Raw genomic sequence first — 49,649 nt, forward strand, 5'->3', positions numbered from 1 at the left:
CCCCATGTGAGAGTAGGTCATCGTCAAGATTAAATTCCGAAACCCCATTTGCGAAAGCAGATGGGGTTTTGTTTTGGCGGTCGAAAAGTGCGAAGAAACAATCTCGCCTCCCCAGGCGCCAAATAACATGCCGTTGGGGAAATCGATGCAAAGTGTTTCCGCATTTTTGGTATGGTGCAGCACATTTTCACAAGGACTGATCTTTCACCCGCAGGACGCGGCGTCGACCTTCTTCAACGAGATGCTGTAGAAATGCCTGAACCGATACCCATCAAAGATCACGAAAACGAGAACCGCTTGGTCAACAAGCGCCTGCTTGCCTGCGCGCTGTTGGTGATTGGCATCACGTGCGCCCTGGTGGGCCGCATGTACTTCCTGCAAGTCGTGCAGTTCGACTACCACTCCACGATTTCTGAAAACAACCGCGTTCACGTCCTGCCGATCACTCCAACCCGTGGCTTGATCTATGACCGCAACGGCGTGGTACTGGCCGACAACCGGCCCAGCTATAACCTGACGATCACCCGCGAACGCACCGCTGATCTCAAGGGCGAGTTGGACGCGATCGTGAACCTGCTGCACCTGCCTGCCGAAGACCGTGCCGTGTTCGATAAGGCGCTCAAGCAAGCCCGGCACCCGTTCGTTCCCGTGACATTGTTCTACGAGTTGACCGAAGAGCAAATCGCCGTGCTGGCCGTAAACGAGTTCCGCCTGCCTGGCGTGGATGTCGAGCCACAGTTCGTGCGTCACTACCCGTTGGGTGCACACTTCGCCCATTCCATTGGCTACGTCGGTCGGATCAACGAAAAGGAGTCCAAGGCCCTCGATTCGGTTGAGTACCGCGGCACCCAGTCCATTGGCAAGACCGGCATCGAGCGCTTCTACGAATCCGAATTGCATGGTCACGTAGGTTACGAAGAGGTCGAGACCAACGCTCAAGGCCGCGTACTGCGCGTGCTCAAGCATACCGATCCGGTCCCCGGCAAAAACATCGTCCTCAGCCTCGACGTCCACCTCCAGGAAGCTGCCGAGGAAGCCCTGGGCGACCGTCGCGGTTCGGTGGTGGCCCTCGACCCGCAGACCGGCGAGGTGTTGGCCATGGTCAGCAAGCCCAGCTTTGACCCGAACATGTTCGTCACCGGCATCAGCTTCAAGGAATACGCGGCGCTGCACGACTCCATCGACCGTCCGCTGTTCAACCGCGTACTGCGCGGCCTCTACGCGCCAGGCTCGACCATCAAGCCCGAAGTCGCCATCGCCGGTCTCGACAGCGGTGTAGTTACCGCCCAGACCCGCGTGTTTGACCCCGGCTACTACCAACTGCCCGACTTCGACCACAAATACCGCAACTGGAACCACAGCGGCGATGGCTGGGTAGACATGGACGCGGCCATCATGCGTTCCAACGACACCTACTTCTATGACCTGGCCCACAAGCTCGGCATCGACCGGCTGCATGATTACCTGGCCGAGTTCGGCCTCGGCCAGAAAGTCTCCCTCGACATGTTTGAAGAGTCAGCCGGGCTGATGCCATCCCAGGCCTGGAAGCGCGCAACACGCCGCCAACCCTGGTTCCCCGGCGAGACCGTGATCCTCGGCATCGGCCAGGGCTACATGCAGGTCACCCCGCTGCAACTGGCCCAAGCCACCGCGTTGATCGCCAACAAAGGTGTGTGGAACCGTCCACACCTGGCCAAAACCATCAACGGCGTTCCGCCGGTGGACGAAAATCCTATGCCTAATGTGGTGCTCAAGGACCCGCGTGACTGGGAACAAGTCAACCACGGCATGCAATTGGTGATGCACGACCCGCGCGGCATCGCTCGCGCCGCAGCGCAAGGCGCGCAATACCGGATTGCTGGCAAGAGTGGTACGGCGCAGGTGGTCGCGATCAAGCAGGGCGAACGCTACGACCGCAACAAGACCTTGGAGCGTCACCGCGACAACGCCTTGTTCGTCGGCTTTGCGCCAGCCGAACACCCGAAAATCGTGATCTCGGTGATGATCGAAAACGGTGAGGCCGGCGGACGGGTTGCCGGTCCTGTGGTGCGCCAGATCATGGATGCCTGGTTACTCGACCAGGAAGGCCACCTCAAGCCGCAATATGCGACGCCGGCCAAAGCCCCAGGTGACCCGCACGTTTAAATCACGCCTTCCATTCGGCCCACTGCTCGACGCCCTCATGTGCCAGCCACGGCACATCGTGGGCGGTCCAGATGTGTGAGCTCGGCGTGACCCCCGGATCATCATCCAGCGTTGCCACACGCACAATCACGTGGGGTTGATGCGGACGTTCTGCGATCAGATGTGAGCCGCAGCGCGAGCAGAAATGCCTGAGCTTCCCCGGCGAAGATTCATACGACGATAACAGCGCTTCGCCCTGGGTCCAACGAAAGTGCTCGCGCATCACGCCCGCTGTCGAAACGAACGCCGCAGCGTGGACCTTGCGACAGCTTTGGCAATGGCAGTGGCTGATGGGCATATCCAGGCTGTCCAGTTCATACCGCACGGCCTTGCAGAAACAACTTCCATGGAGTTGTTGAGTCATAGAGCGTCACCTCAGGGAGAAGAGGGACAATCTACCGTTTACAGCTACCCGGCGCATCACGTAGATACACATCATTGCCCTTAAACCTGGATCAGTTTTGCTCCGTCCACCTTGCGAACCCGTTGGGCAGTTATCTGGTGGACGAGTATCCGTCTGTGGGACGGGCGCCACGGGAGCCGCACCATGGAACGATCAATGCCAAATGGAAATCCTGAGATAAGTAGCAACACCACTGCGCGACCGAAAGGGTTGCGCATTGGTTGATGTCGCCTACTGTCAATGCAGGAGGTGACTTATGCACGTGTTAGATCGAATTGAACGAAAAGTCCTGCTCAACGCATCACGCAAACAGGTCTGGGACGCATTGACCGACGCCGAGCAATTCGGCAGCTGGTTTGGCATCGCCCTCAAGGGCAAAACCTTTGTGGCCGGGCAAACCATCGAAGCACCGATTACCTACCCCGGTTATGAACACGTGGTGTGGAAGGCCAGGATCGAACGCATTCAGCCGCAAACCCTGTTCTCGTTCCGGTGGCATCCATTCGCGGTAGAGGAGGGGGTCGACTATGAACAGGAAACCCCAACCCTCGTGGAGTTCACCCTCGAAGACCGCGCCCCTGGCATCCTGCTGCGAGTAGTTGAATCCGGTTTCGACGCCATCCCCGAATCCCGCCGCCAGAAAGCCTTCAAGATGAACTCCCGTGGCTGGGACGAACAAATGGCCAATATCGAAACCTACACCACTGCTCTGTAGTGAGCGGGCTTGCCCGCGCTGGGTGGCGAAGCCACCCCAAACGGGACACCGCGGTGTTTCAAGTAAACCGAGATGTCCGGATTTGGGGCGGCTTCGCCACCCAGCGCGGGCAAGCCCGCTCACTACACAAATGAACTAGAAATCCACCGAAGCAGATAACTTGGCCACACGCGGATCGCCCTGACTCAGGAAACCACCCTGCGCCGACTCCCAGTACTTCGCGTTGGCAACGTTCTCCACGGTCGCACCGAGCGTCACATCACGTTGCGCCACCTTGAAGTTGTAGCGCGCGCCCACATCAAAGCGGTTCCACGCCGGCAGGCTCAAGGTGTTGGCCGCGTCGGCGTACTGCCCACCAGTACGCAGCATGCGCCCGTTGAGGCTCACGCCTTGCAGGCCCGGTACGTCCCAGTCCACCCCGGCGTTGAATTGGAACGAAGGCACGCCGATCGCACGGTTGCCATCGTTGGCGCCTTTTTCCGTGTCCTTGAGCTCGGTCTTCATCAGCGTCACGCCGCCGAGCAGACGCAAGCCGCTAAGCGGTTCGCCGAACACATTGAGTTCCACGCCCTTGTTGATTTGCAGGCCCTCGCGCACGTAGCGCGCAGTGTCGGCATCGACGATTTCGGAGTAACCGGCCCCAGGTTGTTCGATACGGTACACACCCAGCGTCGCACCATAGCTGCCCATGTCCACCTTGACGCCCGCTTCGATCTGCTTGGAACGCGCCGGCGCATAGGCCTGCCCGCCGCCGATGACCGTCCGGGGACCGACCTTGAGCGGTGACGTCGGGCCCTGTGCGAGGCCCTCGATGCGGTTGGCGTACACCGACACATGCTCCCACGGCTTGAACACCAGGCCGTAGACCGGCGTGGTGATCGACTCGTCATAGTTGGCCGTGCGGCTACCGCTCATGTAGTTGTAGCCCTGCACCACCATCTGCTGGCGACGTGCGCCGACGGTCACCAGCAGGCGGTCATCGAAGAAGCCAACGGTGTCGGAAACGGCCGCGCTGCGCACGAAGGTCTTGGCGGTGATTTGCGGGTCGCTGAAGTCGGTGCCTGGCGTGTTGCGTGGGTTGTTCAGGGCCGGTGGTGCGCCGGTCACCGGGTTGTAGATATTGGTCGTGGTCTTGCCGCTGGCGAACACATAGGCGTTGCGCACCTGGGTCCAGATCCCGGCCAGGCCGAAGTTGAGGCGATGGCTGACCGCGCCGGTCTGGAACTTGCCGTTCAGGCCGCTCATCAGGCTACTGTTGTCTTCTTCGTGGGCGATGGTCGAACCGCTGGCAGTGGCATTGCCGAGGTTGTCGGTCAGGGTCACCGATGAGTAGCGCCCCATTTCACGGCTGTGCTTGACCCCGCCCGCCGCGTACGCGGTCCAGTTGTCGTTCAGGTCGTACTCGGCGCGCAGCATGCCCAGGGTGTCTTCAAGGTTGGTACTGCTCCAGCTCGGCGCGTAATTGGTGTGTGCCGAAGGCGCATCCGGGATGTGGGTGGCGGTGCCCGTGAAGACCGAATTGCGACCACCATTGATGTGCTGTTTCTGATACACAAAGTCACCGGACAACCGCAATGCATCGCCACGGTAGTCCAGGCCGACCGCAAACAGTTTCGAGCGCTGGTTTTCATCATCGATGCCAGTGTCGCCTTCACGCTGGGACAGGTTCACCCGTGCGCCAAACTGATGGTCTTCACCAAAGCGCTGGCCAATATCCAAGTGCTCGCCCACCCGGCCGTCGCTGCTGACATCGGTGCTGAAACGACGCAACGGCAGATCATCGGCGCGTTTGGGTTGCAGGTTCACGCCGCCACCGATCCCCGAGCCGGTGGGGCTCACGCCGTTGATGAAGGCGTTCGGGCCCTTGAACACTTCAACCCGTTCCAGGGCGTCGGTGGAGATGATCTGGCGTGGCAGGATGCCGTAGAGGCCGTTATAGGAAATATCGTCACCGTTCAGGGGCAGGCCACGAATCATGAACGTCTGCGCCTGGTTCGCATAGCCTGACGCCTGGCGCACGGACGAGTCGTTGAGCAGCACATCGCCGACGGTTTCGGCCTGCTGGTCGCGGATCAGTTTCTCGGTGTAAGAGGACATGCTGAACGGCACATCCATGATGTCCTGGTTGCCCAGCACCCCCAACTGGCCGCCACGCGCCACTTGGCCGCCGGCATACACCGCGGGCAGGGCGCCTGGCGTCGGCGCGTCAGCGTTGATGTTGGTGGCGCCCAATTCCAGCGTGTCGCCGTCCTGACGGTTGTTTGCATCCTGCGGGGGGATGGGGGTGGCAGCGTGAGCGGTGACGCTCAGGGAACAGCACAGGGCGAGCAGGGTCGGGCGAAACGGAATAGGGAAGGGCATGGTCGATCCAGTGAGGAAAAGGGCAACAAACGTTGCGCGTCCTCACTGCGCGGATACGACTCCAACGCAAATGATAGTAATTGTTATTAGCGTCACGCAACAAATATTTACTTCCGCGGTCTGCGTGCGCGAGATGCCGAGTAGAATCACGCCCTGAAAGCGATTCCTGAGGTGCGGTACGGTGGACTTACAGCAGGGTTTTGTCCTGACCCGGCATTGGCGCGACACCCCGGCGGGTACGGAGGTCAGCTTCTGGCTGGCCACCGACCAGGGCCCCAGGCTCGTCCGCCTCCCTGTGCAGACCTCGGTGATGTTCATCCCCGAAGCCCATCGCAAGCCGCTCGACTGGCTGCTCAAGGGCGAGCGCGAGATCGAACTGCGCCCACTGCAACTGTGCGATTTCCATCACCGCCCGGTGCTGGGCCTCTACACCCGCCAGCACCGCCAGGCGATGGACCTGGAAAAACGCCTGCGCGCCGCCGGTGTCGACGTCTACGAAGGCGACGTTCGCCCGCCCGAGCGCTACATGATGGAGCGCTTCATCACCGCGCCGGTGTGGTTCGGCGGTACGCCCGACGCCACCGGCGTGCTATCCGATGCGCAGATGAAACCTGCGCCCGACTACCGCCCGCCGCTGAAACTGGTGTCACTCGACATCGAGACCACCGCCAAGGGCGATCTCTACTCCATCGCCCTCGAAGGCTGCGGCGAGCGCCAGGTGTACATGCTCGGCCCGCCGAACAAAACCACCGCGGTGGACTTCAAGCTCGACTACTGCGACACCCGCGCCCAACTGCTCGAACGTCTCAACCAATGGATCGCCATCCATGACCCCGACGCGATCATCGGCTGGAATGTGGTGCAGTTCGACCTGCGCGTGCTCCAAGAACACGCCCAACGCCTCAACGTACCGCTGCTGCTCGGTCGTGGCGGCGAAGCCATGACCTGGCGCGAACACGGCAGCCGCAACCACTACTTCGCGGCAGCGGCAGGGCGCTTGATCATTGACGGTATCGAAGGCCTGCGTTCGGCCACTTGGAGTTTCGAATCCTTCAGCCTGGAAAACGTCGCGCAAACCCTGCTCGGCGAAGGCAAGGACATCTCCACGCCGTACCAGCGCATGGACGAAATCAACCGTATGTTCGCCGAGGACAAGCCCGCCCTGGCGCGCTACAACCTCAAGGACTGCGAGTTGGTCACGCGGATCTTCGCCAAGACCGAACTGCTCACGTTCCTGCTCGAACGCGCCAGCGTCACCGGCCTGCCGGCGGATCGCAACGGCGGCTCGGTCGCCGCGTTCACCCACCTGTACATGCCGCTGATGCACCGCCAGGGCTTCGTCGCGCCGAACCTGGGCGACAAACCGCCCCAGGCCAGCCCCGGCGGTTTCGTGATGGACTCGCGTCCCGGTCTTTACGAATCGGTGCTGGTGCTCGACTACAAAAGCCTCTACCCATCGATCATCCGCAGCTTCCTGATCGACCCGGTGGGCCTGATCGAAGGCCTCAAGTACCCCGACGACAACCTGTCCGTGGAAGGCTTTCGCGGCGCCCGCTTCTCGCGTACCCGGCACTGCTTGCCGGCCATCGTCGCGCGGGTGTCCGAGGGCCGCGAAGAGGCTAAGCGCGAACACAACGCGCCGCTGTCCCAGGCCCTGAAAATCATCATGAACGCCTTCTACGGCGTGCTCGGCTCCAGTGGTTGCCGCTTCTTCGATACACGGCTGGCGTCCTCCATCACGATGCGCGGCCACCAGATCATGCGCCAGACCCGCGCCCTGGTCGAAGCCCAGGGTTATGAGGTGATCTACGGCGACACCGACTCCACCTTCGTCTGGCTCGGCAGCGCCCATTCCCAGGACGACGCCAGCCGCATCGGCCAGGCGTTGGTGCAGCACGTCAACGACTGGTGGCGCGAGCATCTGCGCAGCGAATTCGGTCTGCAAAGTGCGCTGGAACTGCAGTACGAAACCCACTTCAGCCGCTTCCTCATGCCGACCATTCGCGGTGCGGAGGAGGGCAGCAAAAAACGTTACGCCGGCCTGGTGACGCGCAGCGACGGCAGCGAGGAAATGGTCTACAAAGGCCTGGAAACCGTGCGCAGCGACTGGTCGCCCCTGGCCCGCCAGTTCCAGCAGGAACTCTATCAGCGCATCTTCCACCGCCTGCCGCATCAGGATTACATCCGCGACTACGTGCAGCGCACCCTCAGCGGCGAATTCGACGAGCTGCTGATCTACCGCAAACGCCTGCGTCGCCCGCTCGACGACTACGAACGCAACGTGCCACCCCACGTACGCGCTGCGCGCCTGGCTGACGACTACAACGACCGCCTCGGCCGCCCGCGCCAGTACCAGCGCGGTGGCTGGATCAGCTACGTAATCAGCGTCAACGGTCCGCAGCCTTTGGAAGTCAGCCAGGCGCCCATCGACTACGACCACTACGTCACCCGTCAATTGCAGCCGGTGGCCGATGCTATCCTGCCGTTCGTCAACGACGATTTCAGCACCCTGGTCGGTGGGCAGATGGGCCTGTTTTAAACGCTTGATTCGATACGGCGAAGGCCCGCAATCTTGGGCTCAGTTTGGCAATAGGAAGCAAGCCCATGTACACGCTCTACGGCATCGACGAGTCCGGCTCCTGCATGATCGAAATCGCCCTGCAGCGGTGCGCGGTGCCGTGGCGACGGATCGATGCGGCCTCATGGGCCATCGGTGAGGGAAGCGATGAGCTGGCGCGCATCAACCCGCTCAAGCAGGTGCCCACGTTGCTCACCCCCGATGGCCAGGTGCTGACCGAAAGCGCGGCGATCCTGATCCACCTCGGCCTGGAATTTCCCGCGTCCGAACTGTTGGCCGGCAACCGCGCGCAGATCATCCGCGGGCTGGTGTACATCGCCGCCAACTGCTACTCGGCCATCGGCATCATCGACTACCCGCAACGCTGGCTCGGCAATGTCAATGAAACCGTGCAGGCGCAATTGGTCACCGGCACCCGGCGCTACCTGCATCAGGCCTGGGTGGTGTTTGCCGATCAGTTTGCCGGGCAGTTGTTTGCCCCCAACGACACGCCGAATGCACTGGGCCTGATGGCGGCGGCGGTGTCGCGCTGGGATGAGTCGCGGGAGGCATTGCACGGCCTGGCCCCGGGTTTTGCCCAAAGCCTGGTGCAGGTGGACGCCGACCCTATCGTCGCCCCCGTATTTGCGCGGCATTGGCCGGATTGGAAGGTCTCATGATGTTTCCGCAATCAGTGGAAACAATCACCGCAAAAGCGTCTCAACCCCTTGCGTAGCGGGCGTGCTGACCTACGCTTTCTTGCAGCGGTGTAGGAATCATCCTTGAATTTGACTGTCGCAGACATGAAACTCAAGAACCCTGCATGGAACTAGAAGGAGGTGCGCATGCTCATCCGGTCGCTGACCCTGGCTACCTTGATGGCTTTTACGGGGCCGCTGTTGGCCGCTGATGATACCAACCCACTCAAGCAGGATTTGGGCAAAGCCCGCCCGCTGGTGGTGGTAGAGCTGGATTCGGGTAATGCCACCCTGGCGACGCTCAAGAAACAACTCGACGAAGCGGCCACCAAGCAGGCGTTTGAAGAGCGCAGCATGGTGCTCTACACCGTGAAATTCGGCAGCATCGGCGCCGAAGGGGAAAAGTTCGCCAAGGACGCCAAAGACAACAAGAAGCTCACGCCACCGGAAACCAACGCATTGATCCGTGCCCTCAAGCTCGGCGCTGGCAGCGGCACCAAGGTGATCCTGGTGGGCAAGGACGGCGAGAAGAAACTCGAGAAGACCGTGCCGCCGGATACCCTCGACCTCAAGGAATTCTTCAGCACCATCGACCAGATGCCCATGGCCGAAAAAGAAGCCGCCGCCGCCGCAGAACCCGAACCGGCTGCACCGGCCCCGGCCAAGGGCGCCAAACCGACCAAGGCCGGCAGCAAGCCCGCCCCGCAACAACTGGACGATTGACCCACGCCAGGAGCCGGACCCACCGGCTCCCACGCAAGCCCGCTCCCACATTTGGGTTCAACTGCGTGCTGGAGTTGGCGTTTCAATTTTCTTGCGCACCGGCAACGGAAAGTAGAAAAACCGCAGAAACGCCACCCGCTTGATCACTTCCCCGATCAACAACGGCGCCACCACCGCCACCACCAACCCGATACTCGCCGCCACAAACGCATGCAGCCCCAGGCGTTCCATCAAGTCGACGGTCTTGTGCTGGATCTCGCCATGGAAGATCAACAGGATCAACGTGGACTGACCAATGTAGGTCATCGCCCGCGTCAACACGCTCGACACCATGAGCACTCGCGCCAGCGCCCAGCACAGGTAAACCCCGATCAATGCCAGCAGGCTGGTCCACAACCAGTGGTCATAGCGCCGTTGCGCCAGGTCCATGGTGTCGCCGCGCCAGAGAAACACCGCCGCAAATAGCGCCGCCGATATCACCAGGGTCAGCAGTGACCCCTCATGCCGGCGCAGCCAGTCCCGCAGCAGGTAGCCGAGGATGAAACACGCGCTGCTGATCAGCGTGACGTCCAGGCTGAAGGGCAAACCCGGCAGCACCCAGGTGTGTCCGCCGACGGTCACCGGCAGTTGCCAGAACCACGGCAGTATCCAGGTGCCCACCACCAAAATCAGTCCGGTCAGCACGCAACTCAGCGCCAACGGCAGGCGTTGGATCAAACGCAGCACGCACCAACTGAACAGAATCACCACCCAGAAATGCGGCAAAAACCACAGCGCCTGCCACGGGATGGTGTCCACCGAGGCGTATAGCACGCCGCCGACATCCGCCAGTAGCGGTTGCCCGCGCAGCACATCGCGCACGACCACGTACACCAGCATGGTGAAGAAAAACGGCTTGAGCAGGCCGTCGGCCTTGCGCACGGCCATCTCGACAAAGGGCTGTTCCGGCTTGAACAGCACGCCAGACAAAAAGAAGAACAGCGGCAGAATGAACGACGCCAGGATCGGGTACATCAGGTCCAGGGACGTGGCCACAAACCAGCTGTGGGCATACACGATCACCAGGATGCCGATGCCTTTGGCAATATCCATTTGAATCCAGCGATGTTTCACCTGATCACTCCTGAACAATCGTTCATGCCTTGCGCCACGGCTTCAGCCACAGCCCCATTCCCAGCAACACCAGCGCGCCGGCCAGGGTACTCAGCGCCAGTTGCCGCCAGACGTCTTCAATGCCAAACAGCCACAGCGCCGCCAGCCCCATCAACAGCGCGCTCAACAGCCATTGCTGTGCCCAGGGCAGGGCAGTGAGCAAGGACTGGCGTTGCATCAGCAGCAACGCAGTGCAGATCACCCCGGCCAGTGCGGCCAGCGCAATGCCCGCCAGGCCGAAGACAAACGGCAGCGCGCCGAGCAACAGTACGTTGACCAGGCTTCCGAGCAACTCGCAACGCAACGGCTGGCGCGTGTCACCGGCGGCGTAGGCGTAACGCGCCAGCAAGGCGTTCCAGGCGCCGAACACCAAGGGCACGGCAAACCAGGCCAACAACAAGGGCAACGGCGAATCCGCCGATTGCTTGGGCAGCAGCAACGCCACCAGGCTCGGCGCGGCGGCCACCAGCCCGACACCGGCGGGCAGGGTCAGCACGCTGGCGGTTTCCAGGCCGCGCTTGAGCAGCGCCAGGCGCGCATCGCCCTGACGGCGGCTCATCATGCCCAACAGCACCTGGTTGAGGCTCATCAGCGCAATCAGCGGCAGGTTCATCAGTTTGCGTGCGAGGTTGACCCAGGTCACCGCGCCTTCGCCCAGCAGCGACGCCACCAACCGTTCGATCAACGCCAAGCCCTGGCTGGCAGCATTGCTCAACAGCAGCGGGCCGATGCGCTGGCCCAGCTCGCGCAACGGCGCCAGCGCCAGCTGCCAGCGCCACGGCCGCCAGCCCTGGCGCCAGATCGACGGCAGCAGCGCCAGCGGCATCAACAGGCTGCCGGCGAGGCAGGCCAGGGCCAGGGTGTGCGGTTGCGTGGCGGTGCCTGCCAGGGCGAGGTAGGTCACCGGCGGCAAGTTGAACAGCAGCGAGCCCAGGCCCGCCAGCACAAAGCGCTCGCCCGCCTGCAATGGAATGCTGAACAGCGCATGCAGCAGTAAACCCGGCACGCACCACGCGACGACTTGCAGGTTGCTACCCGCCAACGCCGTGGCACTTGCCGCCAACCCGGGGCCGAGCAGTTGCACCAGCCACGGCGCCAACGAGGTCAGCAACAGGCTGGTCACCAGTGCGATCAGCAGCAAGGCTGCAAACATCACTGCCAGCCAGTCCAGCCGCCCGCGGTCGTCTCGTTGCAAGTACAGCGGCAGCGCGGCGGCGCTCAGCACGCCACCGGCCAGCGACATGCGCAAGGCTTCGGGCAAGAACAACGCAATCAGGAACGCATCACTGCGCTCGCCCGCGCCCCAGGCCGCCACCAGCAGCCATTCGCGCGCAAAGCCCAGGCACAAGCCGAGCAACGTCGCCACGGTCAGCCAGGCGGCGGAGCCGAACATCAGGGACGTACGCCGTTGAGCACAGGCGCGTGTGCCGCCACGCGTTTGACCTGCGGCAGCCGCGCCGGAAACAGCCGCCGCGCCTCCAGCACGTTGATCCCCACCATCAGCCAGAACAACGCCACCATCACCACCGCAAAGCTGAAGTAGTGGTCAAACAAGCCGCTGACCAGCGCCGACAGAATCCCCGCCGTGGTGCCCAGCCACAGGGCGTTGTCCTTGGTCAGGCGGATCGGGCCTTTTTCCGGGCGCGCTTCACGCCACCAGCGCACGGTCACCGCGACAAACAGCAGCATGCCGACAATGCCGACCTTGTAGACGTAGTTCAGCCACAGGTTGGAGATCCCCAACAGATGTGTGCCCGGCACCGGCGGGTCGACCTTGAAGCCAATGCCCAGGGGATACGCGGCCACCGCCTGCGGGAACAGGCGATATTCATCCACGCGTACTTCGGTACTGGCGTTGCTCGACGAGAAAATCGTTGCCAGGCGGTCCTGCAACGGTGGGTACGCAATCACCAGCGCCACGGTCAAGGCCGCGCCGATCATCAGCAAACGCCCGGTGTATGGCACGCGACGCGTGGCCATCCACAGCAGCACCAGCGCCAGGCTGACCATCGCGCCACGGCTGCTGGCCAACAACAGCGCTGCCGCGCCCAGGCACGCCACGCTCAGGCCCAGGCCGCGCTTCCAGCCTTGTTCGGTCATGCCGTAGCAGAATGCCAGCGGCAGCAGCAGCGCCATGATCCCGCCGATGGCATTCGGGTGCGTCCACGGCGAGCCCATGCGCGAGGACATGGCCTCCAGGCCGAACTTCAGCGTGTCGAAGTTGGCGTAGTTGAACAGCCCCAGGATCGGCGCAATCCCGGCCCCCGAGCGGGTGCGCACGAATACTCCGATCGACAGCAACAGCATCGCCAAGGTGCCCAGCAGCAGGGCGATCACCAGGGATTCGCGGTGCTTTTGCTCCACCAGCAACTTGGCCGCGAGAAACACCCCCGACAGGTTCAGCAACCAGCGCAGCCAGTTGGCCAGGCCGCTGCTCTCGGCGTGGGTGATGACCTGGCCGACGATAAACGGCAATACGCTGAACAGCATCAGCCACAGCAGCATCTGGTCGGTGGGGCGCTGCGAGAAACGCGGCGAGTCGGGCAGCCGCGACAGAAAGCGTTGCCACAGCACCGCGCCCCAGGTCAGCGCCAGGATCGCTTCGCTGACGGTGGTGCGGATGCCCAGGTTGACCGTTGAGTACGGCATGAACGTCGCCGCCACCGCAAACAGCAACAGACCCCAGAGCGGAAAGCGCAGGATCGTCAATGCGCCCGCCAGGCCCAGCACCGCGACAAATGCCTTGGCCGGGGACAGCAACAACGCCAGGGCGCCGAACAGCGCACCAAAGAACACCGGGACGAGGCTTGGCAGGCTTACTCTCATTGAAGCTCCTCGATCAATTCAGCCAGGCGCCGACGATAGGCGCCGGGGTTATAGCGTTCGGCCCATTGGCGGCATTGCTCCGGCGCGTCTTCGGCGGGGCGCTGCGCCAGGTCCAGCATCAATTGCACCAACGCCGGGCCATCGGTGGGCGAAAAACGCGGCGCCGACGGCGGGGTGATTTCATCCAGCGACGTACCGCTGGCCACGGCCACCGGCGTGCCGACGCTCAGGGCCTCGATCACCGGCAAGCCGAAGCCTTCGGCATACGACGGTTGCCACAAGCGCGAGGCCTGGCGGTACAGCGCGTGCAATTCGGCATCCGACACGCCACTCAGTGCGCGAATACCCGGCAAGCTGCGTTGGGCCACGGGCAAATGCTCGAGGCTGCCGACCAGCACCAACTCCGGCACGGCTGGGGATTGGCGTCGCGCCCGTTGCCAGGCGTCGACCCAAAACGGCACGTTTTTGCGCAACTCCCGAGTGCCCACCAGCAACCAGTAATCCTTGGGCAGTTGGCGTGCGCTGAGGTCTGCGGGCAGCCCGGCGAACCCATCGACCTGATTGGGCAGCACACGAATCTTGGCCTTTGCCTCGGGAAACAAACGCGCGGTCTCATCGGCGCTGTACTGCGACGGTGTCCACACCCGGTCGGCACTGCGCACTGCCCAGGCAATCGACAACCGATCGCTGGTCTTGTAGATCAGCGCCTTCAGGCGGTTGGCGTGGTAGTTGTCCAAAGTGATCTGGAACAAGTCGTGCAACAGCACCACCGTGCGCAGGCCCTTGGGTTTGGGCGGCAGCGGCAGGCCCATGTTGAAGGTGCTGATGTACAGGTCGATGTGTTGCTCGCGCAGTGCACGCGGCAAAAAACCGGCCTCGAAGCGCAGGCGATTGTGCGGTTGGTGCATCGCGGTTTTCGCGCAGCCCCAGCTTGGGCAGTGGGCCTGCAAGCGGCTGGCGTCACCCAGGGGCGCCACGGTGAAGCGCTCCAGTTCGATCTGCGGCAAGGCGCGCAGGGCGGTTTCCAGGGCATACACCTGGCGGCTGATCCCCGATTGCGGCGAGGTGCCGACGGTGCGGTAGTCCAGGCCTATACGCATGTGGGCTCCTTGCGTTTGAGCGGCACGAGGCTGGCGTACACCTGCTCCAATTGGCTGGCGGCGACGCTCCAGTCATGGGCCCGGCGCACATACGCACGTCCGGATTCCCCCATGGGCGCGGCCGCTTCGGGAAATTGCAGCAGGCGCACCACGGCATCCGCCAGGGCGGACGCGCTTTGGCCGCCGAGGTAGTCCAGGCCCTCCACCAGGTCCAGGCCCGACACACCTTGCGCGGTGCTTGCCAACGGCAGGCCGGCGGCCAGGGCTTCGAGCACCTTGAGCTTGGAACCGCCGCCATGGCGCAACGGCGCGAGGAACACCGAACTGCTCGATTGCAACGCCAGCAGGTCCGGCACGAAGCCTTGCCATTCGATGCGCGGGTCCGGCCAGCGCGTGCGCCAACTGCCGGGCATGCCAAAGCCGCACACGCTCATGCGCACATCGGGGCAACGCGCCCAGACCTTGGGCAGGATTTCATCCAGGGCCCACTCGATGGCGTCCACATTCGGTGCGTATTCATAGTTGCCGAGGAACAGCACACGGCGCGCCGACGGGTCGGGATGGGCCCGGGCGAAGTGGTCGCAATCCACGCCATTGACCACCACCGGCACCGGTTTGCCGGCGATGGTTTCGAGGACTTGGGCATCGCTGTCGGTCACGGCGAGCACTTGAGTGGCCTGGCGCATCACCCGGCGTTCCCAGCGCGCATAGCGCCACTGATCATAGCGAATGAACGGCAGCGCCCAACGCGGCAGGCGGTCGTAGGTGGCGGCGCCAAGGGCGGATTCGACGTTGTGCTCGGTCAGCACGAACGGCTGGGCCTTGCGCGCCAGTGCGCTTTCGTAGGGCTGGAAGGTGTAGCTGTGTTCGATCTGCACCACGTCCCACTGTTCGCCCAGCAGCCACTCGAAAGTGTCCTGCAATTGCCCCGACAGACCATTCACGCTGGCCAGCAGCGGATAGGGTGCGAGCAGCCCGGCGACCAGGGTCTTGACGCTGCGCAGCGGGCGACGCGGCAGCACGATCAGCTGTTCCAGGAAGGCTTCGAGCACCGCGCGATCGGCCGCTGCCACCGGGTGCTTGTCATGCAGCAACAGCGTGATCTGGTGCCCACGCGCCGCGAGGCTGCGCAGCAGGTGGAACTGGCGCGTCTTGCCACCGCTGGTGGCGGGCCAGGGCGAGTAGGGCAGGATCCATAAAATACGCATGGTCACTTAATCCCATAACAGAATTTGCAGGTTCGGCTTGACCGTCACGGTCAGGCCGTTGGTGCCGCTTACCGGGGTTTGCGTGCCGCGTAGCGGGTCGTACAGGGTCGCACTGGTCAGCCCGGGCAAGTGCGCGTTGCCGCCCTCGGCCGCCCAGAAGAACCATAGCTTGTGGCCGTCGGCGCGGGTCCAGCCGATGCTGAACAGGCCGTCGGGCAATTGGTCGGCGGCCGGTGGGTCGGCCGGGCTCAGGCTGGGGCCGCTGACATCCAGGAAATACTTCAGCGCGGTGTAGACCGGCTTGGGGTTGGCGTCGATGTCGAGCAAGCCGTAGAACCTGTCGCGCACGCTGGCGCGTTGGTCCAGGTCGCTGAGGGTGAACAGGAAGATCCTGTCGAAATCCATCGCGCTCATCAGCGCCACGCGCCGCACCACGTAATCGGCCTGTTGTTGCGGGGTGATCAGGTCTTGCGCGTCTTTCGGCCCCGGGTAGGTCGACCAGCCCCACTCGGTGCTCCACAGCGCCTGCACGCCGCCGTTGCGCAGGGCCTGGTTGAGCGCGCTGGTCTTGGCAATCAAATCCAGGTTGGACGGGTCGTTGCCTTCGGGCAACTGGGTGTAGGGATGATAGGACACCACCGTGTTCAGGCTGGCCACGCCAAGGGCGCCGAGGGCGTTGAACATGGTCTGGCCGTTGGGCATTTCGCTGAAAAACGCCATGCCGGCGGCCACCACGGGTTTCGCCGGATTCACCCCGCGCAAGGCGCTCGCCGTGGCGGTCAACAGGCTGGCATAACCCGCCGGGTCGGCCGCCGGACGCCAGAAGCCGAGCAGGTTGGGCTCGTTCCACACCTGCCAGGCGTCAACGCTGGGGTAGCGCTGGGACAGCAGCGCCATGCGTGTGGCGAACATGTTCGGATCGGCCGGCGGGTACTGGTCCTGATACGGCGCGCCGGCGGGCGCAGTGGTGGCGAAAGGGGCCGAACCGACCAGGTAGAACAGCGACTTGAGCTGGTTGTCTTGCAGCTTGCCGACCAACTGATCGAGGGTCGCGATCTGGTACTGGTTTTCCACGGGTTCCAGTTGATCCCAGTGCAGATCCAGGCGCACCCATTGCAGGCCCAGGGCCTTGAGGCGGTCGATCTGCAGCTGGTAGCGCGCGGGGCTGAACCACAGGAACTGCGCGTTCACCCCCAGGAAATCCTTCCACACCACCTCCTTGCTGCCCTTGAGCACATGGTTCTCGGCGTCGGCTGGGCGCCCCCACATAAACGCGCCGAGGCCAAGGGCGGCGATCAACGCAAGGCTCGCCAGGTAGGTGTATCTACGTGCCATACGGGGCCCCCGCAATCGCCTGTTCAAACAGCTGCTTGAAGCGCTGCGCGGTCAGCGGCCACAGGCGTTCGCGGCCGATTTCCCCGGCACGTTCGGCCCAGTCCCGGACCAACGACGGCGTGCGTGCCAGGCGCAGCAATTGCGCGGTGAGGGCCGCGACGTCACCTTGTGGATAGATCGCGCCGTTGCCGCTGGCGACCTCTTCGGCAAACGCCCGCGCATCCGAGGTGATCGCCCCGCGCCCGCACGCGGCGGCCCAGGACAGGGCGCCACTGGTGCCGCGTTGGCGCCCGAGCAGGCCGAGTTTTTTCGATTCGCGATACGGCAACACCATCACATGGTGCGCCTGGATCGTCTGCGCAATCTCGGCCGCCGGCAGGTTCAGCCGCCAGTCGAGGGTGTCGGTGAGGCCCAGTGCGGCGATCTGGCTGTTCAACTGCTCCAGGTAATTACCGCCTGCGCCGAACGCCATCTCAGCGGCGGTGCCACCGGCCAGGGTCAGGCGCACGCGGCCGCGTAATTCGGGGGCTTGCTTGAACATGTCGGCCAGGGCTTGCAGCAGGTCTTCAATGCCTTTGCCGCGGTAGATAAAGCCGAAGTACAGCAGGTGCAGGGTGTCCAACGCCGGCAGCGGCGCGGGTGGGGTCGCCAGGTTGGCGTGGTTGATCACCGCGACTTTGCCGGGTGGCAATTGCATGCGCTGGGTCAGGCAGTCGGCGCCGAGGCGGGTGAGGGTGATCAGGCGGGTCAGGCCTCTGGCGACTTGGCGTTCTTCGCGCAAGGTCAGTGGGTCGGCCAGCACCACCGCTGCTTGTGGCAACGGGCTGGGCAGGCGTTCCAGCAGGTTCAGCGGGAAGGGCAGCCGCTCGCGCCGCCAGACGATACGCTCGGGGTCATGCACCGTGGCGGTCAACGGTAGGGTCGGATGAGCCTTGCGCAATTCGCGCAGGGCCAGGAACTCGCCGAGCCGCCCGCCGCCCAATTCGGCGTGGACCAGGTCGACGCTCTGCCAATTGAACGCGGCGATGGCCTGCTGGATCGCCTGGGTACTTCCCTGCGCGCCGCTCAACGGTGTCGCCACCGTCACGCCCAACTGCTCCAGCGCCGTCTTGAAATGGTTCGCATAGTCGGCGATGCCGTTTTTTTCCGGCGGCAAAGGAGCCAGCAGGGCAATGCGCATCAGAACGCCCCCCGGTACTTGGCGATGGTTCGCAGGACCTTGGCCGGTACTTCGAATTTACGCCGGTTGATGATGATGCCATCGACCTTGCCGAACGCGGTGTTGAGGATCGACAACGCGTGCTCCACCACTGGCACCGTGCTTTTATGCGCTTCCACCACCAGTGCGATCAGGTCGGCGCGGCGCAGGGTGACAAACGCGTCGCGGTTATCCAGCAGGCCCGAGGCATCCAGCAGCACCACTTCGCCAGGCTCCGCCGGGGCGAGGCCGCCGACCCGTACGTTCACGCCGTTTTCCAGCAGCAGATGGCGCAGTTGCTCGACCACAAAGGTCACGCCTTCGCCGTGCCGCGCCGAGGTCAGCCCCAGGGTCAGGCCGTTCTGCGCAATGCGGTCGGGTTTGAGCTGGCTGTACAGCCGGTAGATGCTGGCGTGGAATGCGTTGGTACTTTGCACAGTGCTGGTATCCAGCTCCGGCAAGGTGGTCCACAGCCGCAGGCCGAACTTGCGCTCCACCAGGCCGCCATCGTGGATACGCTGGTCAAGCAGGTAGCACAGGTAGATCACCAGCAGGCCGACGACGATGGCAAACGGAACCGCCAACACCAGCATCACCAGGGTTTTGGGGAAGATTCGCCCAGGGTTCAGAGTGGCTTCTTCGATCACCGCGATGTTGCTGATCTGGCTGTTGTCCAGCTCTCGGTCGATGCGCGATTTTTCCAGGTTGTCCACGTACAGCGCGTAGTTGCGCTCGGTGGCGTTCAGCTCGCGGGACAGGCGCGCCAGCTCCGGTTCAACCTCCAGGGCTTGGGTGCGTTGCGTCTCCAGGTTCAGCAATTGCTTCTGCTGTTGCACCAGCTGCGTGCGCAGTGCCTTGTTGTTGCTGGTTTCATCCAGCAGCACGCGCTGCAAGTGGATTTCCAAGGTGTTCGGCGCGCGGTTTTCCGAGGCTTGCACCGTGTTGCTTTCGCTGGCGACCTGGACCCGCATCGCCTGGATCGAGGCGTCCAGGGCTTTGACCGGCGGCGCGTTGTCGGTGTAGGTGCGCATCATGTCGGCCTTCTCCAGCAGCTTCTGGTTGAGCAGGCGACGCAAGTCCTGCTGCTGCGGGTTCAGGGCGATCTGGCGAACGGTGGTGACTTCCTTGGGCTGGCTCTTGAGCTGGGTGCGCGTGCTCTCGATGGCGCTGTCGGAAGAGGCGATCAAGCGCGTGGTGTTGAAGGTCTCGCCGCGCAATACGTTGATGCGCTCGGACAAGTCTTCAAGGCGGTCGGTGATGCTCGCCGCACCGATCTCGTTGAGGTGCTTGAGGATCTGCTCCTTGTAGCTCTTGATCTCGCTGGCGCTGTTACTCACCTGGCCTTCGTAGAACACGTAGAGGCTCTTGCGGCCCAAGGCCTCGGTGCGTTCGTTGATGTAGGTTTCGACCCAGTCCTTGACCACCGCCTGGGCGATCTCCGGATCACCCCAGGTAAAGCTGATGTCCATCACCGTGGAGCCGGCGGCGTGGCTGACATCGAAGCTCTTTTCCAGGCTGGCGGCCAGGCGTTCCACCGGGGTGGTTTTTTCGATGATGCCGATGGTTTCCAGCACCACGCGGATGCCGTCGAACACTGCGCCGATGCCTTTCTTGACGTAGTGCTTGGTGACTTTCAAGAAGCCTTCCGGCGGCGGCGCGTTATCGATCACTTCCAGGTAGTGCTCGGCGACTGCGCGCACGATGGGCCGCCCGGTGAGCAGGCGCTCTTCGTCGACAATCGGGTCGCGCTGGGTGCTGGGCATCACCAGCGCCTGACGGTTGCTGATCTCGATCGGCAAGGTTGAATCGCGCCCCGGCTTGACCAGCAGGCGCGCGGTGGATTCGTACTTGGCCGGCAACAGGAACGCGCCGAGCAGGATGATCACCAGCGCGGCAATCGCCGCCAGCTTGAACTCGCGACGGAAGATGAAGAACAGGCGCAGAAGATCACGAAAAGAACGGATCTCGATCATGGGATGTCGCTCCTTTAGTTATTGCCGCCGCTGGTTCGGGTGTAGTTGTAGCCAACCCCGATCGACTTGGTGAACGGGATCAGTTGGTTCATGTAGGTATCCACCCCTTGGATGCGCTCGCCCACGTTGGATTTGGGCACGAACACCACATCACCGCGTTGCAGGTGCACGGGTTTGCGCCCGTTGGGGCCGGTGTTGAGCAACTGGCTGAAGTCCAGGAAGTACGCGCGATAGGCGCCCTGGGCGTCTTCGCGCAGCAACGCGACCATGCTCGCATTGCCCGCCGGGCTGACCCCGCCGGCGCCGAGGATGGCCTGTTCGAGGGTGTTGGCCGTGGCGATCTGCACCGCCGTCGGGTTGTTCACCGCACCGCCGACGATCACCGAGTTGCCCGGTGCCTGGTTGATGTTCACCGTCACCCGTGGCTCGCGATAGGTCTGCGCGAGCTTGCCGGTCAGTTCGGTGGCGAGTTCCGAAGGCTGGCGCCCGGCGACATGGATCGGCCCCAGGAACGGGTAGTTGATCTTGCCGTCGGTCTGCACCGTGTACAGCGTCAGCTCATAGATGGTGCTGACGTTGAACGCCGACAGCGTCGGCATCTCGCCGGCATCGCGGACGATGCGCAACTGATCGCCGACGCGGATGCGCTCCACCGCCGGCGGTAATTGCGCAAGCTGTTCGAGGGCGCGTTTGCCGTCCTCGACCGCCTTGCTGTCTGGCGCGACGATGCGTGCCGGTGTATTGCAGGCGGCCAGGGCCAGCATGGCCAGGGCGAGCACGGTTCGTTTCATCACGGGGGACTTCCTCTGGGTCATGCTGCTCACCTCCAATAACCGGGAAACATGCTGATGCGCCGCTTGAGGGCGAGGGGCAGACGGCGTTCCAGGTGGCCCAGGCGGTAGCCGAGCAACTTGAAGGCGCTGCGCACCAGAACTTCGGGGACACGGTGCAAGGCGCCTGCCTTGCGCAACGCGGCAAGCTCGGCGAGCACGTAGCGCTTGCCTTCGCCCCCGGCGTCGCCAAAGGCTTGCTTGATCCACGGCTCGCGGCCGTAGAACACACCAATGTCGAAGTAGCGATGAAACTCATCCATGAGTTTGTAATCGTGGGAGTGATGCACCAGCGCCGTGGCGGCGTAGCGCACCTTGTAGCCGTCGAGCAGCATGCGGGCGGCGACGAAGGCGTCTTCGCTGCCGATCACGTCCCTGGGAAAACCACCCACCGCCTCCAGCGCACTGCGCCGGTACACGGAAAACGAGTCGGAGCTGAAGCAGGTCTTGATCCCCAACTCCGGCGCATCGGCCAGGCTTTTGCTGCGGCTCTGCGCGGGGTAGTTGAAGTGCCGTGACTGTGCGCCCAGCACCCCAGCGTCGGGGTGTGGCAACTGGCGACCGTAGGCCACCCCGTTGAGCGGGTCTTGTTGCAGCTCGTCGAGCAGGTTGGCGAAGGTTTCAGGGGCGGCGGGGATGGCGTCCTGGGTCATCACGATCAAGGCGTCGCCGTCCACTTGCGCGCTGGCCCAGCGCCGCGTGCCGCCGTGGTTGAAGTCGCGGGCGTCGATCACTTCGACCCGTGCGCCGAACGCACGAAAGCGTGCCACGGTGTCATCGCTGGAGGCGCTGTCCACCACCAGCATCTCGTCCGGTTGCAGGGTTTGCATGGCCAGCGCCGGCAGCAGCCGCGTCAGGTGGCTGGAGGCGTTGCGGGTCGGGATGATCAGTGACGTGCGCATATCATTTTTTCACCTCGGCCGGTGCGCGCCCGTAGATGTCGTCGAAACGCACGATGTCGTCCTCGCCCAGGTACTCGCCGCTCTGCACCTCGATCATCACCAGGTCGATGATGCCGGGGTTGGTCAGTCGGTGTTTGTGCCCGGCAGGGATGTAGGTGGACTCGTTGGCGTTGATCAGGAATTCACGCTCGCCATTGGTGATCTGCGCCGCGCCGCTGACCACCACCCAGTGTTCGCTGCGGTGGTGGTGCATCTGCAACGACAGCGACGCCTGGGGCTTGACCACGATGCGCTTGATCTTGAAGCGGCTGCTTTCCTCCAGCACGGTGTAGGTGCCCCATGGCCGGGTGACGGTGCGGTGCAGGCTGTATGCCGGATGGTTCTGGCGCTTGAGCTCGGCGACGATGTAGCGCACGTCCTGGCTGCGGTGGGCGTCGGCGATCAGCAACGCATCGGGGGTGTCGACGATGATCAGGTCACGCACGCCGACCGCGCCGAGCACGCGCTTGGGCGAGTCGATGTAGCAGTTATGCACGTCGTGCAAGATCGCTTCGCCATTGACCTGGTTGCCATGGGCATCGCTGGGGGTGAGCTGGCGCAGGGCTTCCCACGAGCCGATGTCGCTCCAGCCGATGTCGCAGGGCACCACCGCGACTTTGCGGGATTTCTCCATCAGGGCCACGTCGATGGAAATGTCCGGCGCGCTGCCGAATGCCTGTGCCTCCAGTTCGCGTTGGCGCGAGGTTTTGTTTTGCAGGCTCTGGCTGTGTTCCAGCGCAGCGCTGGCGGCGCTGAGCACGTCCGGCGCGTGGGTGCTGAGTTCGTCCACCAGGGTGCTGGCCTTGAAGCAGAACATGCCGGCGTTCCACAGGTGCTTGCCGCCGTCGAGGTAGCCTTGGGCGGTGGCCAGGTCGGGCTTTTCGACGAAGCGCTTGACCCGGAAGCCGGTGTCCAGCGCGTCGCCTTGTTCGATGTAGCCGAAGCCGGTTTCCGGGTGGTCGGGCTGGATGCCGAAGGTCACCAGGTAGCCGGCTTCGGCCAGGTCGCGGGCCTGGGTCACGGCAGCGGCAAACGCCACTTCGTTGAGGATCAAGTGGTCGGCGGGCATTACCAGCAACTGCGCGGCATCGCCAAAATGCTCCTGCACATGCAGCGCCGCCACCGCGATGGCCGCAGCCGTATTGCGCCCGAACGGCTCAAGCAACAGGTCCAGGGGCAGGTGGGCCTTGTTCACCCCACGGTAGTCGTCGAGGGTGCGAAACAGCAGGTCGCGGTTGGTCACCGTCAATACGCTTTCCACGCCGGGCAGTTTGGCGGCGCGCTGGAAGGTCTTTTGCAACAGGCTCTGGCCGTCACGCATGCGCATGAAGGGCTTGGGCATGTTCTGCCGCGACACTGGCCACAGCCGCGTACCCGAACCACCGGAAATGATGCAGGGGATTAATCCGTTGAGGGCATTCATCAATAGACTTCCTTGGTGGAAAGAACGGCCGGGACCGTCATGAAGACGATGTACAGGTCAAACCACACCGACCATTTGGAGATGTACTCCAGGTCATATTCGACACGTTTCTGGATCTTGAAGAGGGTATCGGTTTCACCCCGGTAGCCGTTGATCTGCGCCCAGCCGGTGATCCCCGGCTTGACCCGGTGGCGTGAACTGTATTCGCTCACCGCCACTTCGAACGGCACCCCGGCGGCTTTGGTGGCGGTGGCGTGGGGACGCGGGCCGACCATCGACATGTTGCCCAGCAGCACGTTGAACAGCTGCGGCAGCTCGTCGATGCTGGTCTTGCGGATGATCCGGCCGACGCGCGTGATGCGCGGGTCTTCGCGGGTGGTCTGGCGTTCGGCGGTGAAGTCGCTCTGGTCGGTGAACATCGAGCGGAACTTGAACACGCGGATCTCGTTGTCGTTATAGCCATAGCGGTTCTGGCGGAACAGCACCGGGCCCTTGGAGTCGAGCTTGATTGCGATCGCCGTCGCGACCATCACCGGCGACAGGCACACCAGCGCCAGGCTGGCCAGCAGCAGGTCTTCCAGGCGTTTGATGACCGGCGACCAGCCGCGCAGTGGCAACTGCGAGGTGTTGAACATCAGGATGCCGCCCACGTCGGTAATCTTGCTGTGCCCGTAGCGCAGGGCGGCCATGTCCGGCACCAGCATCACGTTCACCGACATCTGCCGCAGGCGGTTGACCAGCCCGTGGATACGCTGCTCGGCGGCCCACGGCAGGCAGATCATGACTTGGTTGACCTGCTCGGCACGGATCAGGTTTTCCAGGTCACGGGTGTTGCCCAGCAAGGGCAGGTTGCTCAGCTCCTTGGGGATGCGCTCGGTGCGGTCGTCGATAAAACCGATCAGGCCAGATCGGATGTCGCCGTTGCGTTGCAGGTGGTCGGCGACGTGCACGGCAGTGTCGGTAAAGCCCAGGATCACCGTGCGTTGCAGGTATTTGCCCTTGCGCATCAGGTTGCGATACAGGCGCAGCATCATCAGGCGTTCCAGGCAGAACAGGCCCAGGCTGATGATGTACCACGCCAGCAGATTGCGTGGGGTCAATTGGGGGAACATCTGCAGGATCTGGTACATGAACAGCAGGATGCAGAACGCGGCCGACCAGGCTTTGATCTTGGTTTTCAGGCGCAGGCGGTTGCTGAACAATTCTTCGGAATAGATGCCCAGGGCCTGGAACAGGATGATCGTCAGGACCGCGAAAAATACCAGCAGGCCGATGAAGTGTGGGCGCAATTGGGGGTCCATCGGGTCGAGGAACAGCACCAGGACCAACGGCGGAAGGATGGCACTCAGGCCATGGATGAATTTGACGAAAACAACAAAAAATTCAACAAAACCTGCACGTGTTAAAAACAAACTGTCGACGCGCGACTTCTCTCGCATAAAACATCCCTCATTGCACTCCAGACTTCCTGCTCGGTTGTTGGATCAATAAGGCAGCATGCTGCTTATAGAGCCAAGTCGAACGACGGCTACTCTGGGTAATACGCAACTGTTCAATTCAAACAGCACTATCCGTTTGAATGGAACTTGCAGGGTCGTAATTAAAGGAGTGTTTCCTTGGTAAGCCTTGTCAACGAATTGACGATGGTGCGGATTGGCTTTTTAGGCGGTCTTAATGGTTTTTTTAGCGGCATTTTGTTGACAGTCCTTGTCCGTGCACTCGGTTTGGGTGTGTGATTTTGAGTGTAGGAACAAATGCAGGAATTTTCCTGCCAGCCGGTAAAACCTTTTTCGAACAGACGTAGGAAGGGGGGGCAGTAAGGGAGGGGCAGGGCACGTTAAGTGCCCGGCCACCGGGACTTTCGCGGAATCAGAAGTTACCTTTCAAACTAACGGTGAAATTACGTGGTTCACCGTAGAAGTTGCCCCAGGAGGCGGTACCGACGGTGTTGTAATAAGTTTTATCAAATAGGTTCTTGCCGTTGAGTGCCACGGTCCAGGTGTCATCGATGCGGTACGCCACGCGGGCGTCCCAAGTCGCGTAACCGGCCTGCTCCAGCTTGATAGTCTGCATGCGGTAGTTGCTGCTCTGGGCGTTGACGCCGCTGCCCACGCTCCATTTCGACAGCGCGCCGTCGAGCTGGTAGTCACCCCAGACCCGCAGCATATGCCTGGGCACGTAGGTGTTGGATGAGCCGCCTTCGAGGGCGCTGTCGATGTTTTTCAGGGACTTGGTCTGGGTGTAGGTGTAACCGCCAGATACCTGCAAGCGCTCGAGCAATTCACCGCTGACTTCGGCCTCCACGCCCTGGGCACGCACCCTGGCGGTGTCGGTGTAGCAAAAGCCATCGGCAGAGGTTGCACAGAAGCTGGCGTAATCGGTTTCGGCGCCGTTTTTCTCGATGGCACGGAACAGTGCCAGGGAACTGTTGAGGCGGCCGTCGAACCATTCGCCCTTGATGCCCAGCTCATAGTTATCGCCGATCTTCGGCTTGAGCGCGGCGCCATCGGCGGTGGCATAGGCGCTTTGCGGCTGGAAGATGTCGGCGTAGCTGGCGTACACCGACAGGTGCTCGTTGAGGTCATAGATCAGCGCGGCGAACGGCGTGACTTCGCCGGTTTCCCTGGAGCGCGCATCCTGCAGCGACCACTCGCCCCAGCCCAGGCTGTAGGACTGGCGACGGTTGTCGTACCAGCTCACACGGCTGCCGGCAATGAACATCAATGGTTCGGCCAGGCGCAGGCGCAAGGTCGCGTAGGCGCCGTATTGGGTGGCGGTTTCCTTGATCGTGCTGCCGCGGTACATGTTCGGCCAGAAGGTGTTGTCGGCCGGCTCCGGCAAGTGGTGGTTGGGCGTGTAGATGCCCTGGCGCGTGGGCAGGTTCTGGATCGCGTACACATCGTCCTGGGTACCACGGCTGCCGTTGGCGCCGAGGATCAGTTCGTGTTCCAGGCCGAAGGCTTCGAACTTGCCGTCCAGGTAGGCGTCGAGGCCGTAGTCGCGGTGATCGTAGTCCATCAACGCGGCGTAGGAGAGGGCAGTGGGCGCTGGGTCGCCGTAGTTGATGGTGCCTTCGCTGGCAGCGTACTTGGTGTCTTGCAGGTTGCGACTGTGCACGGCCGCGACCTTGAGTTTCCAGTCATCGTTGAGCGCGTGGGTGAGGTCGACAAAGTACGTGGCGCGCCGGCTTTGCCAGTCGTTCCAGGATTGGCCCAGGCACGTCGAACGGCTGAGGTTGGCGCTCTTGCCGTCGGCGTAGCGCGGCAGGCCGCCCCAGCATGGCGTGGCGTCGACATCTTCATAGCTGGCGCCGATGCCCAGGGTGGTGTCGGGGCTGAGGTCAACGTCGAGTGCGCCGTAGAATGCCTGGTCCTTGCGCTTGGCAATGTCCATGTAGGAACCGCGATCCTGCTGGCTGATCGCTGCGCGGCCACGCACGGTGCCGCTGTCATTGAGCGGGCCACCGGCGTCGACGTCGGCGCGATAGTTGTCCCACGTGCCGGCGGACAGCGACAGGCTGGTAGTGGGCTTGGCCTGGGGCCGCTTGCGTACGAAGTTCACCGCGCCGCTGGCGGTGCCGGCGCCCTTGAGCATGCCGGCGGCACCTTTGAGCACTTCCACGCGGTCATAAATCGCCATGTTGGCGCTGAAACTGTCGGCCTGGGCGTAGTCCTTGCCCATGTCCAGCGGTACGCCGTCGTACTGGTACTGGCCGAGCATCTTGAAACCACGGGAATAGAAATACTTGCCGCCCATGGGCGATTCGTAGCTGGTGATGCCGGGTGTGCGTTCCATCACGTCGTCGATGGTGGTGACGTTCTGGTCGTCCATCAGTTGGCGGGTCATCACGCTGACCGACTGTGGTGTTTCCCGCAGGCTGTGTTGGCCTTTGCCGATGGTCACCGCGCCGGTGGTGTAGGAACCGGTGCCCTCGGTGGTGGCGCCCAGGCGGTCGCCCGTGATCGTGGTTGCACCCAGGTTCAGCGCGCCGCTGTCGGCCACTTGCGGCAGTAGCAGCCAGGTGCTGTTGCCCTGGCGCTGGGCTTGCAGGCCCTGGCCACTGAGCAATTGGCCGAGCGCCTGCTCGCGGTCGAAACGGCCACTCAGGCCCGGGCTGGTCTTGCCGGCGACGCCTGTCGCGTCATACGACAGGCTGATACCGCCCTGGCGGGCGAACTGGTCAAGGGCGTGGGCCAGGGGGCCGGCGGCGATGTTCCAGTCCTGGGCCTGGTTGTCACTGGCCGGCGTATCGGCCAGCACGGCCAGGGGCAGGGCGCCGCCGCTCAGGCAGACGCCGAGCAAGGCGGCCTGCACTGCGCGCTTGAGAGGGGAACGGGGGGAGGGGAACGCTTGCATGACCGCGGGATGCTCCTGAAGGAAGTGAAAAGTACTGGCCTGTTGATCGGCCTTTCCTTACAGGTCGAGCGGCAATGGGAATTCACCTCATTTATTTTTTCGGACGATTAAACCCGGGGCGTTACCGTCACCCAATAGCGGCTGCGGTAGGTGACATCGACGTTGAGTGATTGCGCGACCAGCGCCAGCACTTGATCGGTATCGCTCAACTGATAAGTCCCTGACACCCGCAGTCCGGCCACCGCTTCGCTGCAACGCAGCAGCCCGTGGCGGTAGCGGGCCAGCTCGCTGAGGAAGGCGTCGAGGCGCATGTTGTGGGCGCTGATCACGCCGTCGCTCCAGGCCCACGGGTCGAGGCCGTTGGCGATGGGTGTGCGGATGCCTGTGCGGTCGATCAACACCGACGCGCCGGGCTGGATCACCTGCCGGGCGCTGGGGTCATGGCGGTCGGCAAATATCGCCACCGTGCCCTGTTGCACCGCAAGAGAGGTGCCTTGGGCCTCTTCGCGAACCAGCAAGCGCGAGCCTTCGACGCGCAAATCGCCGTGGCGGGTCAGCACCCAGAAGGGGCGGGTATCGACACTGGGATTCACCAGTATCTCGCCCTGGCGCAGTTGGACCTTGCGTCGCTCTGGGGTGAGCGTCGCATCAATCGCCGTGGCGCTGTTGAGTTGCAGCTTGCTGCCATCGCTCAGCGCGACCCAGCGCCGCTCGCCGGTGGCGGTGCGGTAGTCGGCCATCATCGCTGGCAGTGGTGTGTAGTCGCGACCGAACCAGCTCAAGCCGGCCGCACCGGCCACCAGGCCCAGCAGCTTGAGGCTTTCGCGGCGGCTGATGCGTTGCCGCGCACCGCTGAGGGTGCGGCGCCCGACCTGGGCGGGCAGATGGTTGAAGTCGTCATTCATCGTCGCGACCCGGTGCCACACCCGCTGGTGTTCGGGGCTGCTGTGCAGCCAGCGTTCAAACGCGGCGGTGCTGGCGTCGTCGGCGACGTTGAAGCGCAGGGTGATCATCCATTGGATGGCCTGGTCTACCAGGCGCTGGTCAGCGTTCGGCATAACGTAACCGATAGCAGGCGTGCAGCGCCTTGGACAGGTCGCGTTCCACGGTGGCCTTGGATACGTCCAGGCGTTGGGCGATCTGCGCGCAGGTCAGGCCGTCCAGTTGCGCGAGCAGGAAGGCTTCGCGTACGCGGGGTTTAAGTTGATCAAGCAAGCGATCGATGCGTTCCAGGCTGTCGAGGATCAGCAGGCGGGTTTCTTCCGACGGCACCTCGACCTGTGGGAAATGCGCGAGGCTTTCGAGGTAGGCACGTTCCAGCTCGCGGCGGCGGTACCCGTCGATCATCAGGCTGCGGGCGATGCTGCTCAGGTACGCACGCGGTTGCAGCAAGGTTTGCTGCTTGCGCGCGTTGAGCAGGCGCACAAAGGTTTCTTGCGCCAGGTCGGCGGCATGCTCGCGGCAGCCGGTGCGCCGCTTCAACCAGCCGTTCAGCCAGGAATGATGCGCCTGGTAAAGCTGGCCGATGGCGGCAGGGTCCAGTGGGTGATCGCTCGACATGGGCATCCCGGCGCAACAGTCTTAATTGATAATGTTTCGCATTCTAGACGTTGGCTATGACAATGAGCAATCACCGCTGGGCAATGTATCCAGCACAATTTTTTGTCGGCATGCGGTAGGCGGATTAGTCTGCAGGCTTTTCCCGGTGGAGGGCTTGAGCATGATCGACCTGGCGACCCTGGCGGTTTTTTGCGGTGCGGTGTTGTTGTTGCTGTTATCGCCGGGGCCGAACATGGCGTTTGTCATCAGCCACGGCGTGACCCACGGCTGGCGCGGTGGCATGGCCTCGGCCCTGGGCATCGGTGTGGCCGACCTGCTGCTGACCGCGTTGACCGCCACCGGGGTGACGGCGGTGGTGGCCAGTTGGCCGCCGTCCTTTGACCTGATCCGCTATGCCGGGGTGGTATACCTGCTGTGGCTGGTGTTCAAGACCTTGCAGAAAAGCCCGGGGCTGGAGGCGGCCCCGGCCAACCGCGTGCCCCTGGGACGGGTGTTTCTGCAAGCGATGTTCAACAGTTTGCTCAATCCCAAGGCGTTGCTGTTTTTTGTGGTGTTCTTGCCGCAGTTCGTCCGGCCCGAAGCAGGCTCGATTGCCGTGCAGTTGATGCTGCTGGGCGGCGTGTTGACGTTGATCGCTGCAGTGTTTCACGGTTTGCTGGGGGCGTTTGGCGGGGTGTTGAGCCGGTTCTTTGCCAAACGCTCGAAAAGCGCCTGGCTGCAGAAATGGGGACTGGCGACGGTGCTCACGCTGCTGGCCGTGCGCCTGGCAGTGATGTCGCGCCCCACCTGACTCGCCCTTGTAGTGAGCGGGCTTGCCCGCGCTGGGTGGCGAAGCCGCCCTAAACCCCGGCTACTCGGTGTTTCAGGAAGACCGAGGTGCCTGGTTTTGGGGCGGCTTCGCCCCCCAGCGCGGGGCAAGCCCGCTCACTACAAGTTGGTGGGGGCAAGGCGGAGTCAGCCGAGTCGTGCGGCGGCGCGTGCGACGATTTCGCCGCGCACCCGGCGCGATTGCGCCGTGCGTTTGTGTGCTTCTTCCAGCACATGCCGGGGCGCGGTGTCCGGGCTGCCTGAGTGGTAGGGCGGCGCCGGCGCGTATTCGATCTGCAACTGCACCAGTTGCGCCGCCGCTTCGCTGTACAACTCCGCCGCCAATGTCAGCGCAAAGTCGATGCCGGCGGTGATGCCGCCACCCGTCAGCAGGTTGCCGTCACGCACCACACGATCCTGCACCGGGATCGCGCCGAGCGGGGCGAGCATGTCGTGGTAGGCCCAGTGGGTGGTGGCCTTGCGCCCGCGCAGCAGGCCCGCCGCGCCGAGCACCAGCGCGCCGGTACACACCGAGGTCACGTAGCGCGCGGTCTGCGCCTGGGTGCTGAGGAAGTCCAGGGTCTGTGGGTCTTCCATCAACGCGCCTACCCCGGAACCGCCGGGCACGCAGATCACATCCAGCGTTGGGCAATCGGCGTAAGTCACGGTCGGGGTGAACACCAGGCCAGTGCTGGAGGTGACCGGCGCGAGGTCTTTCCACACCAGGTGCAACTTCACGTCCGGCAGCGAACCGAGAACGTCATAGGGGCCGGTCAGGTCCAGTTGCTGGATGCCGGGGAACAACACAAAGCCGATTTGCAAGGTCATGGACAGCGCTCCGAGAAAGGGGTGGACGACTCCACTCTAGGGGCCTAGGCTTTGGCGGATACGCCATTCAGCCCACAGATCACGCCAATCATGCCTCGAATCGTCCATGTCCTCGCTTTTGACAACGCCCAGGTGCTCGACGTGACCGGGCCGTTGCAGGTGTTCGCTTCCACCAATGACTTGGCGCGCCAGCGCGGTCTGCCGTTGCCCTACGCGGTTTCGGTAGTCGCTGCGCAGGCGGACCCGGTGATGACCTCCGCTGGCCTGGCGCTGGTGGCCGAGCCGTTGCCGGCCATCGACGCGCCGTGCGACACCCTGGTGATCGCCGGTGGCTGGGGCGTCTACGGCGCCGCCGAAGACCCGGCGCTAGTGGACTGGGTGCGCGAAAAAGCCAGGCATACGCGGCGCATGACCTCGGTGTGCACCGGCGCGTTTTTGCTGGCCGCCAGCGGCATGCTCGATGGCTGCCGCGTGGCCACCCACTGGACGCGTTGCGAAGAACTGGCGCGCAAATTTCCTTCGTTGACGGTGGAGTCCAACCCGATCTTCATCCGCCAGGGCGCGGTGTGGACCTCAGCCGGCGTCACCGCCGGCATCGACCTGTGCCTGGCGCTGGTGGAAGAAGACCTGGGCCGCGAAGTAGCCCTGGAAGTGGCGCGCCACTTGGTGGTGTTCCTCAAGCGCCCGGGCGGGCAATCGCAATTCAGTGTGACCCTGTCCCTGCAAAAGGCCGACAGCCGCTTCACCGAACTCCACGCCTGGATGGCGGAAAACCTCACCCTCGACCTGAACATCCCGACCCTCGCCGCCCAGGCTGGCATGAGCGAACGCAGCTTTGTGCGCCACTACCGCAACGAAACCGGCCAGACCCCGGCGCGCGCCGTGGAACTGATCCGCGTCGAAACCGCACGCAGGCAGTTGGCCGACAGCACGGCATCAATCAAACGCATCGCCGTGCAATGTGGTTTTGGCAGTGAAGAAACCCTGCGCCGCAGTTTTCTGCGCGTCTTGTCGGTGACGCCCCAGGCCTACCGCGAGCGGTTTTCGCCGAGCAATTCCAGCAGTCACCCCGTCGTCTGCACCGCACAGCGCCCATAGCAACTGGCACGGCTCACCAGATCAGGTCGTTTGATTGCGAGCTCTCGACCAACTTCCCAGCACTTGATCAAACCTTGGTCGTGATTCTCCCATGTCTCACTCCAGCTCAACGGCGGGCGAGGGGTGTGCTGATGTCTTGTAGGAGGCGTGAGGTCATATGCTCACCTGGAATATCAGGCGCAATGTGTAAAGTAGGGTTCATTAAATACCTGTGGTTTTCCTGTTCAGCCACTCGTGGCTCAACAACCCCAATACACCCAGATCGTGTCGTTGGCCATTCCAGAACCCCGCGTCGCGCAACGTTCCTTCGGCTTTGAAACCCAGTCGCTCCAACAGCTTGAGCGACGCGGTATTTTGCGGATGCACCCAGGCTTCCACTCGATGCAATTGCATCTGTTCAAAGCCCCAGTCGAGCATTGCCTGCATAGCTTCACTCATCAGTCCCTGGCCACGCGCGTCGGGCGCCAGCTCACAGGCGAGTGCGCAACTGTTCCACTTCTGGTTCCACTTGAACAGACCACAACTGCCGATCAGTTCACCCTCCCATTCGATTCCCCAGCGTGTTCCGGGGTTGGGCTGGGTGCGCCAGTGCCCGAAGGTTTCGATCAGGGCTTGGGCCTGGGCAAGCTCGGTCATCGCGTCGGCGCCGAACCAGCGCATGCTGTCGGCATCGCTGTGGATGTCGAACAGCGCCGGTGCGTCGTTTGCTACAAGCTCACGCAGGCACAGGCGTTGGGTGTGTAGGGTAGGGAAAGGGCTCATGGCGCGGTTGCCGCAAAAATCTGCTCCCGATCCACGACCTTGCCAAAGTGATGTCGCCACAAATCCACCCCCAGCTGCCCTGACCGATCCAGCGACGAGCCCACGGTCAAATCGCTGATCAACGTCGGCTGCAACCCTGCATCGAACAGGGCAAACCCCGCCGCCAGGACGCAGGTGTCGGTTTGTATGCCACACACCAACACACGCTGCGGCTCGAGGCTTTTGAGGTAGGCAATCGTCTCGGGCGTCGGCGCATAACCGTGCTTGACGAAGATGCGATCCGCCGCCACCAGGCTGTCGTCATCCGGCGCCGGTTGCCAGCCGAGTTGGCGGGTGAAGGGGGTGATGCTTTCGTCGTGGCGCTCGACGGTGGCGACGCTGGGCAGGCGGCCGAGCAGGGCATGGATGCCGTCCACAAGCCATGCCGGCGGGTTGAAGCAGGGTTGCACGTCGATGATCAGCAGTACCTGGCGCATGGGGTTGCAGTCCGTAGCCGGGGTGGGGCGGTCATTGTGCCTCAGGGCTGCCAGGTCGTCTTCTCCCCGCTGAGCTTGCGGTCCAGGAACGACGCCGCGCTGATCAACGCCAGGTGGCTCAAGGCCTGGGGCGTGTTGCCCAGGTGGCGGGCCTGGTTGTCGAACTCTTCGGCGTACAGACCCAGTGGGTTGGCATAGCGCAGCAGTTGTTCGAACTCCAGGTGGGCCTTTTCCACTTGCCCGGCGCGGGCCAGGCATTCGACGTACCAGAACGAGCACGCGGTAAATGCACCTTCGGTGCCTTGCAGGCCGTCGATTGGGTTGTCGTCGTTGCGATAGCGATAGACCATGCCGTCGCGTACCAGGCTTTTCTGGATCGCTTCCAGCGTCGACAGCCAGCGTGGGTCGGTGGCCGCGACGAAACGCACCAGCGGCATCAGCAGCATCGAACCGTCGAGCGCCGTGCTGCCGATATGCTGCACAAAATGCCCACGCTCCTCGTTCCAGAAGTTGCTCCAGATGTCGGCGTAGATCGCCTGGCGTGTCTGGTCCCAACGGGCGAACGGTGCTGGCAGCGAGCGCTTGGAGGCGAGACGGATTGCGCGGTCCAGCGCCACCCAGCACATCAGCCGCGAGTGCAGGAAGTGATGCTGCTCGCCGCGCATTTCCCAGATGCCCACATCTTTGGTGTTCCAGATATCGCAGACCTGGTCGGCGACTTCCACCGTGTGTTTCCAGCCGTCATGGGAGATGGCTTCGCCGTATTTGTTGACCAGGTACACCGCGTCCATCAGTTCGCCATAGATGTCCAACTGGATCTGCCCGACCGCGCCGTTGCCGATGCGCACCGGCGTGGCGCCGCCGTGGCCTTTGAAGTGCGGCAGTGCGGTTTCCGGCAGCTCCTGGCGGCCGTCGATACCGTAGAGGATGTTGAGTTTGGTTGGCTGCCCGCAGCAGTCACTGACCCGCCCCTTGAGCCAGCGCATGTAGGCGTTGGCTTCCTCGACAAAACCCAGGCGCATGAAGGCATAGACCGTGAATGAAGCGTCGCGGATCCAGGTGTAGCGATAGTCCCAGTTGCGCTCGCCGCCGGGGCTTTCCGGCAGGCCGAAGGTGGCGGCGGCGATGATCGCGCCGTGTTTGCGCGAGGTCAGAAGCTTCAAGGCCAGGGCCGAGCGATTGACCATTTCGCGCCAGCGTCCACGGTAGTTCGACTGGGCGATCCAGCTGCGCCAGAACGTCAGGGTGTGGGCAAGGGCGAGGTCGGTGCAAGCGCTGTCCACCCGCTCATCATCCTGGCCACCGAGGACGAATTCGGCGCCTTCGTCCTGGTTCAAGGTGAAGCGTGCAACCGCCGCGCCATCCTTGATGTGCAAGGCTTGGCTGCTGGACAAACGCAGGCCGGGCTGGCCATCGGCGTTGAAGTACACACTGCGGTTGTCGAGGCTGGCGCGGGTCGGCGCGCGCGCGTAGTCGTGGCGCACTGCACAGCGCAGGTGGATGTCGGCCGTGCCGCTGATCACCCGCACCCGACGGATCAGCAGCGGCAGGTCATCGAGGTCATCACTGATCGCCAGCAGGTCGGTGATCTCCACCACGGCTTCGTCGCTGAGCCAGCGGGTTTGCAGCACGTTGGTGTCGGGCAGGTAGATCTGTTCGCGGCGCGCGTCTGGCAGGTCCGGAGTGAGCTGGAAAATGCCCGCTTCGGGGCTGTCGAGCAGGGCGCAGAAGATCGACGGGCTGTCGAATTCCGGCCAGCAGAAGAAGTCGACGCTGCCCGTGTCGTTGACCAGTGCCGCGCTGCGCATGTCGCCAATGATGCCGTGGGCGTCGATGGCGCTTTGGGGTTCGTTCTTTAGCTCAACCATTGCCACGAAACTCCGGATAAAGGCTCATGCCGCCGTCGATGAACAGGGTGCTGCCGACTACATAGTCGGAGGCATCGCTGGCCAGCCAGACCACGGCGTTGGCCACGTCTTCGACGTCGCCGACCCGGCCGTAGGGAATCAGTTTCAGCAGTTCCTTTTCTGCCGCGCCTTCGGTGGCCGCCCGGTTGATCGGCGTGCGGATCGCCCCCGGCGCAATGCCGTTGATACGGATGCGCTGCGCGCTGACTTCCTGGGCGAGGGTGCGCATCAACATCTCGACACCGCCTTTGGAGGCGGCGTAATTCACATGGCCGGCCCAAGGGATCAACTGGTGTACCGAGCTCATATGAATGATTTTTCCCGCCGCCCGCGACACGCCTTCGCGCACGCCCTGGCGATTGAAGATACGCACGGCCGCGCGGGCACAGAGGAACTGGCCGGTGAGGTTGACGCCGATCACCGTGTTCCAGTCATCAAGGCTCATATCGACCAGGTTGGCGTCTTTTTGCAGGCCGGAGTTGGCGACAAGAATGTCCAAGTGGCCGAAGGCGTCGAGCGTCTGGGCGAACAGGCGTTCCACATCGGCCTCTTTTGACACGTCCCCGCCGATGGCAAGCGCACGGCCGCCGTTGGCGTTGATCTGTGCGGCGAGCGCTTCAGCAGGGGCGGCCTGGGCGTTGTAATTGAGCACCACGGCCGCGCCGGCGTCGGCCAGGGCCTTGGCGGCGCCTGCACCGATGCCGGAACTGGCGCCGGTGATGAGGGCGACTTGTTGCTGGAGCGAGAGGTGCATGGGCCAACCACCACTGTCAGAGGGTTCAGTCAGCTGACTGGCGGGGCCACGTGTAAGTTCAGCGTGGGATTCGACGGGGCGCAGCGGGGCAGGCAGGGGGAACTGTCATTTCTGACAGTAGACGTCTTTCGCTTCCGAGGTGAGGCTACCGGCTTGCAGGTGGTCAGGGGATGAGCGCGTGAACATGCACTGGGTTGTCGGGTTGCTGGCGAGTCTTGGTAGCGCGGTTGCTGTGGCGCAGGCACCCTTGGATAAAGCCGCGTTCATCAATCAGCTGATGGGCAAAATGACGGTTGCCGAGAAGGTCGGGCAACTCGACATCGTCTATCTCGACCCTGTGGCGCCGGATGCGCGCGTCCGGGAACACCTGGCCGGCGGACTGATTGGCGGGGTGGCCGTAGTTCCGCCTGCGCCCTATGGGCACGCGTTGCAGCAAATGGCCGTTGAGCGCAGCCGATTGAAAATCCCGCTGTTTTTCAGCATGGATGTTATCCATGGCTTGCACACCGTGTTTCCGGTCAGCCTGGCGTTGGCGGCCAGTTGGGACATGCAGGCATTGGCGCTGGTGGGGCGGATCAGCGCGCAGGAAGCGAGCGCCGATGGTGTGCACCTGACCTACGGCCCAATGCTGGACATCTCCCGCGATCCTCGCTGGGGCAGGGTGTCGGAGGGGTACGGCGAGGACCCCTATTTGGTGTCGCGCATTGCTCGGGTCATGATCAACGCGTATCAGGGCGGCAACTATCGCGCGGCGGGCAGCATCATGGCCGGCGTCAAGCATGTGGCCCTGTATGGGGCTGTGGAGGGCGGCAAGGACTACAACAGTGTCGATATGAGCCGGGCACAGATGTATCAGTACTATTTCCCGCCATACCGCGCGGCTGTCGAGGCCGGCGCGCAGGTCGCGATGCTTGCGTTCAACACAATCAACGGCGTTCCTTCAACCGCCAACCCCTGGCTTATCAAGGATGTGCTGCGCCATGAGTGGGGGTTTGCCGGCGTCACCCTGAGTGACTCCAATGCCGTGACTGGCCTGATTACGCACGGTGTGGCGATTGATCAGCGCCACGCGGCTTCATTGGCGATTCTCTCGGGCCTCGACATGGAGTTGAGTGACGATGCCTATGTTCGCCAGTTGCCCGCCCTCGTCAAATCGGGAGCAGTGAGTGTTGCGGTCCTGGACGAGGCGGTTCGTCGCGTGCTCGGGATGAAGTACGAGATGGGGCTGTTCGAAGACCCCTATCGCAACCTCTCCCGATTGCCTCCGGAACCCATGGAGCGCCGGTTGCAAAGGGCGGCGGCGCGGGATGTGGCGCGCAGGACCCTGGTGTTGTTGAAGAACCGCCAGCACACCCTGCCGTTGAGCAAGCACGGTCGTATCGCGCTGGTAGGCCCACTCGCCAACAGCCGCCGTGATTTGCTCGGGAGCTATTGTGGCGATTGCGCAGCACAAAGAGTTGTGAGCATCCGTGAGGGCATGGCGCGTGCGGTGGAAGGCAAGGCCACGCTGCTGTATGCCAAGGGCGCCAATGTCACAGACGACAGGGCGTTGTCTGATCGCTTGGCACGTTATAGCTCGCCCTTGGACCTTGATCCCCGATCGCCTGAAGCGCTGCTGGAAGAGGCGATGGCGGTGGCACGCCAAGCCGATGTCATCGTGGCAGTGGTGGGGGAGGCGTGGAATTTCAGCGATGAGGCCATCAGCCGAACGCGCCTTGACCTTGAGGATAGCCAGCAGCGCCTGCTCAGTGCATTGAGAACCTTGGGTAAAACGCTGGTGGTGGTGTTGGTGAACGGTCGGCCTTTGACATTGACCCAAGTGCAAGGGCAGGCCGATGCGCTGCTGGAAACCTGGTTCAGCGGGATGGAAGGCGGTAACGCTGTCGCTGATGTCTTGTTTGGCGGTTACAACCCTTCGGGAAAGCTGCCCATGACGTTTCCCCGTTCGGTGGGCCAGGTCCCGATTTACTACAACCACCTCAACACGGGCCACCCCTTCATCCCCGATCAGCCGAACAAGTACATGAGCCAATATATTGATGAGCAGGAGGGGCCGCTGTTTCCCTTCGGCTTCGGCTTGAGCTACACCCGTTTCGCACTGTCAGACTTGCAGTTGTCCAGCGCAGTGTTGCACCGAGGTCAGTCTCTGCGGGTGGGTGTCACGCTGGCCAATGCGGGTGAGCGCGATGGCGAAACCGTGGTCCAGTTGTATATCCGTGATCCGGTGGCATCCGTCAGCCGTCCGGTCAAGGAGCTCAAGGGTTTCCAGAAGGTCATGCTCAAGGCCGGTGAGCGTCGACGAATCGAGTTCACCGTGGGTGAAGATGACCTGAAATTCTACGACGTTCACTTGCGACACGTCGCCGAGCCTGGCGAGTTCAGGCTGCAGATAGGCTTGGATTCTCGGGAGGTCATTGAACAACGCTTCGAACTGCGCTGACACGACGGGAAGCAATTGCCCGACTTAATAGGAAGCATTACTATTCACGCCCCGCCTCCCCAGTGCCTCCGCGATGATGCCCCAGCCGCCCCGCAGAACAGGCTTTTTCGAGTATTACGAAGAGTTGATCGGCACCTGGACGCGCCGCCTGAGAAACCGCCAGCAGGCCGAAGACCTGGCCCATGACACGTTTGTGCGGGTACTTGAGGCACGGTCCACCGAGGTTGAGCAGCCGCGCGCCTATCTGCACCAAACCGCACGCAACATTGCGGTGGACGCCCATCGCCGTGAAGACCGGCGCGAGGCGCTGGCGCTGGAGACCTTCGACCTGCGTTCGCCGCACAGTGGCGACCCGGAGCACGTCATGCACGCGATCCAGTTGGCGGATTCCATCGAGCGGGCGCTGGCCGAGTTGCCGCTCAACTGCCGCAGGATTTTCATCTGGCAGAAAATCGAAGGCCTCACCCAGCAGGAAATCGCCGAACGCCTGGGGTTGTCCAAGAACATGGTGGAAAAGTATATGATCCGCACCCTGCGGCATCTGCGTGACCGCTTGGACGTGCTGGCCCCATGAACCAAGGATCTTCCATGATGGATAACCGTGCCCGAGACGAGGCTGCGCAATGGTTTGTGCGCCTGCAAGACGCCGAACTGGGGGCCGCCGAGCGCCAGCAGTTCGAGACGTGGCGCCATGAGCATCCCGACCACCAATACGAATTCGATGTGCTGCAAGGCCTGTGGAGCGCCACGGACCTGTTGCCGGCGGCGCGTTTGCGTGCGTTGTGCGATGCACCGGCTGAGCGCCCCAAGCGGCGCGCCGTGTTGCGTTACGCGGTCGCGGCCAGTGTGGTGGCGGTTGCCGTTGGCCTGGGCGTGTTCAGCATCCTTCAACCAAAACCCTACAGCGCCGAGTTCAGCACGCGGCTCGGTGAACAGCGCCAGGTGACGCTGCCCGACGGTTCGGTGATGGAGTTGAACAGCCGCAGCATGGTCGCGGTGCAGTTCGAAAAGGGCAGGCGCGGCGTGGTGCTCAAGCGGGGCGAGGCGATGTTCAATGTCGAGCACGACACCACTCGCCCGTTTGTGGTCGCCGCCGGGGCCGGGCAGGTCACGGTGACCGGCACGCGCTTTGATGTGCGCCGCGATGACGACAGCACCCGCGTGGTGGTCGAGGCCGGGACGGTCAAGGTGCAAGGGCGGGCCGTGGATGCAAGCGTCACGCTGACGGCGGGCCGTGGCACGCACATCGACAGCCAGGGCAACGTGGTGCCGGCCTACGCGGTGAACGCCGCAGAACTGACCGCATGGCGCAGCGGCAAACTGGTGTTCAACAACGCCAGCTTGGGTGACGTGGCACGGGAAGTGTCGCGTTATCGCCAGCAGCCAGTGCGGGTCGGTTCGGCGGCGGTGAGCGACCTGCGCCTGACCAGCGTGTTCAACGCCAACGACACCGACGCCTTGCTCAAGGCCCTGCCGCACATTCTGCCGGTGGCCGTGCGCGCCTTGCCGGACGGCAGCCAGGAAATTATTTCGCGCTGACAGTCAGGTTTTTTTCGCGTTCGTCGTCTCCTCCTGCAACTGCAACTGGTTTGCATTAACGGCCGCACTCGCTTGCGATCACAGGACCCGATTTGACGTGAAAAAACTTGCCTGCCACCACAATAAAATCTCCCGCTGGGCGCCACTGGCCCTGGCCATGGCTGTCAGCACCTCGGCGTATGCTGCCGACACCCTCCATATCCAGGCCCAACCGCTGGGTGCAGCGCTGAGCCAGTTGGGCCAGCAGACCTCCCTGCAAGTGTTCTTCAGCCCCGACATGGTCGCCGGCAAGCAAGCCCCGGCGGTGGATGGCAACCTTTCGCCGGAACAAGCCCTGCGTCGATTGCTGCAAGGCAGTGGCCTGGACTATCAGATCGACGCCGGTTCCGTGACCTTGCGTCCGCTGGGCAGCGGTGCCGGTGAAGCCGGTTCGCCCCTGGAACTGGGTACCACCGACATCAAGGTGGTCGGCGACTGGCTGGGCGACGCCAACGCCGAAGTGGTGCAGAACCACCCCGGCGCACGCACCGTGATTCGCCGCGAGGCCATGGTGGAGCAGGGCGCGATGAACGTCGGTGACGTGTTGCGCCGGGTCCCGGGCGTGCAGGTGCAGGAGTCCAACGGCACCGGCGGCAGCGATATTTCCCTCAACGTCGGCGTACGGGGTCTGACTTCGCGCCTGTCGCCACGCTCCACGGTGTTGATCGACGGCGTACCGGCCGCCTTCGCCCCGTATGGCCAGCCGCAACTGTCGATGGCGCCGATCTCCGCCGGTAACCTGGACAGCATCGACGTGGTACGCGGCGCCGGTTCCGTGCGTTATGGGCCGCAAAACGTCGGTGGCGTGATCAACTTTGTCACCCGCGCCATCCCGGAGAAATTCTCCGGTGAAGTCGGCACCACCCTGCAAACCTCGGCCCACGGCGGCTGGAAACATCTGGAAAACGCCTTTGTCGGCGGCACCGCAGACAACGGCATCGGTGCGGCGCTGCTGTATTCCGGGGTCAAAGGGGACGGCTATCGCAGCAGCAACAACGCCAATGACATCAACGACGTGATCCTCAAGACCCACTGGGCGCCGACCGATAGCGACGACTTCTCACTCAACTTCCACTACTACGACGCCACGGCCGACATGCCCGGCGGCTTGACCCAGAAGCAATTCGACGCCAACCCGTATCAGTCGGTACGCGACTGGGACAATTTCACCGGGCGTCGCAAGGATGTGTCCTTCAAGTACATCCGACAGATCGACGACCGCACCCAGGCCGAAGTGCTGACCTACTACTCCGACAGCTTCCGTGGCAGCAACATCGCCAACCGCGACTTGCTCACCCTCGGCTCGTACCCGCGCACCTATTACACCTTTGGCATCGAGCCCCGTGTGAGCCATGTGTTTGACGTGGGCCCGAGCACCCAGGAAGTCAGCGTCGGTTATCGTTACCTCAAGGAAGGCATGCACGAGCAGGCCACCAGCCTCAATCTGGTCAACAACGTGCCCACCCCCGGCGGGCGCAGCGACGGTCACGTCTACCAGGACCGCACTGGCGGCACCGAGGCCAACGCCTTCTACGTCGATAACAAGATCGACATCGGCAAGTGGACCATTACCCCCGGTATCCGCTTCGAAGACATCCGCACCGAATGGCACGACCGCCCGGTGATCCCGTTGACCGGCGCGCGCACCCTGGAAAAACGCCGTGAGGTCCACAACAACGAACCGTTGCCGGCGTTGAGCGTGATGTACCACGTGTCCGATGCGTGGAAACTGTTCGCCAACTACGAAACGTCCTTCGGCAGCCTGCAGTATTTCCAGCTAGGCCAGGGCGGTACGGGCGATCAGACCGCCAGTGGCCTGAACCCGGAGAAGGCCAAGACGTACGAAGTGGGCACGCGCTACAACGACAGCGTGTGGGGCGGCGAAGTGACGCTGTTCTACATCGATTTCTCGGATGAGCTGCAATACGTCAGCAATGCCGTGGGCTGGACCAACCTCGGCGCAACCAAACACAGCGGCATCGAAGCTTCGGCCCACTACGACCTGTCGAACCTGGATGCGCGTCTGGATGGCCTGACCGCCAACGCCGGCTTCACCTACACCAAGGCTACAGCGGAAGGCGACGTTGCCTTCAAAGGCCGTGACCTGCCGTTGTACTCCCGTGAAGTGGCGACCCTGGGCCTGCGTTATGACGTCAACCACTGGACCCACAATCTGGACGTCTACGCCCAGTCCGGCCAACGTGCGCCGGGCACCGGCACCACCTACATCACCCAGGGCACTGCCGACGGCCAGTACGGCGATATTCCCGGCTATGTCTCGGTCAACGTGCGCAGTGGTTATGACTTCGGCGCGCAACTGTCGAACCTGAAACTGGGCGTGGGTGTGAAAAACCTCTTCGACCAGTTGCACTACACGCGCTCCAGCGACAACAACGCCGGGCTGTACCTGGGCGAACCGCGTACGTTTTTTGTGCAGGCCAGTGTTGGATTCTGATCCGGTATAACGACCACTTTCGCCGTGTTTCCTATCTGGGGAGGCACGGCGATTTACGTTTCATTCTGTATTTTCCTGTTTCCCCCAGAGGATCTTCCTACCAGTAGCGAGCAGTTTTCGGTTTCTAGGCGGAACTGACCTCAGGTGTCCAGCCACATAGGTGAGGCTCGCTCGCGCTGATTCCACTATTGAGCCTGGCGCAGTCAGGCGAGCCGCTTGGAAACGAACTGGAGATCCCAATGTCAACATCCGCGTCCACCTCGACCACCGTGCCCATCTTGCCGAATCCCACCCATGCTGACCCACAGGCGGCATTCCCTGCCAGGTCGCTACCTCCACAGTACTCGGCGAGTGTGGGCTTTGCGCAACCGCAATATCAGTCCGGCCCGATGTTTGGTGATACGCCACAGGGAAAAGTTGCTGGCCACTATCACCGTCCTCCCCACCGGCCAATTGCGCAACCTGGCCCGCCTGCGCGCCCAAACCCTACGCTACCGGACCCTCACTATTCCAGGCGTAGCGATGAACAACTGGCGCAGATGCTTCTGGATAACTTCAATGCGTTCAAGGGCCCCTGGCCTTCACGTGAAGTCACGCGCCAGAGCCTGGGGGAAATTGCCAGGCAGGAGCTGACCGGCAATCCCCGGACCGACGCCAATATCAAACTGGCCAGGGAGTTGCAGCGTCGTCCTGGACTGATGGAAGCCCTGGATCGGGACCGCTCCACCGGGGCGACAAACAATCGCTTTTCCAAGGCTGACATCAGAAGTTTCGTGCATTCCGATAACCCGTTGAAGCGCTTGGACAACAAACAACTCGTTGAGGAGATGCTCCGGAATTTCGATGCGTTGAAAGGTGGCTTCTGGAACCGCGACATCAATATCAGCGATCTGCAGGCACTCGCTAATAAAAACCTGACGGGCATCCCCCGAAAAGACCATCTCATCCAGTTGGCCAATGCCGTGATGGGCCGTTCGGACGTCAAGGACTTGATGGACAACGTGTTTGGCTCGCAGCGCGATGGCAAGATTTCGCGCAAAGAACTGCACAGGCTGTTGGCTTTGCTCGGTTAAATCCGGCACTGCATATGGGGAACCGTTTACGCAGATTTGCCACGAAGAAGACACCCACTGGTGGTTGACGGCCTGTGGGAGTCTTTATCTACTGGATCAGGACCGGACCCATGAACTCGACATCCTCTGCCTCTCGTCACTGCCCAAGCTCAGTCACCGCGCTGATGACTGCGTTGCCTGAGGCACCCTGCCAAAACGCGCAGCAGCCGAGTCTCAACCTTACCTCTTCACCCAAATGCAGCTTCAAGGCGCCGACGGCTGCAGACTTTGACAGAGGCGCTCACATGCTCGGCGATACGCCGGTCGGCGATCCATTGTTCTCAAGACTTTCGAGCTTCTGGAGCAAGTTGTCCCTTCGAGGGTAATCATCGCTTCAGGAGGACTGAAGCCCAGGCGGTTACAAATGTTCAAGGTTGTCCGGGTGCAGAGTTGCGCTTTGCCGGAACCATTGGTTTTGCAACGCCACACACCTTGCGCCAGACCTGCATCCTCAATCGGAGCATTTTGCTGATTGAGGATTCGGGGCGCGGGCGACGTCGTCCAAATCGTGTGGAGTGAAATATGAGTAACGGGATCAATCAACTTGGCTTCAAGCTGCCACCTTCGTTAGACCAGCTGAATTCCAACACGCCGGGTGCGAACGCACAGGCGTCAGGCTCGGGTTACGCTCCTCAGGGCGTGGGGCAGCGTCCGGTAATGTCGGGTTTTTCCAGTAGTCCGCTGATGGGCTTAAACAACCCGCATTTCGATGCTCAGAATCTTTACGGCGGCATGAAGGCGGGTAACCCGTATGTCAGTTCAGATGACCACCTGCTGGCCACGGCGTTGAGCAACAGCTTTTCATTGCTCGAAAAATTCACCAAGGACGGGAGCTTGAACCAGGCGGGACTGCAAAAAATCGCTGATGAGGACCCGAACATTAGCACTGTTGCCGAACGCACGATCATGCTGGCCAGGGAGATCATCAACCGTCCGCGCCTGAACGATACGATCTTGGGCAAAGGCGGAAAAATCACACCTTCAAGCCTCTCCAAGGCGGCCAGCGCCCTGGTTGGCAACACCAACCCCAACAATACGCAAAGTGCCGATCCGTTCCATGCGAAAACCGATGCGCAGGTGGTCGAGGCGTTCAGGGGCATGTTTGACGAGCTGCGCGATCGCTCGGAAGACCGCACGTTCTTCTTCGAAAAACACCGCTACGTGAAGACCGACAAAATCATTGAAATGAGCAAGGACCCCAACTTGACCGACAAGAAAGGCGCATTGGTGCGGGATCCGGTCACCGGGTTTCCGATGAAAAAATACAGTCCGCAGCAGGTGTACCTCGCCAAGAACCTGGTCGATCGGCCAGGCTTGCTGGCGTCCCTGGACAGCAATAAAGCCAACGGCACCAGCATTTTCGGCAGTCATAACAATGATGGTTGGCTGAAAAACTACAGCCTTGATCGCTGGCTGGAAAACGACAAGAAAGAGAAGGGCAAATGATGCCCTGACGGGCCTATGAGCTCTTTGTCTGGCACAAAAAGCTCATGGCTACACCCGCAATATCTTGCCGCTGGCCGCGACTGCTGCCAGCAACCCGCCGATCAGCAGGAAGGCGATCGCCAGGCTGCTGCCATGGGCGATGAAGCCAATCACAGCAGGTCCGGCGAGTATCCCGGCATACCCCAGCGTGGTAATGGCGGGCACGGCAATGTGTTCGGGCATCACCTTTTGTTTACCCACCGCGGTGTAGAGGACCGGCACGATGTTGGAACAGCCGGCGCCGATAAGGGCATAACCCAGCAGTGACACTTCCCAGGCCGTCGATAAGGTGGCGATGAACATACCGGCGGCCGCTAGCGAACCACCGGCCACGATCACCCGGGTAGGCCCCAGTCGACGCACGATCGCATCACCGGTCAAACGCCCGGCCGTCATGGTCAGGGCAAATGCCGCGTAACCAAGACCCGCATAGGCTTCGTCGAGGCCGCGTTCGCCGCTCAGGAACACAGCGCTCCAGTCCAGCACCGCGCCCTCGGCAAGAAACACGACAAAACACAGGCAGCCGATAAACAGCACCACGCCATGGGGAATCGCAAACGCCGGGCCTGAACTTTCACTGCCGTAAGGCAGCAAGTGTGGGGCGGCCTTGAGCAGCGCCGCCAACGTGATCACGACCACCACCAGGATTGCCTGCAACGGCGACAAGCCCAGCCCGAGCAACCCCGAAACACCTGCCGCGCCGACAATCCCACCCAGACTGAACAAGCCGTGAAATCCCGACATCATGGTTTTGCCGCTGGCGCGCTCAACGATCACCGCTTGCAGGTTGACCGTGGAGTCCACCGTGCCCAACCCGGCACCGAACAGAAACAGCGCGGCGATCAACAAGGGAATCGAACTGACCGTCGCCAGCATCGGCAGGGCCAGGCAGATCAGCAGCGTGCCGGCGCAGAGCACGCGCCGACAGCCGAAACGCGAGGCGAGCAGGCCGGCCACTGGCATGGCGATGATCGAGCCCACTCCCAGGCACAACAGCAACAGGCCGAGCGTGCCTTCATCGAGTCCAGCACGGGCCTTGGCATACGGCACCAGCGGTGCCCAGGCGGCGATGCCGAAACCGGCGATGAAAAACGCGATGCGGGTCGACATTTGCTCCAGTCGCCCGGGAACCACGGGCGCTGAGGTGGGGATGGCAGTCATGAAAAATCCTTGGTTTTGCGTTCAACGAACGGTGTCCGGCGCGACATCCTCCCACAGATGGAAGGTTCTGTAATACGCTGCCGACCCTGTGTGTGGGCAAGCGGACGGATGAATCAATGAAACAATCCTGGCGGGCGTGGGTATGACTCAGTTCTACGATGCGCGGGGCAATATTTATGGGGTGGTCAGCCCGGCTGCCTTGCGCCGCCAGGGGATAGCGGTTCCCGACACTGCCGTCGTGGCGGCGCATCACCGCCAGACCTGGGCGCCGGCGGCGGTCGCGGCCGAATGCGGCTGGGGATCAACCCCACGCCCGCCGCAGGCCAAGGCCCACCGCTGCGATGGCCTGTTGGTGGGGCCGTTCCAGGCTGCGCCGCCGTTTGACCTGTTGATCGTCAACACCGACGGCACCCTGGCCGAGCGTAGCGGCAACGGGCTGACCATCTTTGCCCAGGCCCTGACAGACCAAGGCATGATGACCGAGGCCAGCGAGTTACGTGTGCATCACGATCAACCGGCTGGCGCCTCGCCGTTGAGTACCTGGGTGGAACCGGCGGTGTATGCCCAGGTGAGCGGGTTCTGGCTCGCATTGGGCCAGCCCGCGTTCGGGCCGTCGGCCGTGGGTGCGACGGGCGTCGGCGCTGCTGAACCCAGCCACGTGAGCGCACTGGCGGCGATCAACCCGCAGTGGGCGCACAGTCAGTTTGTGCGGGTGGGCAACCCCCATTGCGTGACGCTGGTCGAACACCCTTCGGCGTTGCCCGACAACGCACAGATGCAGCAGCCCGGGTTGTTTGAAGCGCTGCAGGCAATTGCCTTTGCGCCGCCGGTTGGCCGCGGCCAGCCCTGTGCGGCCGGAGTCAATTTGCAATGGGCTGCGCGGGACAGCGCCAACCGTGTGCTCGCGCGGGTGTTTGAACGTGGAGAAGGCCCTACGGCGTCGTCCGGCACCAGCGCCAGCGCAGTGGCCTGCGCGGCGTGGCGGGCGGGTTGGGTCGCGGCGGGGGAGGTCGCGGTGGTGATGCCGGGCGGTACGGCGCCGGTGCGCTTGCAGGTGCAGGCCGAGACGCTGCGCAGTGTCAGCCTGTTCGGCACCGCCCGGCGGCAAATCAGCTGAGCAAAAACTCCACCTGCGCCGGCTGACGTTTCATCAACACCTTGCCGTGGCGGATTGAATACAGCGGCAGTCCCTGGCTGCGAATCACTTCATAGTCGCTGTCCGCCGAGAGCACCAACAGGTTGGCCGGGCGACCCGGCTCCAGGCCGTAGCGGTCGCCCAGGGCCATGGCCTTGGCGCTGTTGTCGGTCACCAGGTCGAGGGCGCTTTGCAGGTTGCTGTAGCCGAGCATGTGGCAGATATGCAACCCGGCCTCCAGCACGCGCAGGATGTTGCCGTTGCCCAGCGGATACCAGGGGTCGACGATGGAGTCCTGGCCGAAACACACGTTCATGCCGGCTTCGAGCAACTCGTTGACGCGGGTGACGCCCCGGCGTTTGGGGAAACTGTCGAAGCGGCCTTGCAAGTGGATGCTCTCGGTCGGACAGGAGACGAAGTTGATCCCGGAGTGCCCCAGCAAGCGAAACAGCTTGGCGCAGTAGGCGTTGTCGTAGGAGCCCATGGCGGTGGTGTGGCTGGCCGTGACGCGAGCGCCCATGCCACGGCTGCGGGCCTCTTCGGCGAGCACTTCGAGAAAACGCGAGTGCGGGTCGTCGGTTTCGTCGCAATGCACGTCCACCAGGCAACCGCTGCGCTCAGCCAGGTCCATCAGGAATTTGACCGAGCTCACGCCCTGGTCGCGGGTGTATTCAAAGTGCGGGATGCCGCCAACCACATCGGCGCCCAGGCGGATGGCTTCTTCCATCAGTTCGCGGCCGTTGCGGTAGGACTCGATGCCTTCCTGGGGAAACGCGACGATTTGCAGGTCGATCAGGTGCGTACTTTGCGCGCGTACCTCGAGCATAGCCTTGAGCGCGGTGAGGTCCGGGTCGGTGACGTCGACGTGGGTACGCACATGCTGGATGCCGTGGGCGGCGAGGGCCTGGATGGTTTGCTTGGCGCGGGTCTTGGTGTCTTCAAAGGTGATGCTGGCTCTGCGCTCGCCCCAGCACTCGATGCCCTCGAACAGCGTGCCGCTCATGTTCCAGCGCGGTTCGCCGGCGGTGAGGGTGGCGTCGAGGTGGATGTGCGGCTCGACGAAGGGCGGGATCACCAGGTTGCCGGCGGCATCCAGGTCGTCGGCCTGCAACGGCGGTGGCGTGGTCTGTGGGGTGATGCTGGCAATCCGGCCCTGTTCCAGGTGCAGATCATGCAGGCCTTCACGGTTGCGCAGGCGGGCGTTGATGATGTGCATGGGCAAGTTCCTTTTGAGCGGCGGGAAGCCACGACTGTAAGGGAGCCAGGCATAAAAAAACCACCGCTGGGGTGGTTTTTCGTACGGGCGGTTTATTCGCCGCGATAGATGCACCCGCTGGTGCACGTCTCGTGGATGCGAATTGCACTGAGTTCCGGCAGCAGGGGTTTGAGTTCATTCCAGATCCACTTGGCCAGCACTTCGCTGGTCGGGTTTTCCAGGCCGGGGATGTCGTTGAGGTAGTTGTGGTCGAGGCGTTCGTAGAGCGGCTTGAAAATCGCCTTGATCTCCGAGAAGTCGCGAATCCAGCCGGTATGGGGGTCCAGGTCGCCGCTCAGGTGGATCGCCACCTTGAACGAGTGCCCGTGCAGGCGCCCGCATTTGTGGCCGTCCGGTACGTGCGGCAGGCGGTGGGCGGATTCGAAGGTAAACTCTTTGAAGATTTCCACAGTATTTTCAGCTCGGTCAGGTATCTGGCAGGCGGCGAGTTTAACAGCTTGACCCGCCGCCGCGCATACCGCTGGGTCAAAGGGCGTGCAGGTGCTCGCCCAATTGGTCGTTATCGGCCAGTGTCAGAAATTCATCCCCCAGCCGCCGGCTCTCGCTCATCGCGGTTTGCCAGTATTTGTTGCGGCTCGCGTCATCGCCCATGAAGCGCTTGAAGTCGCTGCGGTCCGGCAGCTTGCCGTGGGGCAGGCGGGCCAGGTAGTCCCGGGACGGGGCGAGCAGCAACACGTCCTGCAAGCCGGCTGGGTTGCTGCGCCGCCATGGCAGGCCTTTGTCGAACCAGCCGGGGATGACCCGGTCGGTGAAGTGCGGGTACAGCACGATGTCGTCGCCGTGGTAGGGCAGGTCGAGGTGGTAGTCCAGCAGGCCGCCGTCGCGGTAGGTG

Annotated in this window: 40 protein-coding genes and 1 pseudogene; 14 read left to right on the plus strand and 27 right to left on the minus strand. The window is 62.8% G+C overall.

The annotated features are described in order from the left end of the window. A partial coding sequence (locus OPU96_RS26135) for a hypothetical protein (protein ID WP_498559960.1) occupies nucleotides 1–183 on the minus strand: 183 nt, incomplete at its 3' end. Nucleotides 184–252: 69 nt separating this feature from the next. Here OPU96_RS26135 and mrdA point away from each other — a divergent pair. After that, a complete protein-coding gene (mrdA, locus tag OPU96_RS26140; protein WP_192300289.1) occupies nucleotides 253–2,145 on the plus strand; it encodes a penicillin-binding protein 2 in 1,893 nt (630 codons plus the stop codon). Between the two features lies 1 nt (nucleotide 2,146). On the opposite strand, the gene OPU96_RS26145 is transcribed toward mrdA, so the two are convergent. Then, nucleotides 2,147–2,548 carry a GFA family protein gene (locus OPU96_RS26145; protein WP_192300290.1) on the minus strand — a complete coding sequence of 134 codons (402 nt, stop codon included), beginning with the start codon at nucleotides 2,546–2,548 and terminating at the stop codon, nucleotides 2,147–2,149. 295 nt (nucleotides 2,549–2,843) lie between these two features. Here OPU96_RS26145 and OPU96_RS26150 point away from each other — a divergent pair, with 295 nt between their 5' ends. After that, entirely contained in the window at nucleotides 2,844–3,302 is a 459-nt protein-coding gene (locus tag OPU96_RS26150; RefSeq protein ID WP_498559961.1) for an SRPBCC family protein, read from the plus strand. 135 nt (nucleotides 3,303–3,437) lie between these two features. On the opposite strand, the gene OPU96_RS26155 is transcribed toward OPU96_RS26150, so the two are convergent. Next, nucleotides 3,438–5,663, minus strand: coding sequence for a TonB-dependent receptor (locus OPU96_RS26155; RefSeq protein ID WP_498559962.1), 2,226 nt, complete (start codon nucleotides 5,661–5,663; stop codon nucleotides 3,438–3,440). Between the two features lie 181 nt (nucleotides 5,664–5,844). Between OPU96_RS26155 and OPU96_RS26160 the strand changes: the two genes are divergently transcribed. The 3 genes from OPU96_RS26160 to OPU96_RS26170 all read left to right on the plus strand — a co-directional run bounded on the left by OPU96_RS26160 (nucleotide 5,845) and on the right by OPU96_RS26170 (nucleotide 9,641). Next, the gene (locus OPU96_RS26160) at nucleotides 5,845–8,202 is read left to right on the plus strand and encodes a DNA polymerase II (RefSeq protein WP_305392363.1); all 2,358 of its coding nucleotides are present in this window, start codon (nucleotides 5,845–5,847) and stop codon (nucleotides 8,200–8,202) included. Between the two features lie 65 nt (nucleotides 8,203–8,267). Further along, nucleotides 8,268–8,900, plus strand: a complete 633-nt coding sequence (locus OPU96_RS26165) for a glutathione S-transferase N-terminal domain-containing protein (RefSeq protein WP_192300294.1) — start codon at nucleotides 8,268–8,270, stop codon at nucleotides 8,898–8,900. Between the two features lie 165 nt (nucleotides 8,901–9,065). Further along, complete coding sequence (locus OPU96_RS26170; RefSeq protein ID WP_226456175.1) at nucleotides 9,066–9,641, plus strand: DUF4174 domain-containing protein; 576 nt, start codon at nucleotides 9,066–9,068, stop codon at nucleotides 9,639–9,641. Between the two features lie 57 nt (nucleotides 9,642–9,698). Here the strand turns inward: OPU96_RS26170 and OPU96_RS26175 are convergent, their stop codons facing one another. From OPU96_RS26175 to OPU96_RS26245, 15 genes are all read right to left on the minus strand, one after another. Then, a complete protein-coding gene (locus tag OPU96_RS26175; protein WP_498559963.1) occupies nucleotides 9,699–10,754 on the minus strand; it encodes an acyltransferase family protein in 1,056 nt (351 codons plus the stop codon). 22 nt (nucleotides 10,755–10,776) lie between these two features. After that, the gene (locus OPU96_RS26180) at nucleotides 10,777–12,186 is read right to left on the minus strand and encodes a lipid II flippase MurJ (protein WP_498559964.1); all 1,410 of its coding nucleotides are present in this window, start codon (nucleotides 12,184–12,186) and stop codon (nucleotides 10,777–10,779) included. After that, nucleotides 12,186–13,619, minus strand: a complete 1,434-nt coding sequence (locus OPU96_RS26185; protein ID WP_498559965.1) for an O-antigen ligase family protein — start codon at nucleotides 13,617–13,619, stop codon at nucleotides 12,186–12,188. Before OPU96_RS26185 ends, OPU96_RS26180 begins: the two co-directional genes overlap by 1 nt. After that, nucleotides 13,616–14,719 (minus strand): glycosyltransferase family 4 protein, encoded by a 1,104-nt coding sequence (locus OPU96_RS26190; protein WP_498559966.1) that lies wholly within the window; start codon nucleotides 14,717–14,719, stop codon nucleotides 13,616–13,618. Before OPU96_RS26190 ends, OPU96_RS26185 begins: the two co-directional genes overlap by 4 nt. Further along, on the minus strand, nucleotides 14,710–15,927 hold the full coding sequence (locus tag OPU96_RS26195) for a glycosyltransferase family 4 protein (protein WP_498559967.1): 1,218 nt from the start codon (nucleotides 15,925–15,927) through the stop codon (nucleotides 14,710–14,712). Before OPU96_RS26195 ends, OPU96_RS26190 begins: the two co-directional genes overlap by 10 nt. Nucleotides 15,928–15,933: 6 nt before the next feature. Further along, the gene (locus tag OPU96_RS26200) at nucleotides 15,934–17,262 is read right to left on the minus strand and encodes a GH39 family glycosyl hydrolase (RefSeq protein ID WP_305392368.1); all 1,329 of its coding nucleotides are present in this window, start codon (nucleotides 17,260–17,262) and stop codon (nucleotides 15,934–15,936) included. Next, on the minus strand, nucleotides 17,252–18,442 hold the full coding sequence (locus OPU96_RS26205; RefSeq protein ID WP_226456169.1) for a glycosyltransferase: 1,191 nt from the start codon (nucleotides 18,440–18,442) through the stop codon (nucleotides 17,252–17,254). The genes OPU96_RS26200 and OPU96_RS26205 overlap by 11 nt, the downstream gene beginning before the upstream one ends. Continuing rightward, nucleotides 18,442–20,433: a GumC family protein gene (locus tag OPU96_RS26210; protein WP_226456168.1), complete on the minus strand. Its 1,992-nt coding sequence runs from the start codon at nucleotides 20,431–20,433 to the stop codon at nucleotides 18,442–18,444. The genes OPU96_RS26205 and OPU96_RS26210 overlap by 1 nt, the downstream gene beginning before the upstream one ends. 14 nt (nucleotides 20,434–20,447) lie before the next feature. Further along, a complete protein-coding gene (locus tag OPU96_RS26215) occupies nucleotides 20,448–21,224 on the minus strand; it encodes a polysaccharide biosynthesis/export family protein (protein ID WP_192300422.1) in 777 nt (258 codons plus the stop codon). A 29-nt stretch (nucleotides 21,225–21,253) separates the two neighbouring features. Then, nucleotides 21,254–22,165: a glycosyltransferase family 2 protein gene (locus tag OPU96_RS26220; protein WP_226456167.1), complete on the minus strand. Its 912-nt coding sequence runs from the start codon at nucleotides 22,163–22,165 to the stop codon at nucleotides 21,254–21,256. 1 nt (nucleotide 22,166) lies between these two features. Beyond that, nucleotides 22,167–23,627 (minus strand): mannose-1-phosphate guanylyltransferase/mannose-6-phosphate isomerase, encoded by a 1,461-nt coding sequence (locus OPU96_RS26225; RefSeq protein ID WP_192300305.1) that lies wholly within the window; start codon nucleotides 23,625–23,627, stop codon nucleotides 22,167–22,169. After that, nucleotides 23,627–25,066 carry an undecaprenyl-phosphate glucose phosphotransferase gene (locus tag OPU96_RS26230; protein WP_192300306.1) on the minus strand — a complete coding sequence of 480 codons (1,440 nt, stop codon included), beginning with the start codon at nucleotides 25,064–25,066 and terminating at the stop codon, nucleotides 23,627–23,629. The genes OPU96_RS26225 and OPU96_RS26230 overlap by 1 nt, the downstream gene beginning before the upstream one ends. 430 nt (nucleotides 25,067–25,496) lie before the next feature. Next, complete coding sequence (locus tag OPU96_RS26235) at nucleotides 25,497–27,983, minus strand: TonB-dependent siderophore receptor (RefSeq protein ID WP_226456166.1); 2,487 nt, start codon at nucleotides 27,981–27,983, stop codon at nucleotides 25,497–25,499. A 107-nt stretch (nucleotides 27,984–28,090) separates the two neighbouring features. Further along, nucleotides 28,091–29,041 carry a FecR domain-containing protein gene (locus OPU96_RS26240; protein ID WP_305392371.1) on the minus strand — a complete coding sequence of 317 codons (951 nt, stop codon included), beginning with the start codon at nucleotides 29,039–29,041 and terminating at the stop codon, nucleotides 28,091–28,093. After that, nucleotides 29,028–29,543, minus strand: a complete 516-nt coding sequence (locus tag OPU96_RS26245; protein WP_192300309.1) for a sigma-70 family RNA polymerase sigma factor — start codon at nucleotides 29,541–29,543, stop codon at nucleotides 29,028–29,030. The genes OPU96_RS26240 and OPU96_RS26245 overlap by 14 nt, the downstream gene beginning before the upstream one ends. A 160-nt stretch (nucleotides 29,544–29,703) precedes the next feature. Between OPU96_RS26245 and OPU96_RS26250 the strand changes: the two genes are divergently transcribed. Then, complete coding sequence (locus OPU96_RS26250) at nucleotides 29,704–30,333, plus strand: LysE family translocator (RefSeq protein WP_305392372.1); 630 nt, start codon at nucleotides 29,704–29,706, stop codon at nucleotides 30,331–30,333. Nucleotides 30,334–30,497: 164 nt separating this feature from the next. Here OPU96_RS26250 and inhA read toward each other — a convergent pair whose 3' ends face one another. Next, entirely contained in the window at nucleotides 30,498–31,178 is a 681-nt protein-coding gene (gene inhA / locus OPU96_RS26255) for an isonitrile hydratase (protein WP_192300311.1), read from the minus strand. 90 nt (nucleotides 31,179–31,268) lie between these two features. Here inhA and OPU96_RS26260 point away from each other — a divergent pair, with 90 nt between their 5' ends. Then, nucleotides 31,269–32,276: a GlxA family transcriptional regulator gene (locus tag OPU96_RS26260; protein ID WP_226456163.1), complete on the plus strand. Its 1,008-nt coding sequence runs from the start codon at nucleotides 31,269–31,271 to the stop codon at nucleotides 32,274–32,276. Nucleotides 32,277–32,477: 201 nt separating this feature from the next. Here OPU96_RS26260 and OPU96_RS26265 read toward each other — a convergent pair whose 3' ends face one another. Genes OPU96_RS26265 through OPU96_RS26280 form a run of 4 tightly spaced genes read right to left on the minus strand, consistent with a single transcriptional unit; the run spans nucleotide 32,478 to nucleotide 36,175 of the window. Continuing rightward, nucleotides 32,478–33,038, minus strand: coding sequence for a GNAT family N-acetyltransferase (locus tag OPU96_RS26265; protein WP_305392373.1), 561 nt, complete (start codon nucleotides 33,036–33,038; stop codon nucleotides 32,478–32,480). Next, on the minus strand, nucleotides 33,035–33,514 hold the full coding sequence (locus OPU96_RS26270; RefSeq protein WP_226456161.1) for an isochorismatase family protein: 480 nt from the start codon (nucleotides 33,512–33,514) through the stop codon (nucleotides 33,035–33,037). The genes OPU96_RS26265 and OPU96_RS26270 overlap by 4 nt, the downstream gene beginning before the upstream one ends. 41 nt (nucleotides 33,515–33,555) lie before the next feature. Further along, the gene (locus tag OPU96_RS26275) at nucleotides 33,556–35,382 is read right to left on the minus strand and encodes a glycoside hydrolase family 15 protein (RefSeq protein ID WP_226456160.1); all 1,827 of its coding nucleotides are present in this window, start codon (nucleotides 35,380–35,382) and stop codon (nucleotides 33,556–33,558) included. Beyond that, nucleotides 35,375–36,175 carry a glucose 1-dehydrogenase gene (locus OPU96_RS26280; RefSeq protein WP_226456159.1) on the minus strand — a complete coding sequence of 267 codons (801 nt, stop codon included), beginning with the start codon at nucleotides 36,173–36,175 and terminating at the stop codon, nucleotides 35,375–35,377. The genes OPU96_RS26275 and OPU96_RS26280 overlap by 8 nt, the downstream gene beginning before the upstream one ends. Before the next feature lie 184 nt (nucleotides 36,176–36,359). Here OPU96_RS26280 and bglX point away from each other — a divergent pair, with 184 nt between their 5' ends. The 6 genes from bglX (at nucleotide 36,360) to OPU96_RS26310 (ending at nucleotide 45,206) form a co-directional block, all read left to right on the plus strand. Further along, nucleotides 36,360–38,615, plus strand: a complete 2,256-nt coding sequence (bglX, locus tag OPU96_RS26285; protein ID WP_498559968.1) for a beta-glucosidase BglX — start codon at nucleotides 36,360–36,362, stop codon at nucleotides 38,613–38,615. Between the two features lie 73 nt (nucleotides 38,616–38,688). Continuing rightward, the gene (locus tag OPU96_RS26290) at nucleotides 38,689–39,189 is read left to right on the plus strand and encodes a sigma-70 family RNA polymerase sigma factor (RefSeq protein ID WP_226456157.1); all 501 of its coding nucleotides are present in this window, start codon (nucleotides 38,689–38,691) and stop codon (nucleotides 39,187–39,189) included. 14 nt (nucleotides 39,190–39,203) lie between these two features. Beyond that, nucleotides 39,204–40,154, plus strand: a complete 951-nt coding sequence (locus OPU96_RS26295; protein ID WP_498559969.1) for a FecR family protein — start codon at nucleotides 39,204–39,206, stop codon at nucleotides 40,152–40,154. 97 nt (nucleotides 40,155–40,251) lie between these two features. Next, nucleotides 40,252–42,648, plus strand: a complete 2,397-nt coding sequence (locus tag OPU96_RS26300) for a TonB-dependent siderophore receptor (RefSeq protein WP_498559970.1) — start codon at nucleotides 40,252–40,254, stop codon at nucleotides 42,646–42,648. Nucleotides 42,649–42,887: 239 nt separating this feature from the next. Then, entirely contained in the window at nucleotides 42,888–43,721 is an 834-nt protein-coding gene (locus OPU96_RS26305; protein WP_498559971.1) for a hypothetical protein, read from the plus strand. A 561-nt stretch (nucleotides 43,722–44,282) separates the two neighbouring features. Continuing rightward, nucleotides 44,283–45,206, plus strand: a complete 924-nt coding sequence (locus tag OPU96_RS26310) for a hypothetical protein (protein WP_498559972.1) — start codon at nucleotides 44,283–44,285, stop codon at nucleotides 45,204–45,206. A gap of 48 nt (nucleotides 45,207–45,254) precedes the next feature. On the opposite strand, the gene OPU96_RS26315 is transcribed toward OPU96_RS26310, so the two are convergent. After that, the gene (locus OPU96_RS26315; RefSeq protein WP_498559973.1) at nucleotides 45,255–46,406 is read right to left on the minus strand and encodes an MFS transporter; all 1,152 of its coding nucleotides are present in this window, start codon (nucleotides 46,404–46,406) and stop codon (nucleotides 45,255–45,257) included. A gap of 142 nt (nucleotides 46,407–46,548) precedes the next feature. On the opposite strand from OPU96_RS26315, the gene OPU96_RS26320 reads away from it, so the two are divergent. Next, nucleotides 46,549–47,523, plus strand: coding sequence for a diaminopimelate epimerase (locus tag OPU96_RS26320; RefSeq protein ID WP_305392378.1), 975 nt, complete (start codon nucleotides 46,549–46,551; stop codon nucleotides 47,521–47,523). Here OPU96_RS26320 and codA read toward each other — a convergent pair. The 3 genes and pseudogenes from codA to OPU96_RS26335 all read right to left on the minus strand — a co-directional run. Continuing rightward, nucleotides 47,516–48,757 (minus strand): cytosine deaminase, encoded by a 1,242-nt coding sequence (codA, locus tag OPU96_RS26325; RefSeq protein WP_498559974.1) that lies wholly within the window; start codon nucleotides 48,755–48,757, stop codon nucleotides 47,516–47,518. The genes OPU96_RS26320 and codA overlap by 8 nt on opposite strands. Nucleotides 48,758–48,849: 92 nt before the next feature. Further along, complete coding sequence (gene queD / locus OPU96_RS26330) at nucleotides 48,850–49,206, minus strand: 6-carboxytetrahydropterin synthase QueD (protein WP_003173033.1); 357 nt, start codon at nucleotides 49,204–49,206, stop codon at nucleotides 48,850–48,852. Nucleotides 49,207–49,282: 76 nt separating this feature from the next. Next, a pseudogene (locus OPU96_RS26335) lies at nucleotides 49,283–49,649 on the minus strand (patatin-like phospholipase family protein); the annotation flags it as partial.

Source organism: Pseudomonas sp. RP-B7 (assembly GCF_059803535.1).

What these genes read in the sequence shown, in the direction of transcription:
- OPU96_RS26315 (WP_498559973.1), bottom strand. Translation starts at nt 46,406, where the DNA reads ATGACTGCCATCCCCACCTCAGCGCCCGTGGTTCCCGGGCGACTGGAG.
- OPU96_RS26310 (WP_498559972.1), top strand. Translation starts at nt 44,283, where the DNA reads ATGAGTAACGGGATCAATCAACTTGGCTTCAAGCTGCCACCTTCGTTA.
- OPU96_RS26265 (WP_305392373.1), bottom strand. Translation starts at nt 33,038, where the DNA reads ATGAGCCCTTTCCCTACCCTACACACCCAACGCCTGTGCCTGCGTGAG.
- OPU96_RS26260 (WP_226456163.1), top strand. Translation starts at nt 31,269, where the DNA reads ATGCCTCGAATCGTCCATGTCCTCGCTTTTGACAACGCCCAGGTGCTC.
- OPU96_RS26235 (WP_226456166.1), bottom strand. Translation starts at nt 27,983, where the DNA reads ATGCAAGCGTTCCCCTCCCCCCGTTCCCCTCTCAAGCGCGCAGTGCAG.
- OPU96_RS26155 (WP_498559962.1), bottom strand. Translation starts at nt 5,663, where the DNA reads ATGCCCTTCCCTATTCCGTTTCGCCCGACCCTGCTCGCCCTGTGCTGT.
- OPU96_RS26200 (WP_305392368.1), bottom strand. Translation starts at nt 17,262, where the DNA reads ATGGCACGTAGATACACCTACCTGGCGAGCCTTGCGTTGATCGCCGCC.
- OPU96_RS26240 (WP_305392371.1), bottom strand. Translation starts at nt 29,041, where the DNA reads ATGCCGAACGCTGACCAGCGCCTGGTAGACCAGGCCATCCAATGGATG.
- OPU96_RS26225 (WP_192300305.1), bottom strand. Translation starts at nt 23,627, where the DNA reads ATGAATGCCCTCAACGGATTAATCCCCTGCATCATTTCCGGTGGTTCG.
- OPU96_RS26195 (WP_498559967.1), bottom strand. Translation starts at nt 15,927, where the DNA reads ATGCGTATTTTATGGATCCTGCCCTACTCGCCCTGGCCCGCCACCAGC.
- OPU96_RS26320 (WP_305392378.1), top strand. Translation starts at nt 46,549, where the DNA reads ATGACTCAGTTCTACGATGCGCGGGGCAATATTTATGGGGTGGTCAGC.
- bglX (WP_498559968.1), top strand. Translation starts at nt 36,360, where the DNA reads ATGCACTGGGTTGTCGGGTTGCTGGCGAGTCTTGGTAGCGCGGTTGCT.
- OPU96_RS26245 (WP_192300309.1), bottom strand. Translation starts at nt 29,543, where the DNA reads ATGTCGAGCGATCACCCACTGGACCCTGCCGCCATCGGCCAGCTTTAC.
- OPU96_RS26230 (WP_192300306.1), bottom strand. Translation starts at nt 25,066, where the DNA reads ATGCGAGAGAAGTCGCGCGTCGACAGTTTGTTTTTAACACGTGCAGGT.
- OPU96_RS26290 (WP_226456157.1), top strand. Translation starts at nt 38,689, where the DNA reads ATGATGCCCCAGCCGCCCCGCAGAACAGGCTTTTTCGAGTATTACGAA.
- OPU96_RS26295 (WP_498559969.1), top strand. Translation starts at nt 39,204, where the DNA reads ATGATGGATAACCGTGCCCGAGACGAGGCTGCGCAATGGTTTGTGCGC.
- OPU96_RS26170 (WP_226456175.1), top strand. Translation starts at nt 9,066, where the DNA reads ATGCTCATCCGGTCGCTGACCCTGGCTACCTTGATGGCTTTTACGGGG.
- OPU96_RS26305 (WP_498559971.1), top strand. Translation starts at nt 42,888, where the DNA reads ATGTCAACATCCGCGTCCACCTCGACCACCGTGCCCATCTTGCCGAAT.
- OPU96_RS26280 (WP_226456159.1), bottom strand. Translation starts at nt 36,175, where the DNA reads ATGCACCTCTCGCTCCAGCAACAAGTCGCCCTCATCACCGGCGCCAGT.
- OPU96_RS26270 (WP_226456161.1), bottom strand. Translation starts at nt 33,514, where the DNA reads ATGCGCCAGGTACTGCTGATCATCGACGTGCAACCCTGCTTCAACCCG.
- OPU96_RS26145 (WP_192300290.1), bottom strand. Translation starts at nt 2,548, where the DNA reads ATGACTCAACAACTCCATGGAAGTTGTTTCTGCAAGGCCGTGCGGTAT.
- OPU96_RS26275 (WP_226456160.1), bottom strand. Translation starts at nt 35,382, where the DNA reads ATGGTTGAGCTAAAGAACGAACCCCAAAGCGCCATCGACGCCCACGGC.
- OPU96_RS26250 (WP_305392372.1), top strand. Translation starts at nt 29,704, where the DNA reads ATGATCGACCTGGCGACCCTGGCGGTTTTTTGCGGTGCGGTGTTGTTG.
- OPU96_RS26185 (WP_498559965.1), bottom strand. Translation starts at nt 13,619, where the DNA reads ATGAGAGTAAGCCTGCCAAGCCTCGTCCCGGTGTTCTTTGGTGCGCTG.
- OPU96_RS26205 (WP_226456169.1), bottom strand. Translation starts at nt 18,442, where the DNA reads ATGCGCATTGCCCTGCTGGCTCCTTTGCCGCCGGAAAAAAACGGCATC.
- OPU96_RS26210 (WP_226456168.1), bottom strand. Translation starts at nt 20,433, where the DNA reads ATGATCGAGATCCGTTCTTTTCGTGATCTTCTGCGCCTGTTCTTCATC.
- codA (WP_498559974.1), bottom strand. Translation starts at nt 48,757, where the DNA reads ATGCACATCATCAACGCCCGCCTGCGCAACCGTGAAGGCCTGCATGAT.
- OPU96_RS26215 (WP_192300422.1), bottom strand. Translation starts at nt 21,224, where the DNA reads ATGAAACGAACCGTGCTCGCCCTGGCCATGCTGGCCCTGGCCGCCTGC.
- OPU96_RS26180 (WP_498559964.1), bottom strand. Translation starts at nt 12,186, where the DNA reads ATGTTCGGCTCCGCCGCCTGGCTGACCGTGGCGACGTTGCTCGGCTTG.
- OPU96_RS26220 (WP_226456167.1), bottom strand. Translation starts at nt 22,165, where the DNA reads ATGCGCACGTCACTGATCATCCCGACCCGCAACGCCTCCAGCCACCTG.
- OPU96_RS26165 (WP_192300294.1), top strand. Translation starts at nt 8,268, where the DNA reads ATGTACACGCTCTACGGCATCGACGAGTCCGGCTCCTGCATGATCGAA.
- mrdA (WP_192300289.1), top strand. Translation starts at nt 253, where the DNA reads ATGCCTGAACCGATACCCATCAAAGATCACGAAAACGAGAACCGCTTG.
- OPU96_RS26190 (WP_498559966.1), bottom strand. Translation starts at nt 14,719, where the DNA reads ATGCGTATAGGCCTGGACTACCGCACCGTCGGCACCTCGCCGCAATCG.
- OPU96_RS26150 (WP_498559961.1), top strand. Translation starts at nt 2,844, where the DNA reads ATGCACGTGTTAGATCGAATTGAACGAAAAGTCCTGCTCAACGCATCA.
- inhA (WP_192300311.1), bottom strand. Translation starts at nt 31,178, where the DNA reads ATGACCTTGCAAATCGGCTTTGTGTTGTTCCCCGGCATCCAGCAACTG.